The sequence below is a fragment of the Streptomyces sp. SID8352 genome, from assembly GCF_009862265.1.
Taxonomy (GTDB): domain Bacteria; phylum Actinomycetota; class Actinomycetes; order Streptomycetales; family Streptomycetaceae; genus Streptomyces.
This window is the reverse complement of record NZ_WWGX01000075.1, coordinates 109,578-167,248: the sequence shown is the minus strand read 5'-3', so window position 1 is coordinate 167,248 and position 57,671 is coordinate 109,578. Positions and strand designations below refer to the sequence as shown.

Here is a 57,671-nt window from a genome sequence, read left to right as displayed (position 1 = left end):
TTGCTGCTCGAGGCCGGGGCAAGGCCGCCGGGCGGCTCCGTCGAACACGGCTCACCGGCGACGTTTCCGGCGTCGACTTCAATGAGAATCCAAAGCTTGACCAGGCGTTTCACCTCGGACACGGTGATCACCGGCTCGATCAGCGGCCACCGCCCGGCCGATAGTTCACTCGGATACGGCGTGCGTTCATTCACCGCATGAGAACTCGGCCGAACGGGGATCACAGCTGGGTGAAGAGCAGGGGGCACGGCAACGTTTGATATCGCGGGCGGCTGCCCCACTGGTTACGGGGGCTGCTGGTCCTCGCGGCCGGGTGCGGAGTTCTGCTCTGCGGTCAACAGGTCGCCGAAGGCTACGGAGCGAGCATGGAGTACCGCGACGCACCGGTCTGCCAGAGCGAGGATGGGGACGAGGGGGAACCGTGCGTACGGCGTGAGGCGGGCACGGTGCTCGACCGGCGGACGGGTGAGCGCTGCACCTCCAACGGCACGAGCGGCGGCACGGCGGGAGGCATCACCACCGGAGGCATCACGGCCGGAGGCGGTATGAACACCGCCGGTGGTTCCATCGGCGGTGCAACGGTCGGCGGGGTGACCATCGCAGGTGGAGGAGGCGGCGGTACGACCTGTACGACGTATCACGACCTGAAGGTACAACGGCCAGGGCTTACGACCTGGTTGGGCGTGGAGTCGATGACGTACGACGACGCCAGGGAGGGCGACCGCGCCGAAGTCCGGCTGTGGCGGGGGGACGTCGTGGAGCTGAGGGTTCGCGGCCACATCGACTCCTACGCGCCCTCCTCGCAGCGGGCGGTTCTCCCGTGGATCGCGCTGGGCTGCCTCATCCTGGCGGGCGGCGCATGGGCCTTGCTGAGCGGGCGGTTCTCCGGCCTCTTCGCCTTCCCCAACTTCGGCTTGCTGTTCGTGGCCGTCGGGGTCGGCTGGCTCGGCTCCATGGCACTGTTCGGCGGCCACCCCGCGGTCTGGGTGTTCGCCATCGTGTGGACGGGCTTCGCCGTCTTCTGGACCGTGGGTGCCCGGCGGAACGGGTAGCGGTCATTCCAACCTCCAGCGACCGGACCCCGCCACAGACAAGTCGAGTCGGTGCGCGGGGTGCGTGACCTGAGCAGACACTCGGATATGGTCTGCGTTCGCTCACCCGGACACATCACCGGATCAACAGCGGCGGGTCGGCGGATTCCGCCCCACCGCCACGCATCGTCAGGCGGCAGCAGCACCGCTCAAGGGCTCATGCCCCGCCCGCTGCGAGCTCTATACGGGAGAGCGGGCGTTGAGGATCCTCTGGAACAGCACATGATCACGCCACTCGCCATCGATATGCAGGTATTCCCGAGCGGTACCGATCACGGAGAAGCCGCACTTCGCCAGCACTCGCCGCGAGGCGTGATTGGCGATCACCGTACCGGCCTCCACCCGGTGCAGGCCGAGGCGCTCATCAGCCGCACGGCAAGCCGCTCGCACGGCAGCCGTCGCCAGCCCACGTCCTACGCACCGGCCGTCGACCCAGTATCCGAGATGCGCGCTCCGGAAAGGTCCGAGCGCGACATTGGACAAGGTCACCGCGCCGACCACCTCATCCCCGCCGACCAGCACCCACGGGGCCATTCGCCCCGCGTCCCGCTCCTCCAGCTGGCCCGCCACGCGTTCGGCCTGCCCCTGCTCGGTGAAGAATTCCTCACCCCTTCGCGGCTCCCAGGGACGCAGATGATCACGATTGCGCAGATAAGCCCGACACAGCGATGCGGCATCCGATTCCTCCAGCGGGCGCATCACCACATCGTCGGTGACGGAGAAGGGGAATTCGATCATCTCGTCATGGTATGCGCCTGCCACGGGCGAAGGGGGGCCGAGTATCCATCGGGCACCCAGCATCGTCACTCCCGGGAACTCCTCCGAAACGATCCGGGCGGGTCACGACCGCACGAGCCCGGGACGGGACGGACCGGGCCCCGGCCCGAACCCCCTGCACCCCTGCCCCTCCGCACCTCCGCACCTCCGCACCTCCGCACCTCCGCCTCGACGCCCGCCCGCCCCCGCCCCGTTCCAGTACGTCAGGCCGCGTTGCCCCTCGGTAGCCGATGGCGGCACGACCGTCCGTGCTCCGCCCCCGCCGTCGCCGCCCACGCGTCACAGCACCACCCCGCCAGCGCGACCGCCACCACGGCGTCACTCGCGTCCGCCGCACCCCCGCCCCCGCTCCGCTCCCGTACCACCTCGCGCCGCAACACGCCCTCCAGCACCCCTTCCCGCACCACCGCGGCCACCACCAGCCCCGAACCCGCGACGAACACCCCGCACACCGCAAACGCCCCGTTCCGCGCCGACATCGCAGCGCACCACGCGAGCCACCCGAACAGCACCCCGTACCCCACGTACAGAACCCGGTGAACGCATCCCATGACCCACACACCACTCCACGAGAGACCACGACGCGTCGCACGACAACGCGTCACATCCCCACAGAGCCATCGTCCCCCCGCACCATGACGCCACTCCTGCGACACCCGACCGAACCCCCACCAACCCCACCCGCAAAACACGTGAATCGACAGACCCGTGAGCGAAGGTCGCAAGCATGACTGAAGCCAGGGCCCCCACGGACACCCCCTCCCGCCCGCCACCTGCCCCGCCCGGCTCCGGCTCCGGCTCCGGCTCTGCGGAGGAACGCAGAAGGCCCGGGCGAGGACACCCCCTCGCCCGGGCCGGTCTCACACCGCCGTGTAGCCGCCGTCCACGACGTGGTAGCTGCCGGTGACGAAGGAGGCGTCGTCGCTGAGCAGGAAGGCGGTCATCGCGGCGACCTCGTCCTCGCGGCCCAGCCTGCCCAGGGCGTGCTTGGCGGCGACGCCCGCGGTGACCTCGGCCGGGAGTTCGGCCAGCAGCGGGGTCGCGATGAAACCCGGGCCCACGGCGTTGACCCGTACGCCGGACGTCCCGTAGTCGGCGCCGGCTGCCTTGGTGAGGCCGACGACACCGTGCTTGGAAGCCGTGTAGGCGGGGTTCTCGGGCACGGCGACGGCACCGGCGATGGAGGCCATGTTGACGACGGCGCCGCCACCGGAGGCGATGATCGCGGGGATCTGGAAGTGCAGCCCGTAGGCGACACCGCTGAGGTTGATGGCGATGAGCCGGTTCCAGTCCTCGATGCCCAGATCGGCGATCGGCAGGTTCACCCCGGGGATACCGGCGTTGTTGACGGCCAGGTGCAGAGCGCCGAACCGGTCCACCGCCGTGCGTACGGCGCGTTCGGCGTCGGCCGGATCGGCGACGTCCTGAGCGATCGCCAGCCCCCTGCCGCCCGCCTTCTCGACCAGACCGACGGTCTCCTCGGCACCGGCGAGGTTGATGTCACCGGCCACGACCACGGCGCCCTCGCCGGCCAGGCGCAGCGTGATCGCGCGGCCGATCCCCGAACCCGCTCCGGTGACCAGGGCGACCTTGTCACTGAATCGCATGAGAATTCACCTTTTCCTGCATACATGCATATTAGTGATCATAACGTTCTATTTCACCCTGAAGAGTGATCCACTGGATCTCGGTGAAGGTGTCGAGGTTGGCGTGGGGACCCCCGAAGCGGCCGCCCGTTCCGGATGCCTTGGTCCCGCCGAACGGAGCGACCGCCTCGTCGTCGACGGTCGCGTCGTTGATGTGGACCGCGCCGGAGGCGATGCGGTCGCACAGGTCGAACGCGGCGTGCGGATCTCCGGTCAGGATGGACACGGACAGCCCGTACTCGGAGGCGTTGATGATGTCGAGGGCCTCGTCGATGTCGTCGTAGACCTGTACGGGGGCGACCGGGCCGAAGATCTCCTCGGTCCACGCCGGGTTGTCCGGCGCGACTCCGATCAGGACCGTCGGCCGGTAGTACAGCCCGTCGTACCCGCCCCCGGCGACGAGGGTGGCGCCCTCGGCGACGGCACCGGTGACGAGGGCGTGCACACGGTCGCGCTGGCGCTCGTCGATGAGGGGGCCCAGTGCGTTCGCCGGGTCGGCCGGGTCGCCGACCGGCAGCCCGGCGGCCCGCTCGGCGAGGGCGGCCACGTACTCGTCCGCGAGGGAGCGGTGCACCAGGTGCCGTCCGGTGGTCATGCAGATCTGGCCCTGGTGCAGGAAGGAGCCCCAGGCCGCCACGGAGGCCGCGGCCCGGACGTCCGCGTCCGGCAGCACCAGCATCGCGTTGTTCCCGCCGAGTTCCAGGTGCACCCGCTTGAGCAGCGGTGCGGCGCTCTCGGCGATCCTGCGGCCGGCGGCGGTGGACCCGGTGAACGAGAGGCACGGCACCTCCGGGTGGGCCACCAGGGCCGCGCCCAGTTCGCCGCCGCCCGGAAGCACGTGGAGCAGGCCCTCGGGCAGCCCCGCCTCGTCCAGCAGCGCCGCGAGCGCGAGTCCGCCGGAGACGGAGGTGCGGGGGTCGGGCTTGAGCACCACCGCGTTGCCGAGGGCGAGCGCCGGTGCCACCGATCTCAGGGCGAGGATGGCCGGGAAGTTGAAGGGCGCGATGACGCCCACCACGCCGAGCGGGACGCGCCGGGCCAGGGACAGACGGGGCTTGGCCGAGCGCAGGATCTCGCCCGACGGATGCGAGGCCAGTGCCGCCGACTCGCGCAGTTCGGAGACGACGAGCCCGGTCTCGAACCCGGCCTTCGCCCGTCCCGAGCCGGACTCGGCGACCAGGATCTCCATGAGGCGGCCGGGGTCGGCCTCCAGGAGGGCCGCGGCCCGGTGCAGGACGGCGGCCCGATCGGTGTACGGCGCGGCGGCCCAGGAGCGCTGGGCGGCCCGCGCGCTCTCCACGGCGTGGTCCAGGTCGGCGGTGGTGGCACCGGCGACGGTGCCCAGGACCCGGCCGGTGCCGGGGGCGGTGACGGTGAGCGGGTCACCGGACCCGGCCCGCCAGCCGCGGGAGTAGAGCCTGCCCTCCCAGACGGGGCTCTCGGTGGTGTCCTCGGTCATGGAGACTCCTCGGCGGTCGTGGGGCGGATGGTCACGGGTCGGATGGTCACGGGGCGGCGGGGTCGGGCATGCGGACGACGGGCTTGATGACGTCGCCGCGGCGGCTGGCCTCCAGGGCTCCCTCGATGTCCTCGAAGTCGAAGGTGTCCACGAGTTCGTCGAAGGGGAAGCGGCCCTGGCGCCAGAGGGCGAGCAGGGCGGGGACGAGCCGCTGCGAGTCCCCGCTGCCGCCGAGGGTGCCGACGATGCGCTTGCCGAACAGGGTGCGGAAGTGGTCGGCGCGGAAGGCCGCCCCGGCCGGCGCGCCCCCGATGAGGATGGCGGTGCCGAGCATGCCGACGGTCTCGACGGCCTGCTCGACGACGGGGATGACGCCGGTGCAGTCGAGCGCGAAGTCGGCGCTGCCGCCGATGATCTCCCGCACCGTCGCGACGGTGTCGGGGGTGGCGGAGGCGTTGACGACGTGGGTCGCGCCGTAGCGGCTCGCGAGGGCGAGCCGGGAGTCGTGGACGTCGACGGCGACGATGGTCGTGGCCGGGGTGTTCCTCGCCGCCATGACGGCCGCCAGGCCGACCGCCCCGGCCCCGTAGACCACGATGCTGTCCCCGGCGCGGGGCCTGGCCGTGTTGAGCACGGCGCCCGCGCCGGTGGCGATGCCGCAGGCGAGCGGGCCGGCGATGTCGAGCGGGACGTCGCGGGGGATGACGACGGCCTGTCCGGCGAGGGCGAGGGCGTGGGTGGCGAACGAGGACTGGCCGAAGAAGTGGCCCGAGACGGGGGTGCCGTCGAGGCGGCGATAGCCGGAGGTGCCCGCCTTCTCGCCGGTCAGGCGCACGCCGGCGACCAGCGCCGGGGCGATGCTGAGGCAGTAGCGCGGCTCGCCCTCGCGGCAGTTGCGGCACTCCCCGCAGGAGGGCCAGCCGAGGACCACGTGGTCGCCGGGGCGGGGGCTGGTGACGCCGGGGCCGACCGCCTCGACGACACCCGCTCCCTCATGGCCGAGCACGCCGGGCAGCGGCATCGGCATGTCGCCGCCGCGGGTGTTGGCGTCGGTGTGGCAGACGCCCGAGGCGACGACGCGGACGAGGATCTCGCCGGGGCCCGGGTCGTCGATCTCCAGGTCGGTGGGGGTGAAGGGGGCGCCGACTTCCTCGACGACGCTCGCGCGGATCCGGATGGTCATGGTGCGGGGTCTCCTGCCGCGGGTGGGAGGCGGGCGTACGGGGGCACGCCCGCCGGTGGGGAAGGGTGGATGCTCGGTCAGGCGGAGGGGGCGGCGGCCGGACGGCCGGCGGTCTCGAAGCCGCGGAAGCCGTCGGCGGCGATCTCGTCGAGGCGCGCCTGGTAGCCGCCGATCCCGCCGAGGTAGGGCAGGACGGCGCCGGCCTTGCCCGCGATGTTCGCGCCGTTGTACCAGGAGTCGGCGAGGGGGAAGACGGTCCCCGCCGCCACCTCGGCGGCGTGCGCGGTCCACCGCTCCTCCGCCTCGGGGGTGGCCTCGATGACTGTGTGGCCGCGTTCCGCGGCGTGGGCGAGGAGCTTCGCGATGAACTCCACGTGCTGTTCGATCGCAACGAACATGTTGCTGTTCACCGAGGGGCTCAGCGGCCCGGTGACAGTGAACAGGTTCGGGAACCCGGCCACCATGAGGCCGAGGTAGCTGGCCGGGTACGCGTCCCACTTGCCGCGCAGCGACGCTCCGCCGCGGCCGTGCGGGTCGATGCCGCGCAGCGGTCCGGTGATGGCGTCGAAGCCGGTGGCGAGGACGATGACGTCGACGTCGTGGTCGGCCGCGGAGGTGCGGACACCGGTGGGGGTGAAGCCGAGGAGGGGGGTCTCGCGCAGGTCGACGAGTTCGACGTTGTCCCGGGTCAGAGTCTCGTAGTAGTCGGTGTCGACGCAGAGGCGGCGGGCGCCGACCGGGTGGTCCGGGATGAGCCGTTCGGCGAGTCCGGGGTCGCCGACCCGTTCGCGGATGCGGTCGGCGAGGAAGGCGGCGACGACGTCGTTGGCCCTCTTGTCGACGATCGGGTCGTTGAACGTGGTCAGCAGCTTCATCGGGCCGCCGTAGTCGAAGGTCTTCCGGTAGGCGGCCTGCACCTCCTCCTCGGACACGTCGAAGGTGGACACGTCGGGGTTGCGGGTGTCCACGCCCAGGAGAGTGGTGCGGGCGGCGCGGCGGCGCTCGGGGTAGCGGGCGACGGCGGCGGTGAACTCCTCGTCGGTGAGCGTCCGGTTGTGGGCCGGGACGGAGAAGCTGGGGGTGCGCTGGAGGACGAACACCTTCGCGGCGTCCTGTGCGACGAGCGGGGTGATCTGGATGCCGGTGGAGCCGGTGCCGATGACGGCGACCCGCTTCCCGGTGAAGTCGTGTCCACCGGCCGGCCACCGCGCGCTGTTGAGGACGGTGCCGGTGAAGTCGTCCTGTCCGGGGAAGCGGGTCCGCTTCGGCGCGGAGAGCACGCCGGTGGCGGCGACCACCCAGGTCGCGGTGGTCTCGCGGCCGTCCGTGGTCCGCACGCGCCAGGCGCCGTCGGCCTCGTCGAAGTCCGCGGCGACCACATCGGCCCCGAGGCGGATGTCCCGGCGCAGGTCGAAGCGGTCGGCCACGTGCTCCAGGTAGGCGAGGATCTCCGGCTGGGTGGCGTACTTCTCGGCCCAGCGCCATTCGCGCTGGAGGTCCTCGTCGAAGGAGTAGGAGTAGTCCAGGCTCTCCACGTCGCACCGGGCGCCCGGGTACCGGTTCCAGTACCAGGTGCCTCCCACGCCGTCGCCGCGCTCCAGCACGACCGCGTCCAGGCCCATCCGCCGGCAGGTGTGCAGCATGTACAGGCCGGCGGCGCCCGCGCCGATGATGATCACGTCGTGCCTGCCGGGGGCGGTGTTCTCCGTCATGTCACGCCTCCCCGCGTCCGGCGGCCGCCGCCGCGACGGTCGCGCCGACGTCCGCCAGGACCTGTGCGCTCTCGTCGACGGCGAACCAGAACAGGGCCCAGTCGTGGACCATGCCCTCCCAGACCCGCAGCGTGCCGCCCGCGGCCTCGGCGAGGCGGACGGCGTCGTCGTGGAGGATCTCCTCGCTGCCGACGTGCACGGTGAGGGGCGCGAGCCCCGACAGGTCGGCGAAGACGGGCGAGGCCAGCGGTTCCCGGGGGTCGGCATCCCCCAGATAGACCCCGGCCGCGTGCAGGAGCTGGCGGCCGGAGAGCAGCGGGTCGCGGTCGGCGCGTTCGGTGACCGAGGCGCCCGAGCAGGTCAGGTCGGCCCAGGGCGACAGGGCGACCGCGGCAGCGGGCTGGGCGATCCCGGCGTCGCGGGCGGCGAGCAGGACCGCGAGCACCAGGCCGCCGCCCGCGGAGTCCCCCACGACCGTGAGCCGGTGGGCGCCGACCTCGTCCGCCAGGGCCCGGTAGACGGCGGACGCCTCCTCGACGGCGCCGGGGAAACGCTTCTCCGGCGCGAGCGTGTAGTCCGGGGCGAAGACGGCGCACCCGCTCTCCCGGGCGATGCCGCCGATGATGCCGAGGTAGCCCCCGGGGTCACCGGCGACATAGGCGCCGCCGTGCAGGTAGAGGGCGCCTATGGAACCGGATCCCTCCTCGGGCCGGACCAGGAGCCCCGGTACGCCGGCGACCTGGTGCGGTCGGACGGTGATCCCGTCGGGGACCGGCAGGCCGGCGAGGAACGCGGCGAAGTCCTTTCGTGCCTTCTCCGGCGGGTCGGCGAAGTCGGGGGCGGAGCCGCCGGACTCGGCGGCCGCGGTGAGCAGGGCACCGAGTTGCTCAGCGCTCATGGGGAACCTCCGCGTGTCAGGGCCGTCTCCATGACGGCCCTCACATGCTGGCGAGGAGGGCGGGGCGGAGGCTTGAACCTGTCTGCACAGCGGATTGCCGCACAGCGCACGGAACGGCCGGCCGGGGCGCCGGGTGCTGTCCGTCGGGCGTCGGAGGGCAGGCGTCGGCCGTCGGACGGCGGGCGCCGGTCGGCGGCGAGGGTGTGACCGGAGGCCGGAGGTACGGCGGAGGACGGCGCGGGGCGGGGCTCGGAGGCGCGTCGGAGGACGGCGCGGGGCCGGGCCGCGGCGTCCCGTGGCGCGCGGCGGCCCGGGCGCGGAAGCCCCGGGGCGTGGCGGGGGTCAGTCGGGGGGTGGGAGCGCGGCGGTGCGGCGGAACGCGCTGGGGGTCACTCCGTAGGCGTCCTTGAAGGCACGGGTGAAGTGCGCGCCGTCGGAGAACCCCCGGCGGGCGGCCACGTCGGCGATGGCCAGGTGGGTCAGGTGCGGGTCGGCCAGATCCCGGCGGGACGCCTCCAGCCGCTGGGCGCGGACGAAGGCGGAGACCGTGGTTCCGGCCGAGCTGAACAGGGAGTGCACGTACCGGGGTGACACGTGCAGGGCCTCCGCGATCGCGCCCGGGGAGAGCGCGCGGTCGTCCAGGTGCTCCCGTACGAACATCTGCGCCCGCTCGGTCAGCTCCGCGCGGTGGATCCGTGCCCGCGGCAGCCGGGGGCCGAGCTGGGCCTGCAGCAGCGCGGAGAGGAGTTCCACGGTGGTGTGCGCGACCCTGCGGCCGGCCGCTCCGTCGAGGACCGGCAGGTTCCGCGCGAGGCCCGACAGATACGGGACGACCAGTTCGTCCAGCGCGCCCGCGTCGAACCGCGCGGCCGACAGTTCGGCGAGGTCGTCCGGCCGCAGACCGAGCCTGGGTCCGGGGAGCATCAGGATCAGGCAGTCGAAACCGTCGTCCCCCAGGATGTCGTAGGTGCGGGCGGTGTCGACGAGCCCCAGCCCGCCCGGTTCGAGGACGACCTCGTGCTCGTCCTGCCGGAGGACGGCGACGCCCTCGACGAGGGCGAAGACCTTGACGGGTCCGCCCTGCGGCCCGGCTGCCCCGGTGTCCCCGGCCACCCGCCGGAACTCGTGGGTCGTGGCCTCCACCCGGCTCAGCAGCAGATCGTCGATCCGGCGGGCCTCGATGCCGCCGGAGAACCGGGTGCGGGGCGCCGACTCCAGGACGACGGGGCGGTACAGGGAACTGACCGTCGAACTGAACGCCTCGGGTCGGCTGAACCGCAGGTGACCGCTCGCTGGGGGCGGCGTGTTCGGTGGCAGCGCCCTCACCCTCCCTCGTACCGGTACACCCCCGTGTGGCCCGCGTCACTCACCTGATCCTATGGCCAGAGGACTCCACCGGGTCAAGGAGGTCCCATCCGGCATCCGCGCGGCGGCGAGCGGCACGGCCGGACGGTGTGCTCGACCGCCGATGCCCTCCCGGGGGCTCGGTGCCGCATCGCCGCCACCCGGCTGCCGGCCCGCACGCGCCGCCGCGGGACCCGGGGCTCGGGTACCGGCGCGGGGCCGCCCGCTCTCGGGGCACGAAGAAACCGGCCGTCGACGGCGGCGCGCGGTTCGGCCGTCGTGAACCGGGCGCACCGGCCTCCCCGCCCGGGGCCGGTCCGAGCCGCCGGGCCGGACCGGGCCACCGGAACTCCCCCTCGGGCGCGGTCAGTAGATGCTGAGACCGTACGCCGCGAGCCACGGCGTCACCGGCTGGTAGTAGGTGGAGCCTCCCACCGCGCAGTTGCCGCCGGCGGCGACGATGACGCCCAGTGCCGTGGCGCCGGAGAAGGCGGGGCCGCCGATGTCCCCGGCGTCGGCGCAGGCGTTGGACCGGAACAGTCCGGTGACGGTGCCACCGCCGTAGCTGATGCTGACGTTCACGGCCTGGACCGTGCCGCAGCGGTATCCGCTGACCCTTCCGGCGTGGCAGACCGACTGGCCCACGACGGGACTGCCCGCGCCGGTGATGTCGAGGATGCCCGCTCCACCGCCCAGGGAGACCTCGCCCGGGTAGGCGGCCGACGTGTTGGTGTACCGGACGCTCGCGTAGTCGTTGCCGGGGAACCGCACGCCCGCGGTGACGCCGACACTGACGGTCAGGGCGGGATCGGCGTACCAGGTGGGGCCGCCCCGAGCGGCGCACTGGCCCGTCACCAGCGCGTACGTGGCGGAACCGGAGCGGGCGTTGAAGCCCAAGGTGCAGCGGGCACCGGGGCTGTAGAGGACGTCACCGCCGCGCACGGTGACGGCCGCCCGCTGCCCGGCCCGGTCCCCGGCGCCCTGCGCCGCGCGGGCCGACCCGCCGTCGGCGGCGTACCAGCCGAGGAGCATCGCCAGGACGACGACGGCCCTCAGCACCGTCCGCCGGACGCTCGGGGAACATGAGGGGATCATGACGCCTCCTATGGCATGCACCTGCCGCCATGCTGGCGCGTTCCGCGCCGGGCCGGTCAGACCGAAAACCGCCAACCTCGCACGGAGGTCCGACCGCCCTCCGGGCAGGCGCACCGGCCGTCTCCGGGCACAGGAGGCCCCCTCCCTCGGCACCCGCACGCGGTCCGCGCACCGGCCGTCCCGCCGGACACCGGGGCCACCCCCTGGCACCCGCACCACCGCAAAGGCCTCCGAGCCGCGGCCGCCGCATCACACGAGCCCTCACCGCGGCGGCCCGGCCCTCCGGCGGCGAGGGCGGCGCACACCCGGCGCTCCGTCGCGCCGACGAGACCTGATGCCCGGCGGTGCGGGACTGGCCGGTACCCCTCTCCCGTGTCCGGCGCCGTGCGTCTACGGTCCGGTGGGAGGGACGGGCAGGGGCCGCCCCGGGGAGGGGGCTGCCGATGGACCGCACGGGGCACCGCTCGATGCCGCCGTCGGCCGTACCGGTGCCGCGGCGGCGGGACGGCGAACGGGCCGGTTCCGTGCGCCCGTCGGACGGGGGCGCGCACGCGGCGCGGGTGCGGGGGCCGGCCGGCCGCCCCCGGTGCCGGTCATGAACGCGGACCGGGACGAGGTGTGGCGCCGGTGCGTGCGGCTGGGCCGTGTCCTGCTGCCGCTGGTGGACCGGGAGCCGTGGCGCCGGGAGCGCCGCCACGAGACGCTGCGGGCATGGGGCGTGGACACGGGGACGGGCGAGGGTCTCATCGGGATCTGCGCGGCCCTGGCGGCGCACACCGTCGCGAAGGACGCCTCGGCGTCCCCGGAGGAGTTCGGGGCGCTGACCGTCACCGCCGTGGCCGGGGCGGCGGGCGGCAGCCAGGACTTCGAACTGCTCGCCGGAGCCCCGGACCGCTTCGACGACGAACGCGACGAACGCGCCGTGATGCTCCTGCGTGTGTGCTCCTACGCGGGCGACCGGCACGCCCTGCTGGCCTTCCGGCTGGCCCAGGAGACCCGAAGGGCCCTGACCGTCCTGGCCGCGCGCTCACCCCAACGGCCCCTCACCTGTCAGGACGTGCTCCGCATGGCCGTCGGGACGGATCCGGCCGGATGATCCGGTCCGGCCCCCGCGGGGCCGGCCCTCGGTCGACGGGGCCCGGTGCGCGGCGCCGGAGCGGAGTCCGGTGTCCGGGTGCGGCCACGGGGACGGGGCCGCGGCCCGCCGGACACGGCGCCGCCTCGGCGGGCGGGACGGACACGGCGGCACGGACGGACCGACGGGCCCGGACCGGACGGGTGCGCACGGCTGCGGACGGCGGCGAGTACGGATGGCGGCGGGCGGCGGCGACGGCTCCCGCCGGACCGGGGCGCTCCGGCGGGCCCGGTGCCGCCGGGCGTGCGGTCCGGCGGCGGACGGGTGACCATGGTCTGCGTCGGCGGGCCTCGGTCCTCTGACGCACCGTCCGCACCACCGGACGCCGCCCGCGCCCCAGGACTCCGGGAGAGCACCATGCGCCACACCTCCGCAGCGACCGGTGCCCGCTTCCTCCGCGCGGCGGCCGCCGCCTCGTCCGGCTTCAGCCTTTCTCCTGGATGACACCTTGATCTGGATTATGTCCAATGTAGGGTGTGGCGGGTACGGCCCGGTGCGGCGCTCCGGACCCCGCCCTGCCGGGGCCGCCGGACCCCGAGCGCACGCGAAGACCGATCCACCGAGGAGCGAGCCTTGCCCGAGAACAACCAGAAGCCGTTGACCACGGTGGCCGGTGCTCCGGTTCCCGACAACCAGAACTCCCTCACTTCCGGCGCGCGCGGCCCGATGCTGCTACAGGACGTGTGGTTCCTGGAGAAGCTCGCGCACTTCGACCGCGAGGTCATCCCCGAGCGCCGGATGCACGCCAAGGGCTCGGGTGCCTTCGGCACGTTCACGGTGACCCACGACATCAGCCGGTACACCAGTGCGGACATCTTCTCCGAGGTCGGCAAGCAGACCCAGCTCTTCGCCCGGTTCTCCACCGTGGCCGGCGAGCGCGGCGCCGCCGACGCCGAACGCGACATCCGCGGCTTCGCCCTGAAGTTCTACACCGACGAGGGCATCTGGGACCTCGTCGGGAACAACACCCCCGTCTTCTTCTTCCGCGACCCGCTGAAGTTCCCCGACCTCAACCACGCGGTCAAGCGCGACCCGCGCACCAACCTGCGCGACCCCGAGAACAACTGGGACTTCTGGACCAACCTCCCCGAGGCCCTGCACCAGGTCACGATCGTCATGTCGGACCGCGGCATCCCGGCCTCCTACCGGCACATGCACGGCTTCGGCTCCCACACCTACAGCCTGGTCAACGCCGAGGGCGAGCGGTTCTGGGTGAAGTTCCACCACCGTACCCAGCAGGGCATCGAGAACCTGACCGACGCCGAGGCCGAGGCCCTGGTCGGCAAGGACCGCGAGTCCCACCAGCGCGACCTGTTCGACGCGATCGAGGGCGGCGACTTCCCCCGGTGGAAGCTGTTCATCCAGGTCATGCCGGAGGCCGACGCGGAGCACTACCGCTTCCACCCCTTCGACCTCACCAAGGTCTGGTCGAAGAAGGACTACCCGCTGATCGAGGTCGGCGAGTGGGAGCTCAACCGCAACCCCGAGAACTACTTCGCCGACGTCGAGCAGGCCGCGTTCAGCCCCGCCAACGTGGTGCCGGGCATCGGCTTCTCCCCCGACCGGATGCTGCAGGGCCGCCTCTTCTCCTACGGCGACGCCCAGCGCTACCGCCTCGGGGTCAACCACCACCAGATCCCCGTCAACGCCCCGAAGAACCCGGTGAACTCCTTCCACCGCGACGGCGGCATGCGCGTCGACGGCAACCAGGGGGCCACCCCGGGCATCGAGCCCAACTCCTACGGACGCTGGCAGGAGCAGCCCCGCTACCGCGAGCCCGGCCAGGCCGTCGGTGCCGTCGCCGACCGCTTCGACTACCGCGCCGACGACGACAACTACTTCGAGCAGCCGGGCAATCTGTTCCGCCTCATGAGTCCCGAACAGCAGAAGGCCCTGTTCGAGAACACCGCCCGCGCCATCGACGGTGCCTCGCAGGAGACCATCGAGCGCCACATCGCCAACTGCACCCAGGCCGACCCCGCCTACGGCGAGGGCGTCCGCAAGGCCATCGAGGCGCTCGCCAGCGCCTCCTAGCCGACCCGCCCCGGGTGACCGGCCCGCCGCGCGGCGGCCGGTCCCGGCGGCGGACAGCACGGCGCCGCGGCCCCCGGAACCGCTCCAGGTCCCGGGGGCCGCGGCGACCAAGCGACACCCCCTGGTGCGCCCGCGCCCGGCACGGTGCGGGCGCCCAGTCGCACTTGGGGAAGGCAGGTGCTCCGCAGCCCGACCACGACCGGGCGAGGCAGCGGCGGCAGTGGCAGCGGCGGATGACGACGAGCAGGGACAACGGCAGGAGCCCCATGGACAGCAGCGCACTCACCGCCGAGCAGACCGAGCGCGTCATCGCCCTCGCCATGGACCTGGCCCGCGAGGGCAGAACCGGTGAACTCGGCGAGTTCATCGCCCACGGTCTGCCCGTCGACACCCGCGACGGCGTCGGCAACACCCTCCTCATGCTCGCCGCGTACCACGGGCACGCCGCCACCGTCCGCGTCCTCCTCGACCGCGGCGCCGACCCCGATCTGCTCAACGACCGCGGCCAGTCACCCCTCTCCGGTGCCCTGTTCAAGGGGAACGACGCTGTCGTGGCCCTCCTCCACCGGGCCGGAGCGGATCTCGACACCGGCACACCCACCGCGCGGGACGCCGCGGTCCTCTTCCACCGCACCCACCTCCTCGCCCCCGGCACCCGGCCCGCTCCGGGAACGGCCGCGACCGCCTCGTAAGCCGCCGTCCCCCGACAGTCGGCGGCGCGGGCCCCGGCTGGTGAGATCCCACCGGTACGCCCCCGCGGGGACACCCGGGACGGGGAGGGGCGGCGCCGGTGCCCGGGGCTCGTCAGCCCGCCCCGCCGGGCACCCCGCGTCCGGCCCCGGCGGGTTCGGGTCCTTCGGTGACCGCCGCGGGGGCGGTGGGGACCGTCCGTCCGCCGACCGCCCAGACGACGAGTGCGCAGGCGGCGAAGGCCGCGCCGAGAAGACTCGTCGAGGGCCAGCCCCGGGCGGTGAACAGCGCGGTGGCCGAGGCGGCGCCGAGCGCGGAGCCCAGCGAGTAGAAGACCATGTAGCCGCCGATGACCCCGCTGACGCGGTCCGGGCGCGCGGTGGTCAGCAGGTGCTGGTTGCTGACGTGCACGGCCTGGACGGCGAAGTCGAGGAGCACGATCCCGGCGGCCGGCAGCCAGAGCGACCACGGCAGCCGGGCGATGGCCGCCCAGGACGCGATGAGCAGGGCGAGGCCGAGACCGGTGACCGGCACCGCCCGCCCCGCGTCCGCCCACCGCCCCGCCCGGGCCGCGCCCAGCGCACCGGCGAGCCCCACCAGCCCGAACAGACCGATCCGGCTCTCACTGAGCCGCCACGGCTCGTCGGCCAGCGGCAGCGACAGGCCGCTCCACAGCGTCCCGAACGACGCGAAGAGGAAGAACGCGATCAGCCCGCGCACCAGGAAGAACCGCCGCGTGAACAGCGTGCCGAGGGAGGCCAGGGCATCCGCGTACCCGGCGGCGGGCCGGGCGGGCCGGACGTCGGGTGGCAGGACGGCCAGGACCAGGACGGCCAGGAGGAGGGACAGCGCCGCGAGGGACCCGTAGACGCTCCGCCAGCCCCACACCTCCGCGAGCACGCCGGTGACCACTCGCGCGCCCAGGATGCCCACCACGACCCCCGACGTCACCACGCCGATGCTCCGCCCCCGTTCGCCGGGCGCCGAGACGGAGGCCGCGTAGGCCACCGCGGTCTGCACCACCACGGCGAACAGCCCCACCAGCGCCAGCCCCGCGAACACCGCCCAGGCCGCGGGCGCGGCGGCCGTCAGGACGAGACCGCCCGCGCTGACCCCCAGATGAACCGCCATCAGCCGCCGCCGGTCCACCACGTCGCCGACCGGCACCAGCAGGACCAGGCCGACCAGATAGCCGCACTGGCCCGCGGCGACGATCCAGCCCGCCAGCCCGGACGGCACCCCCAGGTCACGCCCCATCACCCCCAGCACCGGCTGCGCGGCGTAGACGCCCGCCACCGCGACACCGCACACCACCGCGAGCAGTGACCGCCGCCATGCGTCCATCGCTCCCCCACTCCGATCAGTAGCAGAATGCAACCGATCGGACCGTACGGCATGATGGTTCCGTTCCGCAACCGAACCGGAGGAGCCATGTCATCCGCCGCCCACGGCACCGCCGACGGCGCCGTACCCGGCGCCCCGGACGCCGGCTGGACCGATCCCGACTGCCCCGTCGCCCGCGCCCTCGACCTCGTCGGCGACCGCTGGAGCCTGCTCCTCGTCCGCGACGCGATGGACGGCGCCCGCTCCTTCACCGACTTCCAGCGGCGCACCGGCATCGCCCGCAACATCCTCACGACCCGACTGCGCAGGCTCACCGCGCACGGGTTGCTCGCCCGGCGCACCGCGGCGTCCGGCCGCCGCCAGGAGTACGTCCTCACCAGCTCCGGCCGTGATCTGTTCACCGTCGTCCTCGCCCTGCGCCAGTGGGGTCAGCGCCATGCCTACGCCCCCGGCGAGCAGCACTCCGTCCTGGTCGACGACCACGGCTCCCCCGTGCCCGACCTGACCCCGGAGGCGGCCGACGGCACCCCCCTCGACGCCTCCACCACCCGCGTGCACAGGGCGTCCTGACGGGGCGAAGGGACTTGCGCGACGGCTCGGGCTCCGCCCCGGGGCGGGATCACGGGACTCGCGGGTGACGATCTCCTGGGCACCGGAGGGCCGCGCGGCCGGGGCACGCCTCACCGTCGGCCCCGCAGACCGCCGCCGCCGGGAACGGGTCCGGCCCGTGACCGCTGACGCGGGCACGGGCCGGGAGGGGCAGCCGGTCAACGGGACCGGACAGCGGGGGATCAGCAGCTCAGGTTGTCACCCGGCGTGGTCCCCAGGATCGCGGCGAAGCGGGTGTAGGAAGCGATCCGGCTCTCCACCTGACGGGGGTTGCCGCCGTCGCACTCCAGGGTTCCGTTGATGCTCCGGATCGTCTCACCGAAGCCGTGGCCGCCCACCATGGCCTCGTGGGCCGTCATGGTCCCCGGGCCGGTCTGGGTGTTCCAGTACCAGAGGGCGGTCATCCACGCGACGTCCGCGCGGCGCTCGACCATCCACGGGTCCTTCAGCAGGTCCAGACCGAGAGCCTCTCCCGCCTCCTTGTAGTTGAAGTTCCAGCTCAGCTGGATGGGACCGCGCCCGTAGTAGGCGTCCTGACCGGCCGGGCAGCCGTACTCCTTGTCCGTGTCGCAGTAGTGCGGGTAGTTCGCCTTGTTCTGCTCCACGATGTACTTCAGGCCCGCGGTCTCGTGGTTGATGTTCCCGAGGAACGCCGCCACCTCGCGCCTGCGGTCCGCGTCACTGCCCACGCCCGCGAACTCCGGGTACGCGCTCAGCGCGTCGACCAGACCCCGGTACGTGAAGAACGGGTCGCGGTTCGGGAACATCTCCTCGAACTGCGCCTCGCTCACCACGAACTCGCGACACTCGCCCGCGTCCTTCCACACTCCGGCGGCACCGCCCGGGGTGTCGTTGTAGCTCCACCACTTCGCGGTCCAGTTACGGCCACCGTGGGACACCGTCTTGCCACCGGTGTAGGCCTCGCCCTTGCCCCACGCATAGGCGCAGGTGGCCACCGACTCGGCGCCGGGCGCCGCGGTCGCCGAAGAGGCCGCCACGGTCGTCAGGCCACCCATCAGGGCAGCGACGGCAACAGAAACGAAAAAGCGTTGCTTCAGCACAGAAGCTCCTCGCTCGGTCAAAAACCGGCCAAGTGATCGTCAACGTCTGTCCACACCCAACCCGACACTCACCAACCCCGTCAAGGTCCAGACCAATACTCAAACCCCACAACTCACCAACACCCCACAGGCGCACCGTCGTCACACCTGCATCGAATCTGACGCTCCATCAACAATCCAACCGCACGACAGAAATCGGAACCTGACAGTCCAACATGCCAGGTCAGGTACCTCGGTTCGGAGCGACACCCCTCGGGTCCCGCCCCGACACCGAACCCCCGGCGGCCCCTCGGCATCCCCGTCCGGCCGACCCCGACACCGGTGACCCGGAGCCCCGATCCCCGCCCGACCCCTCCGTCGGCACCACAACCGCACATTCGCACCAGCACACATCTGGGTCGGGGGTTCGACGTGGCACCGATCACCGGCCCCCTCCGGCCCCGGGACGGGCACGCGTGGCCTGCGTCGGGGCGCGAAAGGCGCTCAACGGAAGAGGAGGAGGCGTCACACCAACCCGGCTCGCATCAGGGGAGGTCGAGCGATGTCGTCCGAACCTGTTTGGCATCTGCGAAGCATTGGTCCGCGTGTCCCGGGCGGCCGGAATCCGCCCCTGCCGGAACGGCCACGCATGCCGGTCGGATGCCTCTCGGAGTCGCCGCGGAACGGCTCGTTCTCCCCTCGCCGCACGGGGCGAGGAGCCTTGCGCGGCGGCGGTACCGGCACGACGGCCGCAGGCGCACGGCCGGCAACGGCGAGCGGCGCCGGGGCGGGGGCGGTAGACGCGCGACCGCCCGGGGAGGTGTGCCCGGGCGGTGCGCGGTGCGGCCGAGAGGGAGGGGCCTCCGACGGGCGACGCGGAGCGGAGGCCGACACACCCCCTCCCCCGACAGGCCCCTCCCCCGGCACGTCCCTTCCCGTAGCGCCCGTGGAGGGCGGCCGCGCATCGGTCCGCGCCCCAGCGCCCGGGAGCGGTCGGCCCCCGGGCGACGCCGGGGCCGTCAGCCGACGTACTTGTCCGCCGCGTGGAGCGCCTCGTCCAGGACGGCGAGTCCCTCGCGGGCCTCCTCGTCGGTGATGTTGCAGGGCGGGACGACATGGATCCTGTTGTAGTTGTACACGGGCCACATGCCGCCCTCCTTGCACGCGGCCACCACCTCGTCCACCGGGCGGGTCAGTTCGCCGCCCGCCGCGTACGGGACGAGCATCTCGCGCGTCTCGGGGTCGCGGACCAGCTCCACCGCCCAGAAGACACCGAGTCCGCGCACCTCGCCGACCGAGGGGTGACGCTGCGCGATGGCACGCAGGCCGGGCCCGATGACGTCCCGTCCCACGCGAGCGGCGTTCTCGTTCACCCCCTCCTCGCGCATCGCGGTGATGGTGGCGACGGCGGCGGCACAGGCGAGCGGGTGACCGGAGTAGGTGAGCCCGCCGGGGTAGGTCACATCGCGGAAGGCCTCGTACACGGCGTCGGAGATGATCACGCCGCCGAGCGGCACGTACCCGGAGTTGACCCCCTTGGCGAACGTGATGAGGTCGGGGGTGACGTCCCAGTGGTCCACGGCGAACCAGGCACCGGTGCGTCCGAAGCCGGACATCACCTCGTCGGCGATGTAGAGGATGCCGTGGCGGTCGCACAGCTCCCGGACGCCCTGGAGGTACCCCGGGGGCGGCACGAGGACGCCGGCGGTGCCGACGACGGTCTCCAGCACGATCGCGGCGATCGTCGCGGGGCCCTCGAAGGCGATGACCTGTTCGAGGTGGGCGAGGGCACGCGCGCACTCCTCGGCCTCGGTGGTCGCGTGGAAGTGCGAGCGGTAGAGGTAGGGGCCGAAGAAGTGGGCGACGTTGCCGGAGGCGCTGCCGGACTGCTCGTTGGCCCAGCGGCGCGGGTCGCCGGTCAGGCTGATCGCCGTCGAGGTGCCGCCGTGGTAGGAGCGGTAGGCGGAGAGCACCTTGGGGCGGCCGGTCCGCATGCGGGCCATCCGCACCGCGTGTTCGTTTGCCTCGGCCCCGCCGTTGGTGAAGAAGACCCGGTCGAGGCCCTCGGGGGCCAGTCCGGCGATGAGCCGGGCCGCCTCGCCGCGCTTGTCGTTGGCGAAGATCGACGCGATCATGCAGATCTCGTCGGCCTGCTCCTTGATCGCCGCGACCACCCTGGGGTGCGCGTGCCCGATGTTCAGGTTGATGAACTGCGAGGAGAAGTCCAGGTAGCGCTTCCCGGAGTAGTCCCAGAAGTACCGCCCGGCGGCGCCCGCCACGGGTATCGGCCGCACGCTTCCCTGGGCGGCCCAGGAGTGGAAGAGGTGGGCCCGGTCGTCGGCGACGACGCGGGCGCCCTTCTCCGGGTCCGGTGCGGTCGCGGACGGCTGCGGGGCGGTCGGAGTGTCGGTCATGAGAACCTCGATCGGGGCCGTGGGCGGTACGGAGGGGTGGCGGGAACGGCCGGGAAGGACGGCGTTCTCCTGGTCGGTGAAGTAGTGGATGTCGGCGGTGGCCGCCTCGATCCGGGTGAGCGGCCGGGCGCCGTCCGGTTCCCGGAGCAGGGCGGCCTGGCGGCGCAGCACGGCGGCGGAGAACGGCAGTCCCCCGCTGTGCCCGTAGCGGATGGCGCCGGACCGGTCGCGCCGGGGGATCACCTCGGAGCGGGCGTGGACGCTGGCGCTGAAGGGGATGTCCAGGCGGCCGGCGCGGAAGGCCGCGTCGATGCCGTCGAAGAGGTCGGCCCCGGCGAGGACCGGCTCGATGATCTCCGCGACCTCGCGTTCGATCCAGTGCTGTTCCTCGGCCACCCGGTCCTCGTCGACGCGGACGAAGTCGAAGAGGTGCGAGGCGCCCAGGGCGGCGGTGCGCAGGCCGCTGGCGTTGGCCGCGGCGTCGGGGATGCCGTACGCCTCCTGCACGGTCTTGCTGATCACCTTGGTGGCGCCGCCGAGCCGGGCGGTCAGGCCGCCGTGGAGGATGAGCAGGCCCGCGAACTCGGGAGTGGCCGGGAAGACGCCCATGAACTCGTGGAGCACCGGATACACCTCGGCCGCTGTCCCGAGGTAGCGGCGGGCCAGGGTCCGGACGGCGCGCAGGGCGGCGATGTCCTGATGGGGTTCGCCGCCCTGCGGATAGGCGATGGAGAGGCAGCGGACGCCTTCGCGGACCGCCGCGACGCCCTCCAGCATGGTCATGGCGAGGCTGACGGACGGGGGGACGAGGACGGCGGTGAGCGTGCCGAAGAGTTCGCGGTCGATGACCACCCCGGAGGCGGCGAGGGTGCCGCACAGGGCGTCCACCTGCTGCCAGGCCCGCATCGACCGGGCGAGGGGCACGTCCTTGGAGTACGGGAGGTTGTAGCCGATGCCGCCGCCCTCGAAGGAGGTGATTCCGGCGGCGAGGGACACGGCGAACAGGTCGCGGCCGTCGGGCGATCCGTGCCGGACCTCCAGCGGGACCCGGACGGACCCGGCCAGTTCCCGGCCGCGCCGCCAGCCGTGCGACACCAGCGGGTAGCCGTTGAGGTCGGCCGGGTCGGCGCGGATCAGCTCGTGGGCGGTGTCGTAGTTCCGCAGCCGGGTGTGGGAGTCGATGGTGACGGAGAGGATGTCGGGTCCGGCGGGCTCCAGTTCGCTCAGCAGGGCCAGCATCTCCCGGTGTCCGCCGACGCCGCAGCGGGGCTGGACGGCGGGGCGGCCGGTGGCGTCGGCGGCGCGCAGGACGTCGACGACGCGGGGCCGGCGGGGGTCCCGGAGGTGGGCGAGCACGTCGGTCCAGCCGGGCAGGCCGGCGGCGACCTCCGGGGCCAGTTCGAGTCCGTTCAGGTCAGCCATTCGGCAGTCCGGCCGCCATCGTCGCGTGGAGTCTGTCGAGGAGCAGCACGAGTTCCCCGGCGTCGCGGAGCAGGTGGTCGACGCCCAGGTCGTACAGCCGCCGTTCGGCCGCGCCGTCCTTGCGGCTGCCGACCGAGATGTTGCCGCCCACGACGACGGGGCGGTTCAGCCGGCCGGCGGCGCGCAGCGCGGGCAGGGTCCTGAGGTCCTGGTGGGCGTGGCCGTTGAGGGTGCCGATCAGGACGGCCTCGGCCCGGGGATGGCGGTCCAGGGCGTCGGCGAACTCGCTCAGGGGCGTGCAGACGCCGAGGTTGACCACGGTGAAGCCGTGGTCGCGCAGTTGCATGGCGATCAGCTGGTTGGCGACGGCGTGCGCGTCGCTCTCGGCGACGCCCAGGACGACGAGCCGTCCGCCCTGCCCTGAGATGGTGGTCATCGGCGCCGTTCCTCCTGGGTCCGGGTGGTCGCGTGGTGGTTCCGGCCGGTGCGGGCCGGGGAGTCAGTCGTCGAAGGCCATGAACAGTTCACGGTGGTTCACCTCGGCGAGCCGGTCGGGGTGGTACTCGTCGGGGTCGGCGTCGCGCAGGGAGTCGAAGACCAGGTCGATGGCGGCGACGAGTCCCCAGACCTCGTGGTAGCCGGGCCAGCCCGGGCTGCCGCGGCGGTGGTCCTCCTCCCGGCCGAAGAGGTAGTTCGCCCAGTCCTTGGTCATCGGATGGCGGTGGTGGAAGTCGTGGACCACGGTGTCACCGGTGAGGACCAGGTACCGGCTGGGGAAGTGGATCAGCAGCATCCTCGTCCACCAGCGTGTCCAGGCCGCCCAGCGGCGCAGAGGCGGCAGTCCGGGCGGCGGGGCCGCCTCTCCGATGAAGATGGCGTTGGTGAGGCTCGCGAAGTACGGCTTGCCCCGGCGGACGGTCTGGCCGGGTGCGGGGAAGGTGTGCTTGACGCACAGCCGCAGGACGTTGCTGATCTGGAAGAGGACCGTCATGGGCAGCACCCAGGCCAGCAGGACGAAGAGCCAGAGGTGGAGCCAGGTGGCGAGCGCGGCGACGGCGGCGAGGCCCGTCAGGGAGGCCAGCCGCCAGCCGGTGCTCGCGAAGGAGAAGTAGGAGCGGATCCGGGCGAGGAGGAACCTGGTGTGGAACCAGGGGGAGACGGTCTTGCCCAGGACCCGGCGCCACATCCGGCGGCGGGACATGCCGGGCCGCAGCTCCAGGCTCACCAGGATGGCCTGCACCGTGGGGTCGCGGCGGGTCATGTGGTGCAGGGCGTGGTGGTCGCCGACGTGCTCGGCGCTGTACCGGCCGAAGTCCTGGACGAGCAGCAGGGCGGCGAGCGCCCGGCCCAGGACCGTGTCGGCGCGGCGCCGGCGCCACATGTTCTGGTGGGCGCACTGGTGGTAGATCATCATGCGCAGGTTGCGGGCCCCGTGCAGGGTCATCGCCCATCCGGGCAGCAGCAGGAGGAGCGCCCAGCCCGCCGCCCGGAGCGCGGTCCCGCTGAGGGCGAGACCGCAGGCGACGGATGTGGCGGCGTTGAGCAGGTGCCGGGTGGGGGTGTAGTGGACCGGCCGCTGGCCGGCGTGGGGGCGGCCGGTCAGCAGGGTGAGCGGCAGGGCGAACACGCGCGGCAGGGCGCGCATGGATTCGCGTACGCCGTCCGGCGCGCCGGGCTCCTCGCCGGTGCGCGTGCGCGGGTCGTTCACCTCGGTCATCGCCGCTCTCTCTCCGCTGGGCTTCGGGCTGCGCCGGGACATCTGGAACGCGTCGGCGGACGGGCGCCGTTCAACCGCGGGCGGTGGTCTCCCGGGTGGGCGCCCGCAGGGCCTCGGCCTCCATGACGGCGGCCAGTTCGAGCAACTCGTCGAGGACGGCGTCGAGTTGTCCGGTGGTGGTCTCGGGGTTCAGCAGCATCAGCTTGAGGAAGACGCTGCTGCCGCCGCCCTCGCGGGCGATGTGGGTGCGGGCGATGAGCGCGCGGCCCTCCTCCATGGTCCGGCGCCGGAGTGCCCCGTTGAAGGCGTCGGTGTCGAGTCCGCCGCCGGGGAGGTAGCGGAACAGGACGGCGGTGAGGGGCGGTTCGGTGCCGAGTTCCATGCGGGGTTCGGCCGCGATCCGGGCGGCGGCGTGCCGGGCGAGGTCGTGGCAGGTGTCGACCATGGCGCCCATGGCCCTGCTGCCGAGGGTGCGCAGGGTGACCGCGATCTTGAGGGCGTCGGCGCGCCGGGTGGTCTGCAGGTTGGTGTTCTGGAGCCCGATGTATCCGGCGCAGGTGTCGTCGTCGGCGCTGAGGCAGGTGGTGGGCTGCAGGCCGAAGGAGAGCAGGGTCTCGGCACGGCGGACCAGCAGGACGGCGGAGGAGGCGGGCGACCAGCCGAACTTGTGGAGGTCGACGGTGACCGAGTCGGCCTCGGCCAGTCCGTCGAGCATGCCGCGCAGCCGGGGGGAGAAGAGCGCCCCGGCCCCGTAGGCCGCGTCGGCGTGCAGCCAGACGCCGTGCCGCCGGGCGATCGCGGCGAGTTCCGGGAGGGGGTCGACGATGCCGAGGTCGGTGGAGCCCGCGACGGCGACGAGGGCGACGGCGATTTGGTGGTCGGGGAGTTCGGCGAGGATGCGGTCGGCCTCCTCGGGGATCATCCGGCCGTTCTTGTCCACGGGGACGGTGAGGAGGTGCTCGTCGCCCAGGCCGAGCAGGCGGACGGCGCGTTCGATGGAGAAGTGCACGCCCTCCGGGCACAGGACGACGGGCTGGGCCGCCAGGGGGCGCAGTCCGCCGGCGAAGGGGTGGGCGCCGGTCCTCTCCCCCAGGGTGGTGTCGCGGGCCATGGTCATCGCCATGAGGTTGGAGACGCTGCCGCCGGGGGTGAGCGCGCCACTGGCCTCCGCCGGGTCGTAGCCCACGAGTTCGGCCAGCCGGGCGATGAGCCAGCGGTCCAGTTCGAGGGCGAAGGGCCCGCTCTCCCAGGCGTGCAGGGACTGGTTGAGGACGGCGGCGACCAGTTCGGCGGTGGCGGCGACGTCGGTGGGCGGGGGCTGCATCCGGGCCAGCGCGGCGGGGTGGGTGATGTCCACCGCCCATTCGGCGTACGGGCGGATCAGCTCCGCGAGGACGGTGGCGGGGTCGCCGCCCTCCTCGGGGAGCAGCGGGCCGGTGAGCGCGCGGGCCGCCGCGTCCCGGGCGCCCGCCGGGCCGCCGGGTGCGACGGGGCCGACGCGGGCGGCCGAGACCTCCTGGAGGATGTCCAGGGCGCTGTTCACCAGGTTCCGCACGCTCTCCAGTCCGGCCGGGGTTCCGGCGGGCTGGTAGAGGGAGCCGGGCTCGTTCGTGGTCACGCGTGACCTCCTACGTGGTGGGGGCGGGCGACGACGGTGACGGGCGGTGCGGTGAGCGGGGCGCGGTGGTGGCCGGCCGCCCTATTCGAGGGAGTCGGTCCTCGTTCCGGAGGACGCGGCGGCGGGTTCGGGGAGCGGTGCGGCGGGGAAGTCCTTCAGCCCGGGCACGGGTGAGAGCACCACCCACAGCAGGGCGAGCAGGAAACCGCCCGCCGTGGCGAACAGCGTGGTGCGCAGGCCGACGGCGTCGCCCAGGTACCCGCCGATCAGCGCGCCCAGGGGCAGCGGTCCCCAGGCGATGAAGCGGCATCCGGCGTTGACCCTGCCGAGCAGGTGGGCCGGTGTGATCACCTGGCGCAGGCTCACCACGTGGATGGTGGACATGGTCGAGCCGATGCCGCAGCAGGCGAAGGCGGTGACGTACAGGGTGTACGACAGGGGGCCGGTGCCGGGCGCGAGGGGTATGAGGACGGGTGCGGCACAGCACAGCACCAGTTCGACGACGACCGCCCGTCCGAGGCCCAGCCGCTCCTTGAGCCGGCTCGCGCCGACCGCGCCGATCAGGGAGCCGACCGCGCCGACCCCGAGGACGAGGCCGATGGTGGCCGGGCCCATGCCCAGTTCCCGGGCCGCGTAGAGGACGAACACCGTCTGCAGGGACATCCAGCACAGGTTGTAGGTCCCGGCCTCCAGGGCGATGGCTCTGATGTACCGGTTGCGGAGGACCATCCGCAGTCCCTCCGCGATGCTGCGGCCGGTGGTGACGCGCTGTTCGGGAGCGGCGGGGGCGGGCTCGGGCCGGCGGATCGCGAGCAGCCCGGTGATGGAGACGACGTAGCTGAGCGCGTTGGCCAGCAGCGCGATCGGGGCGGTGAGCCAGCCGACCAGGAGACCGGCCAGCCCGGGTCCGCCGATCTGGGCGAGGGAGCTGGTGGCCTGGAGCTTGCTGTTGCCCTCCACCAGTTGCTCGCGTCTGATCAGGGAGGGGAGGTAGGACTGGTAGGAGACGTCGAAGAGCACGGTGAGGACACCGATCAGCAGGGCCGCGGCGTAGAGGTACTCGATGCTCAGCACGTCCAGCACCGCGCACAGCGGCACACTGCCGACCAGCAGGGCGCGCCCGGTGTTGCTCCAGATCATCAGCGGCAGCCGGCGGCGCCGGTCGACCCAGACGCCGATGAAGAGCGTGACTCCCAGGAACGGGGCGAAACTTGCCGCGTTCAGCAGCCCGAGCTGGGTGGAGGACGCCTCGAACTGGTAGACGGCCGCGAGGGGCAGGGCCAACTGCGTGACCTGGGCGCCCATCTGGGAGACCGCCTCGCCGGACCAGAGTTTGAGGAACTCCGCGTCGCGCCACAGGCCGCCGAAGTGCCGGGGTCCGGTGTCCGTCGCGCGGGTCATGTCGCGGTCCCGGCCGGGGTTCCCGTCCCGGTGGCGTCGGGGGTGTGGTAACAGCAGCCGATCTGGGCCCCGTTGGACATGCTGACGATACCGACGCGGGGGTCGGGGGTGCCGCGCACCAGCATGCCCGCGTACGCCCCGCCGACCATCAGCACGCCGTAGGCGACGACCATCCGCTCGAACCCGGCGCCGTCGTCGGCGACGAACCGTTCGGCGACGGGCAGGACGCGTTCCTGGACCACGTAGGGGCCGTCCACGGCGCCCCGGATGTGGCCCTCCCACTCCTCCTGGCCGACGGACCAGCCGGGGATGACGCCCACTCCGCCGTAGAGCAGGGTGGGCTTGAGGGCGAGCCGGTCCTTGTTCTCCCGGACGTAGGGCAGGAGGTCGATGTCCTTGCCGTCGCGCCGTACGGTCTCGTCGCGCAGGAAGCGGGTCCACGGCAGGATGCGGTCGATCAGCGCGTGCTCGTCGGCGGTGAAGGCGTCGCGGTGGCGTTCGTCGCTGAGCATCGCGAGGCTGCCCTTGTTGCCGTACAGCTCGCAGTCGAGGCCGGCGAACAGGAAGGTGTGGCCCCGACCGACGGCGTCCAGGAGCGGGTCGACCAGATCGTGGCTGCGCTGCTCGTCGGCCATCTCGCCGGGCAGGAAGATCCGGTAGACCACGTCGACCTTGCGGCCGTGGATGTACGGCACTCCGTCGCGGTAGTCGAACTCGGCGAGGCTGCACACCACCGTGTCGAATCCGTGCCGCAGCCAGTCGGGCACCACGAAGTCGAGCCAGGGCTTGGTGTGGTCGTAGCCGTCGGGCCACTCGGTGAGGGCCAGGACCGGACGGGCCGGAAGGACGAACCCGGCGTCGGCCGCCTCGGCGCGCAGCACGTCCGCGATCCGCCCGATCGGGTCCGGGTGGACCAGTCCCTCGGCGTCGGCGAAGTCCCGGAACGCCTTGTTGCGGGCGGCCGGACGGGAGAACTCGCCCATCTGCCAGCCGCCGAGCGAGCTGCCGGTGTTCAGCTCCATCAGCCTGAAGCCGCCGGGCTCGCGGTACATGTCGGCCCGGGACATCGCGGGCATGCGGCGTCCGGCGCCGCGCGTCACCAGCTCGATCTGGGTGGGCGTCATGCCGACCGCCTCGGCGAACGCCCGGCGGTCCCCGCCGAAGAGGCGGTCGGGGATGGTGGTGAGCAGGGCGAACAGTCCGTTGAGGTCGGCCTCCAGCCACAGCCGGTCGGCGGTCGCCAGGAACACCGGCCGGTTGAGGGCCCTGCCGCCGCCGGCTCCGTAGCTGTTCCAGTCGTTGCGCAGCTCGGGCACCACCATGTTCTCCAGACCGTTCTCCGGAGCGAGGTAGCGGCGGGTGACCGGGTTCTCCATCAGGGCCCCCAGACCGTCCAGCGGCGACCCGGCGAGCACCGGGACGATCTCCGCCTCGGCCCGGTCCAGGGCCTCGGTGCAGGCGGCGGCGTCGTCGGCGACGGCGATCACCGCGGCGGTGCGGGGGGTGAGGGCGCGCGGGGGCAGCAGCAGTTCGTCGCCGGGACCGGCGAGGACGACGACCTCGGCCACTCCCGGCACCTCGGCCGCGCGGCCCAGTTCCAGGCGTTCCAGTACGCCGTCGTGCGGCGGGTAGAGGAAGCGGACCTCGGCCCACCGGTCGTGGGCGGAGGTGAGCGCGGGGTGCGAGCCGTCGGCCAGGGCGGCACCGGCCAGGGGCAGGTCGATTCCGGTGGCCAGTGCGCCGAGGCGGGGGATGAGGTCGCCGCCGAGGCGGCCGTTCAGCTCGATCAGGCGGCACCCCGAGGGGGTCAGCCGGATCTCGGTGTGCGTGAGGCCCAGGTCGACGCCGAGGGCCCGGTGCGCGGCCCCGACCAGTTCCTCGACCTCCGCCGCCCACGGCTCGTGGCGCCAGGGGCCGACCAGGTGGCCGACCTCCTCGAAGGAGGGGTCGAAGCCGAGGCGCTTGCGCGCGACGAACACGGGCCGGGCCTCGCCGTCGACGACGCAGCAGTCGACGCTGATCTCGGGGCCTCGGAGGTACTCCTCGACCAGTATCCCGGTCTCGGCGCGGAGCCCGGGGAACGTCGTCCCGGCGACCGCCGCGTAGGCGTCCCGGAGGGCGTCGGCGTCGCGCACGACCGTGACGCCCATGCTGCCCGCCAGGGAGCGCGGCTTGAGCACCACCGGGTAGCCGATGTCGGCGGCGGCGGCCGACGCCTCCTCGGCGGAGTGCGCCAGCCGGTGCCGCACTCCGGGCAGCCCGGCCAGGTCCAGCAGGCGGCGGGTGGTGTACTTGTCCCGGCACGCGGCGGCGGCCCCCGACGACAGATGGCGCAGGCCCAGCCCCTCGGCGACCTCGGCGGTCGCGATCAGCGACAGTTCGTCCCAGGTGAACAGCCCGGTGCCGGCGGGCACCTCGGCGAGCAGCTCCTCGACCGCCGCGCGCAGCGCCACGGGGTCGGTGGTGTCGGCCGTCCGGTACGCGGAGACGTACGGCTCCTCCCAGGTGATCCCCTGCGAGGTCACCAGGGCGATCTCGTACTTCTGGGCCAGGGAGGCCATGGCGAACTCCCGGTAGGCCCTCAACCGGCTCCCCACCACTATGAGATGGCTCTTGGGATCACGCATCGGTCGCTCGCATTTCATCGTCGGTGTGGTGCTCGGTGCGGCAGGGGCTCGCAGTGGACGGCGAACTCCCCCGCGGTCTTCTTGATGGCCGCCTCCACCTCGTGGCTGGAGGCTCCGCGGAACCGGAAGCGGGCGGCGACGTGCTCGTAGCCGCCGGTCCGGGGGATGACGGTGCCCGGCCGGGGCAGCACGTGGGCGTAGGGACCGGTGCCGGGTCCGGGGCCGTCCGGCGGACGGGTGAGGCCGACGACCCGGCAGGGGGTCTCGACGGGCACCGGCAGCAGCAGCCATCCCGCGGTGGCGTCCGGACGGGTGCGGGGCGGGTCGGGGAGGGCCGGGGCGCGGCCCAGCTGGATCCGCGCGGCGGCGGCCATCAGGTCGAGTCCGTGGACCTCCCGCCAGACGAAGGGGATCTCCCCTCCGCCCACCCTGGCCCCGGCCTCCAGGAAGGTGAGCCGGGGCGGCCCGTCCCCGCCGGGGCCCACGAACGCCTCCAGGTGGAAGACCCAGGGCCGGTCCCCGCCGAGGGCCCCGGCCACCGCGGCCGTGAAGCCGGCCAGGGGTGCGCGGAGTTCGGCGTCGTCGACCTCCACGGAGCCGAGGAACGTCCCGTCGGTGAAGTCACGGCAGTTGTTGACGTAGCGGGAGGCCCGCCACGGGCCGAGGCGGCTGCCGGTCCACAGGCCGTCGATGTGGAAGACCGGGTCGGTGACGAACGTCTGGACGATGCGGGGTTCGGCGGGTTCCGTGTCGAACACCCCGGGGGCGTCCAGGTCGGCCGGGCCCCGCATGACGCTCACCCCGCGGCTGGCGGTGCCCCGGCGCGGCTTGACCACGACGGGCCATCCGTGGGTCCCGGCGAACTCCCGTACGGCGTCGCGGCCGTCGGCGTCGGCGTAGCGGGGGACGGGGATGCCCGCCCGGTCCGCGAGGGCGACCATCGTGAGCTTGTCCCGGAACCGCTCCAGTTCGGCGGTGGTCTGTCCGGGCAGTCCGAGTTCGGTGCGCAGTTCGGCGGCGGTGTCCAGGTCGCCCTCGTTCAGGGCCAGCAGGCGCCGCACCGGGCCGAACCGGGCGACCAGCCCGGCCACGGCGGCCCGGACCTCGGCCGGCGAGTCGGTGGCGGCGACCTCGGCGACGGCCGCCGCGCCGGGCGGCACGGAGGCGCGGCCCAGCCGCGTCGTCACATAGCTCACCCGGTGGGTGTCGTGGTCGAGGTAGTCGGCGTAGAGGGCGTGCCGGTCGCGCCAACGGTGCAGCACGACGGTGTGCCCGGGGGGCGGCGTCATCGCGTCGGCTCCGTTCTCGGCTCCGCCAGCCGGGCGTTGGCGACCATGATCTGTCCCAGGGCGATCCCGCCGTCGTTGGTGGGCACCTGCTGCTGGCAGTGGGTGTCGAATCCGTCGCGGCCGAGTTCCACGAGGCAGTTGACGAGCAGGAACTCGTTGAGGAAGACGCCGCCGGACAGGACCACCTGGCGGGTGGCCGGTCCGTCCTCCGCGTCGCGCACCGCCCGGCAGCGCGCGACCACCATGTCGACGACGCCGGAGTGGAACCGTCGGCTGATGGTGGCGGTGTCCGCGCCTCGGGCCAGGTCGGCGGCCATGGCCCGTACCACGGGACGCGGGTCGATCTCGGTGGTCCCAGCGAGGATGTCGTGGCCGAACCGGTAGCGCTCCCCCGGCGCGGCCATCGTCAGGTCCCGTTCGAGGAGCCCCTCCAGTTCGATGGGGCCCTGTGCCTCGTACTCGGCGTGGGTGGTGATGTCCAGCAGCGCCGCCACCGCGTCGAAGAGCCGGCCCATGCTGGAGGCCGGCGGGGCGTTGATGCCTCGCCGCACCATGGTGGTGAAGACGTGCCGCTGCTGGTCGTCGAGGGTCTCCAGCACGGGGAAGGCCGCGGCGGCCGCTCCGGGGTCGCCGAAGGTGTCCAGCGCCAGGGCGAAGCCGGTCCGGACCGGTTCCCGCACCGCGCGGTCCCCGCCGAGCAGCGGCACGGTGCGCAGATGGGCGACGCGTCGTGCCTCGCGGTAGGTGCCGAGCAGGAACTCGCCGCCCCAGGTGGTGCCGTCCTCACCGTATCCGGCACCGTCGAAGACCACGCCGAGCGTGGTGCCGGAGAGCCGGTTCTCCGCCATGCAGGAGGCCATGTGCGCGTGATGGTGCTGCACCTGGACGACGTCCTCGAACTCCCCGCCCTGTGCCCCGAGCGCGAGGCGGGTGGCCCGGAACTGCGGATGGAGGTCCACCGCGGCGTGCCGGGGCGTCAGTTCGTGGAGGGCGGCGAGGTGCCGGGCCGTCTGCTGGTGGGATTCCCAGGTCTCGTCGTTCTTGAGGTCGCCGATGTGCTGGCTGAGGTAGACGCGTGTGCCGCTGGAGAGCGCCACGGTGGTCTTCAGTTCCGCCCCGTAGGCGACCAGCGGGGCCAGTTCGGTACCGACCTCGACGGGGTAGGGGGCGTATCCGCGCGATCGGCGCAGGAAGCTCACCACGGGCCGGTCGAGTCCGGGGTGGGTCGAGTGCCGCACCAGTGAGTCGTCAACCCGGGTCTCGATGTCCCGGTCGTTGTGGAGCACCAGATCGGCGACGGCGAAGAGGTGCTCCAGCGCCTCCTCGTTGCGGTAGGCGATCGGGTAGCCGGAGATGTTGCCGCTGGTCATGACGAGGGCGCTCAGTCCGTCGCTGTCCACCAGCAGGTGGTGCTGGGGGGCGGAGGGGAGCATGACACCGAGGTTGGGGTTGCGCGGGGCGATGGCCTCCGGAAGCCCTCCGGGCCGCTTGCGCACCAGGACGATGGGGCGGGACGGCGATCCGAGCAACCCGGCCTCGGCGGTGCTGAACTCGGCGAATCCGGCGACGGTGTCCAGGTCGCGTGCCATCACCGCGAACGGCTTGGAGTCGCGCCGCTTGCCCGCCCTGAGCCTGTCGATGGCCTCCGCGTTGCGTGCGTCGACGGCCAGGTGGAAGCCGCCGACGCTCTTGACGGCGACGATGCGCCCCGCCGCGAGCGCCCGGACGGCGGCGTCGAGAGCGTCCTCTCCCTCGCGCAGGTCGCCGTGGGCGTCGGCGAGCAGCAGTCGGGGCCCGCAGTCCCGGCAGGCGTTGGGCTGGGCGTGGTAGCGGCGGTCCAGCGGGTCGGTGTACTCCCTGGCGCAGTCGGGGCACATGGTGAAGGCCGCCATGGTCGTCTGCGCCCGGTCGTAGGGCAGCGCCTTGACGATCGAGTAACGCGGTCCGCAGTTGGTGCAGTTGATGAACGGGTAGCGGTGGCGGCGGTCGGCCGGGTCGCGGAGTTCGGCGAGGCAGTCCGCGCAGACGTGACCGTCGGCGGGGACGATGGTGCTCCGGCTGCCGGTGTGCACGCTCTCCCGGATGGCGAAGTCCTCGGGTCCCTGCCCCGGCGGCAGTTCGCGGACGGTCACCGAGGTGACGCGGGCCTGCGGGGGTGCCTGTCCGGTGAGCCGGTCGGTGAAGTCGTCGAGCACACCGGGCGGTCCGGTGACCTCGATCAGCACGCCTTCGGGGTCGTTGAGGACCCAACCGGTCAACTGGAGGGCGAGGGCGGTCTTGTAGACGAAGGGCCGGTATCCGACGCCCTGGACCACGCCGCTGACGCGGATGCTCCGGCGGCTCGCGGTAGGTGTCTGCTCCATGGTCATGGGCGGGGTCAGCAGAGCCGGGGGAGTTCGGCGCCCCGGAGTTCCTCGACCACGGTGTCGCGGCCGTCCGCGTCCCGCAGGAGTACCTGGGCCTCCGGCCGGTCGGTGACCTCGCCGATGGTCACCGCGCCCGTCCCGTAGCGGTGCGAGCGGAGGGAGTCCAGCACGGCCCGCTCGGCCGACGGGTCGACGAAGAGGCAGACGCAGCCCTCGTTGGCGGAGTGGATCGGGTTGATCCCGAGCATGTCCATCGCCATGACGGTCTCGAACTGGACGGGCAGGGCCCGCTGTTCCATCCGGATGGTGTGCCCGGTCGCCTCCGAGTACTCCTGGAGCACGGCGGCCAGTCCGCCCCGGGTGACGTCGCGCACCGAGTGCACGTCGCCCTCCCCCACGGCGGCGAACAACTGGTCGAGCATGCCGTTGACCGGCGCGCAGTCGCTGAGCACGCGCTGATCGAAGCCCAGGCCCTCACGGATCGACAGCAGGTGCACGGTGTGGTTGCCGATCGGGCCGCTGAGGACGACCCGGTCGCCGGGCCTGACGTTCGTCATGCGCAGGGGCGTCCGCTCGAACACCCCGACCCCGGCGGTGTTGAGGTAGATCTGGTCCGCCTCGCCCTTGCGCACCACCTTGGTGTCGCCGCACACGATCCGGACGCCGGCCTCGCGGGCGGTCTCCCGTATCGAGGTGAGGACCCGTAAGAGGCGCGCGATCGGCAGTCCGGTCTCCAGGATCATGCCGAGGGTCAGGTAGAGGGGTTTGGAGCCGACCACGGCGAGGTCGTTGACCGTGCCGCAGACGGCGATCTTCCCGATGTCGCCGTTGCCGAAGAACGGCGGGTCGACGACGAAGGAGTCGGTGGTCATCGCGATCCGTCCGCCGGTGATGGGCAGCATGGCGCTGTCCTCCATCTCCCCGATGTAGACGTCTCCGAGGGTCTCCACTATGAGGGAGAGCAGCTCGTGGCTGAGCTGGGTCCCGCTTCCGTGGTCGAGGACTACTTCGCCGAGACCGGCTGCCGAGCTGCTCATCCGATATCCCTTCAGGGCGTGCGGATCGTGGGGGGCGTGCGGGCCGGAGTACCGGAGGGGCTACGGCAGGATCTTGACGACCTTGCGGGGCAGTTCGCCCTCGGTGTCGAGGGTTTCCAGGATCTCGGCGGAGTCGGCGACCGTCGCGCAGTACCCGCGCAGCCATTCGAGGGACCGGTCGCGGGCCTCGGGGTCACCGGAGACCACGCAGTCGGAGGGGACCCAGATGTTGTAGCCGCGGAAGAAGGCGTCGGCGGCGGTGGTCTGGACGCAGATCTGCGTCTGGAGTCCGGTGACCAGCACGGTGTCGACGCCCGCCGCCTGGAGCAGCCCGTGCAGTTCCGTCTCGTAGAAGCCGCTGTCCTTGGTCTTCTCCACGACGACGTCGGACGGGGCGGTGAAGTCGTGCAGGATGGCCCCGCCGGCGCTGCCGCGCTGGAGGGGAAGGGTGCCGTCGGCGGCGCGCTCCACGTTGGGGTCGTCCGGCAGGTTCACCAGTTGCAGGTGGTAGACGACGTGTCCGCGCTGGCGCATCTCGCCGAGGAACTTCACGAAGCGCGGCTGCGCCTCGGCCATGGCGGCGGTGCGCTCAGGGGTCTTGTGGACGACATCGGCCTGAAGGTCGTTCGTGAGTACGGCGATCTTGCCCATGGTGATTCATCCTCGGGGTCTTCGAAGCCCAGTGGGGTCAGCGGTGCGTGGCGGCACCCGGGGAGCCGGATCGAAGGTGCCTGAATGCGTGGAGTGCTGCGGTGGGACTGGTGTGTTCACGCCGACGGTTTCGGACCGGGTCCGGGCACCACGGACTCTGCTGGAGAAGGACGGATTCCTCGGCACGTGCCGTGGATTTCTGTTGCGCGGCCCGAGGCGGAGCGTCGGAATTCCTCAGAGCGGTGAGACCTTCGCACAGCCGTGAACAGCACGTCAAGATCTTCACATCGTGGAGAATATGTGACTTGAATGCACGCGTAGAACGCGCGGCTTTCGGCCAGCCGCGAATCCAACATACGGGCTATGACGGTCAGTTGTCGCCGATCCATCAGAGCACCGCGGACGGTCTCGCGGCGTCGCGGACCCGACTCGGCGTGCACAACTCCGACGACGCGCCGCACCGCCCGCACGCCGACGAGGACAACGACAGCCTGATGGCCCGCGATGTCCGGTCGGCCTCGGTGACCCGCGAGGACGCCGAGGCGGTCGGCGCGGTCGGCGCGGTCGGCGCGGCGCGATGACCGCCGGGCCGGTCGTCACGCGGGGATCCTCGACCGGCCGGCGGTCCGGGCGATCGGCGGCCGGGGCGAGCGGGTCTCCCGGGACACGTGCGCCGCCGGGCCGTGAGGCTGCCGGACCACCTCGGCATCGAGCGGGCGCACACCATGGGGGCCGCGTCGGCCGCTCCAACGCCCCCGCTCCGGCGGTCGCGCGTCCCGGGCGGGTGACAGAGGATCGCGCTCTTCTCTCCGGCGGCGGCCACATGTCGCGCGGCCCAGCGGCGCCGCTTCCACCAGCGTCCGGTTTCGTCGTGGGGCAAGGGCGGTGGGCGGTCGTCGACCTCGCCCGTTCGAGCGGCGCCGGGTTCAGCGAGGACCCCCGGGTCGGTCCGCGAGCGGCGGTGCTGCGCGGGGAGGACGCCTCGCACACCCCGGCCCGCCGCCCGGTATCTCCAGGAGTTCCTGACGGTCAGCGAAGCACCGGGACGTTCCGGCCGCGGAGCGGGCCCCGGCGGCGTGCGCCGAGCGGTGCCGGACTTCCCGCGGCGCCACCCCGCCTGACGGGTGGGCGGGCGGCCCCGGGGCCCTGCCGGGTGCGCCCGGCGGGCCCGGAGCCGAGGCATCTTCGCGCGGGACCGGTCCGGTTCCGGGCGGGGTGTGCCGGGGTTCCCGGGGCCGTGACCGGCCGCCCCGGGAACCGGGTCCGAGCGAGAAGTTCTAGGCGGCGGCGTCCAGGACCACCGGAAGGGCGCTGATGTCGTTCCCTATGAAGGAACGTTGCGGCTGAAGCTCCCCGGCACTCCGGGCGAGGGCCAGCCGGGGGAAGCGGGCGAAGAGGGCGGGCAGGGCGACCTCGGCCTCCAGCCGCGCCAGGGCGGCGCCCAGGCAGTGGTGGATGCCGTAGCCGAACACCAGGTGGTCCTTGTCGGCCCGGTCGATGTCGAATTCCTCGGGGTTCTCGTGGACACCCGGGTCCCTGCCGTGGGCGCCGAAGCCGATGATGATGGCCTCGCCCCGGCGGATGACGACGCCCTCGCCCAGGTCGATGTCGGCCGTCGCGTAGCGCAGCGGCAGGTACATGATCGGCGGGTGGAGGCGGAGGGCCTCCTCGGTGACGTCCCTCCAGCGCTCGGGGTGCGCCGTCACCTCCGCCAACTGGTCCGGGTGCGCCAGGATCTCGCGTATGGCGCCGTTGAGCATGGCCACGGCGGTCTCGCTGCCCGCGCCGATCATCAGGATGAGGGTGGAGACCAGCTCGGCGTGGCTGAGCCGGTCCCCGTCCTCCTCGTGGGTGGCCAGCAGCAGGCTGGTCATGTCCTCGCCCGACTCCTCACGCTTGGAGTCGATGAGCCGCTCCATGGCCGCGTTGAGGTTCCGCATCGTCGCCTCCGCCTCCTCATCCGAGGCGTTGGTGGCGAGCACCGAGTCGATGACGCACAGCATCTCGTCGCGCTGAGCGGCGGGGACGCCGAACAGGTCGCAGATCAGACGGGTGGGGACACGGTAGGAGAAGTGCTCGCGCAGGTCGAGGGGCGCGGTGCGGTCCTGGGCCTCCATGCCGTTCAGGAGGTCGGTGACGATGGCCTCCAGGATGGGCCGCATCGCCTCGATACGGCGGGGGGCGAAGGCGCGGCCGACGAGCTGGCGCAGGCGCTTGTGGTCGTCCCCGTCGGAGGTGAACATGCTGACCACGTCGACCCAGGAGTACAGCCACGGTATGGAGCCGGGCGTGTGGCCGGGCCAGGACTTGCGGGCGTCCTTGGACACGTCCGGGTGGATGAGGAGCCGTTTGGCGATGTCTCCGCGGGTGACGGCCCAGGCGACGACGTCGTGGGGCATGCCGACGGGCACGGCGGGCCCCCCGGCCCGCAGTGCGTCGGCCTGGGCGAAGAGGCGGCTGCCGCCGCTGCTGTCCAGGGTCACTGTGGGGCTGCTGATCACGAAGTACCTCCTGCGAGAGTGTTGGCGGGAAGACGGTCGTGCGATTTGGGGCGGAAGGAGACGGGCATCGACTGCGGGCACTGGTGGAAGGGGCCGTGCCGGAGCACGGGTTCGGGGTCGGTGGTGGTCAGGTTCATGTCCCAGAGCTGATCGAGGACGGTCTCGACACCCGTCTGCACGATCGTGGTGGCCTGGGAGATGGCGGGGCAGCGGTGCGGTCCGGCCGACCAGGCGAGGTGGCTGCGGTTCTCGTAGCCGAGGCCCTGGGGCAGGGCCGGGTCGGTGTTGGCGGCGGCGTGGGAGATGAGGATCGGGACGCCGCCGGGGACGTGCACACCGTGCAGCACGGTGTCGTAACGCGCGTAGTGCACGGAGAAGTTGGCCATGGGAGACCGCTCCCAGAGGGCCTTCTCCAGAGCGCGGCGCACGGTGAGGGTGCCGGCGGCGAGGTTGCCCGCGTAGTCGTCGTCGCGCAGCAGCAGGTGCAGGGTCCAGGCGGTGCAGGCGGCGACGGGGATGATTCCGGCGCCGACGGCGCAGAAGAGCTGGTTGAGTGCCTCGTCGTCGCTGAGTTCGGCGGCGTGGCCGATCATCCAGGAGGTGAGGTCCTGGCCGGGCCGGACGCGGCGCATCTGGATGAGCTCGTACAGCAGTCCCGCGAAGTCCGTCGCGCCGCGCGCCGCTTCGGGTCCGGCGCTGATGAGGTCCTGGCAGGCGTGGACCATGCGGGCGGTCTTCTCGGGCGGGCAGCCGAGGAGTTCGGCGAAGACCAGCATGGGGAGGATGTCCGCGAAGTCGCCCATCAGGTCCGCGCGGCCCTTGTCGATGATGCGGGCGATCAGGGTGAGGGCGCTGCGCCGGGTGGTCTCCCGGAGCTGGTGGGGGTTGATCCGGGCGAGGCAGTCGTCCATCGCCCAGCGCAGCCGGGCGTGCTGCTCGTCGTCGGTGTAGAGGACGGAGGGACGCCAGGCCATCATGCCGAGCACGGGGCTGTGCTCGGGGATCTCCCCGTTGTTCAGGGCCTTCCAGAGACGGGCGTCCTTGGAGTAGGTGCGGGTGTCGTTGAGGAGGGTGACGGCGGCGCGGTGGCGGGTGACGACGAGGGCGTGGACCTGGGGGGCGATCTCGGCCCAGCCGGCCGGTCCCTGGGCACGCAGCTGCTCGTAGACGGCACGGGGCCGGGCGGCGAAGGCGGGGCCGTGGAGCATGGGGCAGCCGCTCGCCGACAGCGGGGGCGGAGTGGTCACGGGGCGGGCTCCAGGCTCGGGCGGGACAGCAGGTGGGAGATGAGCGCGATGAGGGGGGTCTTCGCGGAGCCCTGGTGGCGGACGTCACAGAGCACCAGGGGGGTGGAGGGATGCAGGTCCAGCGCCTGGCGGAGCTCGGCCTCGCTGTAGTTCGGGGAGTTGGCGAAGGTGTTGACGGCGACCACGTAGGGCAGGTCCGCCTCCTCCATCCGGCCCATCGCGTCCCAGGACTCGGTGACGCGGGCGGTGTCGACCAGGACCACTCCGCCGAGGGCGCCCTGCATCAGCTCGTCGATCATGTAGCTGAACCGGGGCTGGCCGGGGCCGCCGAACATGTAGAGCACGATGTCGTCGGTCAGGGTGAGGCGGCCGAAGTCGAGGGCGACCGTCGTGGTGTCCTTGTCCGACAGTCCCTTGAGGGTGTCGACGACCGCGCCGGCCCGGGTCATCCGCTCCTCGGTGGAGGCGGGGCGGATCTCGGAGACCGCGCCGACGAAGGTGGTCTTGCCCACGGCGAAGGGGCCGAGCACGACGATCTTCACCGAGTGGCTGACGCCGGGCGCCAGGTAGTTCCCCTCAGAGCTTCTTGTGGAGTGCATCCAGAATCCTCTCCAGCAGATGCATGTCGTGCTGCTGTGCCGCGGGCACAGGGTTGCGGCTGATCAGGTGACCGCTGTCGACGAGGGAGGAGACCAGTACCTTCGTGACGGCGGCGGGGAGTTGCAGGTCGGTGCTGACCTCGGCGAGCGACAGGACGCCGGGCAGGCAGTGCTGCATCAGCCGGTGGGAGTGGGAGTCCAGGCCCCGGAGCGGCTTCTCCGGGTCGGCGATCAGGAGGGTGGCCAGGTCCAAGGTGCGGCGGGTGGGTGCGGCCCTGCCCCCGGTCGGGGTGTAGGGGCGCACCATCCCGGCACGTCGGCGGCCGCGCGGCGTCACGCGGACCTGTACGCGGTCCGCTCCCGGGCGGACAGCGCGGGAGCCAGGCCGTTGACGGCCTTGATGGTGGCCCCCGAGGCGACGGCCACCTCGGGGGAGGTCATCTCGGCGGCGACGGCCACCGCCAGTGCCGTGTTGTGTCCGGCGCTGAAGACGAGGATGCAGTGCTCGGGCAGGTCGATGATGACCCTGCGGGGGGTGTTCTGCCCCTCGGGGGCGTCGGCGAGTTCGGCGATGGAGCGGCCGAGGCCGAAGAGGCTGGAGGCGCTGGCGGCGGCGCGCTCGGCCGTGTCGCGGTGGACGGTGTCGGACTGGGCCAGCACCATGCCGTCGGAGCTGAGGAGGACGGCGTTCAGGACGCCCTTCTCCTGGGTGAGACGGTTCAGGACCCAGGACATGTCGTGGGTGTCGGCGGCGGGCTGCTGGTCAGGCACGGTGGTCTCCTTCGAAGGGGTGTCCGGACTCGGTGTCGCGGATCGTCTGCGCCAGACGGGCGAAACTCTCCGAGAACGCGTCGGCGTTGTCCACCGGAGCCGGGGCGCTGCTGCGGGGGGCGGCGGCGGGGCGGGGGGCACGCCTGCGCCGCTGCGGAAGCTGGTTGCCGGAGCCCTGGCCGGGGGGTTCCTGGACGTGGTCGTCGTCCTGGTAGGGGTGGGCCTCGGCGCGGGCCGCGTAGGAGGCGGCGGCGGCGCGCTCGGCGGCGGCCTCCTCCTCGGTGGGGCCCTGTCCGAACAGGTCGCGGGGGATGCGCAGGACGGCGCGCACTCCGCCGTACGGGGAGGTGCTGCTGACATCGGCGGCGAAGCCGTACTCGCCGGCCAGGCGGCCGATGACGGCGAAGCCGAGCTGCCGGGTGTCCTGGAGCGTGGTGACGTCCAGCACGGTGTGCTGGTTCAACTGGGCGGCTGCCTGGGCGCGTTGCGAGGCGTTCATGTTGAGTCCGCCGTCGTCGACGACGATGCAGTACCCGGTCTGGAAGGCCTGCACCTCCACGAAGACCTGGCCGTCGGAGTACGACGTCGCGTTGGACAGCAGCTCCGCCAGGGCGACGGCGACCGGCTCGACGACCCGTCCTTCGAGCCAGGTGCTGCCGGTGGCCTCGTCGTAGGCGTACTTGACCCGCTGGTAGTCGCCGATCCGGCCGCGCGCCGACTCGACGACCTCGCGGAACTCGCAGTCGGCCCGCTGGAGGCCGGGCCACGATCCGGTGAGGATGCGGGTGCGCTGGAGGTACTGCAGGGCCTGGGTCACCAGATGGTCGAAGCCCATGAGGCTCTGGTGGTAGGCGGTGCCCTCCGGGTAACGCTCCATCTCGGCGATGACGTTCATCTGACAGCGGTGGAGCTGGGTCTGCGCCTCGTCGATGATGTCGCGCACGGAGGACCGGGCGGTCCGCCCCACCTGTTCCCGGACCGTGGTGACGGCCTCCTGGAACAGCCCTATCACCGCCTGGTGGCCGAGGTCGACGGAGCCTCCGGCGAGGCGCTCCTGGCTCAGCCCGGGGACCCGCACGCCGTGGTGGCCGCGCGCGAGGGTGTCCATCAGCGCGGGCATCCGGGCGTCGGCGAAGTGCCGGACCTCGGTCTCGACGGCGCGGTTGTAGTCGACGGCCGCGTCCCGCTGCTCCTCCATCGCGCGCTGGTGGTCCAGGGCCGAGCCGCACTGCTTCTCGAGCAGGGCGATCTGCGCGGCCTGGCCGCGTTTGGCGCGGGTCTGGACCATCAGACCGGCCGATGCGGCGGCCAGTCCGGCGCCGAGCAGCGCGCTTACGGTCACTGAGGGATCGAACACGTCATGTCCTCACAGGAAGGGGAGACCGGTGCGGGGCGTCCGGGGCACCGCACTCGGGGGGGCGCCGTCGGGGGCACGGTCGTCCCGGGGGTCGGCGTCATCGTCCGGACACCGCCACCGGCCGTTCGGGGGAGCCGGCTCCGCTCACCGCGTCCCGGACACACCGGTGCGCGGGCCCGGGGCGGCCCGTCGTGGTGTGCGCGCGGGGGGAGGCGCGGTGCGCAGGGGGAAGCCGCGGGGGCCGCGTGGCCCTGCGGTGGGCGCACCGACCACCGCCGGTGCCGTCGTGGTGCGGGGCGGGGAAGGGGTCGGCGTCCTGGTCCGGGGCCGCCGGAGCACTCCGGCGGTCACCCGGGGCGGGGGCGGAGGCCCGGTGCGCCGCGGACGGGCGGAGGCGCCGGTGGCGCGGGGCGGCGGGGCCGCGGTGGCGGGCGGTGGCCGCCGTCCGCGGGTGGGAGGGGTCCTGCGGTAAGTGCGGGGGAACGGCCCGGATCCTCACGCGGGCACCTCCGGACCGCCGAGGACGCGTGCGCGTACCGGGGCGGGGCCGGCCGCGACGGTCCTCCGCCGGGTCCTGCCCCGAGCTTCCCGGAGATCGCACAGGTGGAGGCGCCCCGCGTTCCGGGCGGGCTCGGCGGCCGGTCCGGCGGGCGGTGGGGACGGGACTTCTGAGAGCATCGCACTATTCCTTGCGGGAGCCCGGTTCTCCTCCGCGCTGGGGGGCGGTGGCGGGATCACTGCGGTCATCGGGTCGTACAGGGCGGGGGCGGTCGGTCCGCGCTCAACGGGGACAGGGGGTGACCCCGTGGGGGAACGCGGTGGCGCGGCGGGCGGGAGCCGGTCCGGCGGTTGGCTCCGGCGCCTTCCGGGCTCCGGTCCGCCCCTGAGGGGGGCGGGGCATGCGTGGTGGCTCCGTCACGGATCCGTTCCGTGCGGAGACCGGGGACGCCGGGCCTCGGGGCGCGGCACGACGCGGGCACCGGCCCGCCGTGCCGCGCGGAGCGTTCATGAGACGGCCTCCGCGGCCGGGGGCAGTCCGGCCGGACCGCGCAGGTGGAGGATGGTGCCGATCTCCTCGTAGAGGGCCTCCATCTGATCGGCCGTCAGGATCAGCGCCAGGTCCTCCACTCGCTGCGTCCCGCGCATGAGGCTCAGCGGGACGGCGAACCGGCCGGCCTGGGTGTGGTGGAGCGGCGAGTCTTCCGCGCGCTCCACTCGCCAGGCAGGTAAGAACGCGGTGGAAGGCCCATCCGGCGGGTGACCCTTCGTCATGACTCAACAGCTTAGGGTCATCCGCCGGGACGGACCCTGAATCCCGTTCAGGGCTGAGCGGGATTCAGGGCGGGGATGGCCAGTTAACGATCATGCGGCGACACCGATGTGACCCGCCACGGTCCGCAGGGCATCGCGGAACAGGGGCCGTTCCCGCTTCAGCAGCTCGGTCACGGCCTCTCTCACCAATGGCGAGAAAACGATCTCTTCCGGCGACTGGTCCATCAGCTTGGTCAGCACATGCACCGTCGCGTAGTCGTCGCGCTGGATGCGGTTGCAGTTCATGACCTCGATCAGGTAGCGCGTACGGCGCTCCAGCGGCAGCCGGGGGTTGATCTCCACCGTGTCCGCCAGCCGCAGGGCCTCGCTCGCGTTGCCCTCCTCGGCGGTCAGATGGACCTCGTGCATCGCCACGTTGTCCGGCCCGAAGCAGGTGTGCCAGTCGTTGCGGCCCGAACCGACGCGCGCGGCGGCCGACTTGGCCCCCCGGTAGAGGTCCCAGGCGGCGGGTCCCTTGGTGGCGCGCGCCGCGGCCACGGCGGCCTGGAGGTGCAGCGCGCCGTGCACCGACCAGTGCTCCCGGGACGATGTGTCGCCGGGGGCGCAGGCCGCGATCGTCGCCCGCGCCAGCTCGACGCTGTCGCGCACTTCGCCGACGGAGGTGAGGACGCAGGAGAGGTTCCAGGCGGCGGCCTCGATGAGGGCCGGGTCGCCCGCGCTGTCGGCGAGCGACAGTCCGCGGTCGGCGGCGACCCGGGCGAGGGTCGGCTCCCCCACCCGGCGCAGCCATATCTGCATGAGGCTGTAGAGGCGGACGAGTTGGCGCAGCGCCGTCCGCTCCTCGGCACCGGAGGCGGCGGCCCGCAGCACGGCGTTCCCCTGCCGCAGCAGCAGCGGAATGCGGGCGCCCACGTCCTGGTACCGGCCCTTGGACTGGGTTTCGTAGATCTTCCACGCCGCGTCGACATCCCTTTCGAATGCCCGGGCGCAGAGCGGGCCGGCGACGGGGGGCACGACCGAGGACGGCAGGGACAGGGCGCCGCGGATCGCGGGAACGTGTTCGTGCTCCGTGTCGAGGCCCGCTCCGACGCCGGACAGGAATCCGCCCGTGAGGTTTTCCAGGGTGCAGCGCAGAACCCTCGCGAGATCCAGGAGCAGCGAAAGCTTGTCGACGGGGATCTGCTCGTGCTCGACCTTGTAGACCCAGTTCTCCGAGCGGCCGATCAACTCCCCGAGGCCCCTTTGCGAGATGCCGCGCCGTTCGCGGAAGTACTTGACTCTTTGCCCGATACTGAACAAAGATCGTGCACTTAACATGATTTGGTCTGTCCTCCGTGGGAGCGAAGCAATCGGGGCCAGCGTAAGGCAGTCGGCGGGCCGGAGAACCCGCGCCGAACGCCTTTTCCCCGGCGGAGGACGCTGCGAGGTCTCCCGGCCACGGCGGCGGGCGGCCGACCCGTGTTCCGCGTCTCGCAAGGAGTTCCATTGCTCTCCTCCTACCGCGGCCTGATCCTCGACTTCGGCGGGGTCCTCACCACGTGCATGCGACTGAACGGACAGGCATTCGAGCGGTCCGAAGGCCTTGAACCCGGCGCCTACTTCCACGCCCTGGGCGAGCATCCCGAGGGCTCGGCGGTCTACGCCCGGCTCGAGGTCGGCGAGGCCACCCAGAAGGAGTGGAACGAGGTGATCGGCGGCATCCTCCGCATCGACCCGACCGACCTCATGCGCCGGGCGCTCGCCCGCCTCCGCCCCGAGCGGGCCGTCGTGGCGGCGGCGGACCGGGCGCGCGCCGCGGGCGTCAAGGTGGCGCTGCTGTCGAACAGCTTCGGCCTGGACCCGTACAACCCCTACGAGGCGCTGGGCATGGGCGAGGACGCGTTCGACGCGGTGATCCTCTCCGAGCGCGAGGGCGTCCGCAAGCCCTCGGACCCGATCTACCGGCGGGCACTGGACGCACTGGGCCTGACCGGGCCGGAATGCGTGTTCGTCGACGACCACGCCCGCAATCTCCCGCCGGCGGAGCGGCTCGGAATCCGCACCATCCATCACACGGCGGATGATCCCGGGGCGACGGCGGCGCGGCTCGACGCACTGCTGGCGAGCGGGGCGGCCTGACCCGGATTCCGGCGGCACCGCGCGCGTTCCCCGGGTGAATCCGGTGCGGTGATCCGATTCCGGGAACCATCGCGTGCGGGGGCCCGGCCGGGGTGAAAGGGGAATGATCTCCTCACCCCGCCCCCGTTCCTCCGGAGGGGAATCCCCTTCATCTCGCGGGCGGGGCGCGGAGGATGTCCGCGCCCCGGCTCGGAGTGTCTTTTCCTTTCCGGTGGAACCCGCCGAATCCGGTTCCGCTTCAATCGGCGGCCCCTCTCCCGATCCGTTCGGAGAACGGTTTCTCCACACCCCTCACCGAGCGGTTCGCGCAGTGGCGCCGGCCGGGGCGGCCACTGGAGAAACGTCATGTGTTCGTCGAGGGACGTTCATATTCCGATGGCGGACCGAGAAAGATCCGCCATCGGTCCGTTCCCCGGTGATTCCCGGCGGGGTCGTCCCGCGCCGTGCCCACGGCGCGGGACACGCGGAAACCCCGTACGCCCGGGAGGCGTGATCGCGCGCAAGAAATCCGTGGCCGGCCGACGGCGGGGGCGCACGGCGACCCCGGCCCCGGTGCCGGCGCACCGCCCCGGCGTCCGGCCCCGGGGCACACGGCGCCGCGGGCCGAGCGGGGAGGCTCCCGCGGGTCAGTCCCCCCCCCGGGGACGCGGGCGGACACGTGATCGGGCGTGCGAGCGGGGCCGCCCCGCCGGTCAGGACCGGCCCGTGCCGCGGGCGCCCTGTTCCTCCTCCCAGCGCTTCCAGAGCACCGGCATCTCCTTGGCCAGCCACGCGTAGAAGTCGTGCATGGTCCGCAGCCGCTCCTTGCGGTGCGCCGGGGCGTCCCGCAGGATGCGCAGTCCCTGCTCCGTGATGTCGACGAAGGACTGGTAGTGCTCGGCCTGGCTCTTGGCGAGGACCGGCCACACACCTTCCTTGATCCGGTAGTAGTCCCGGCGCTCCCCGGGGCGGGAGATCTTCTCCACCATGCCGCTGGGCACCAGGAAGCGGGTCGCCGCGCTGACCGATCCCTTGCTGGCCCGGAGCACCTCCACCAGGTCCCCGGCGGTCTGCTCCACCGGATCGCAGATCAGCAGCCAGGCGAGGACCCGCCCGGCCATCCGGAACAACCCCTGCCGCTCAAGGCTGATCGCGGCCTCCTCCACGAAGGCCAGCTCTTCCTCGGTGGCGGGCGGCCGGCCCGGTGCGCTCTGTTCCATTCGTTCAGGATACCCCGAACACTGGTAAGGGCCCTGTCCCATCGCCCTGCGCGGAGCCCGGGCCGCACCGCACCGCCCCGCCCGGCTCCGGCGGCCCGGCGGCCCACGCTGCGCGTCCCGGGGCCGGGCCTTCGTATTCTCTGCGCTTTCTTGCCCTTTGCCTTGCCTTGCCCTGATACACGGCTTGCACGGGTCTTCGTAACGTCACAGCGAGTGCAGCAGACCGTCATCCCCGACGCGAAGGACCCCCATGCCCCGACCGCCCGCTCCGCGCTCCCCCCTGCCCCCCGCCGGCCTGGCCGGACGGCTGGGCGCCTATCTGGCCGGCTGCGCCGTGTTCGCCGCGGGAGCCACCCTGTTCATCCACTCCGACCTCGGCACCGACCCCCTGGACGTGCTCGCCCTGGGGCTCAAGGAACACCTCCCCCTCACCATCGGCATCGCCCAGGCCGGGATCGCCGTGGTGTGCATCACCGTGTGGGCCGCCTGGAACCGGCGGCGCCCGGTCGTGGCCCCGTTCGTCACCTTCTTCCTCTGCGGAAGCCTGATCGACCTGATGCTGCTCGCCGACCTGTCGCCGGTCGGGAACGTCCCGTCCCTCGTGGCCGCGGTGCCGCTGTGCGCCTACGGCAGCGCGCTGATCATCATGAGCGGCATCGGCATCCGAGCCATGGACCTCGTCGTCATCTCCATGACCCTGCGGTGGCGATGGCCCTTCTGGGCGGCCAAGGCGGGCGTGGAGGCCGTGCTGCTCGCGGCCGGGTTCCTCCTCGGCGGTCCGGTCGGCATCGGGACCCTGTGCTTCCTGGTCTTCGTCGACGGCCTGATCCAGCCCTGCATGGCGCTCAACCACCGGGTGCTGCGACTGCGCAACCACGGCCTGTCCGACGATCCGACGCGCGGCGCACGGGCACGACAAATGTCGGGCAGCTCTCCGTGAGGATTGCCTGGGCGGCATCCCAGCGGCGAATGAAGCGGAATGCGAAGTGCACGTCAGCTGCGGGAAAGGTGAGGGAAAAGTGCCAGTACAGAGCGATGGTGAATGCCCGCCAGCGATCGTCGGGACTGTTTGCGGAATCCCCTGGGCACCTCTCGTGGGCACCTTGACCGGTCATTCGGGGCGCCAATACTTGAGCGCATGACCGAAAAGACCGAGGGTGCCCTCTCCGAGCGCTCGACCCTCACCGAGGCCGAGAAGTCCTTCGTCCACAAGATCGCCGAGCACTACCACATCACCGACGGAATGGAGTGGGAGCGCGGCTACGTCATCGGCTGGATGATCATCAACTACCCGGCGAAGCAGAGCGCCGACGAGATCGCCCGGACGCTGGACATCCCCCGGGAGCCGGTGGACTGGATCGCCGACCTGCTGACCCCGCCGGGCGTCTACAGCCGGGAGCCGATCCCCGGCGGCGACGACTACCACCTCACCCTCAACGACGGCGCGTGGCCCAACGCCGTGGAGCACTCCTTCCGCCGGATACCCGAGTTCCACGCGGCGGTCCAGCACGGCCTGGACGTCCTCAAGGACCAGCCGGAGGAGCGGCTGGAGCGGCTGCGGCGGATGGAGCGGCTGTACGGCGTCATCTCCCGCAAGCTGGAGGGCGTCTTCGACGTCTTCGAGGAGCACCGCAACGCGGCGGCGAACTGATCCGGTCCACCGGCTCGTTGCCCGGGCGCTCCCGGCCGGCCCGCCGGGGGCGCCGCGCCGGGCCCCGGTCCGCGCGTCCGGGACGGGCCACCGCCCGCGTCCGCCTCCCGGAGGGCGGCGGGGGACGGTGACCGGACCGGCCCGCGCCGTCCTGAGCGGAACGGACGTCCACCTGTGGACGGCCTCCCTCGCGGGGCGGGACGGCCGTCCCGCCGGAACGGACGCGCACGAACGGTTCCTGTCACCGGAGGAACGCGACCGGGCGGAACGGTTCCACTTCGCCCGGGACCGGGCGCAGTACGTCCTGGCACGCTCTCTGGTGCGCCGCTGTCTGTCCGGGTACGCCGATCTCGCGCCCGGGGAGTGGGAGTTCGAGTCCAATGCGTACGGAAAGCCGTCCGTGCACCACCGGCTGGGTCTCGACCTCGACTTCAACCTGTCGCACTCGCACGGCATGTGCCTGCTCGGTGTCACCCGGGGCCGCGCGGTCGGGGTGGACGTCGAGCGGGACGATGCCCGGATCTCCCTGCCCGGACTGGTCCACCGGGTGATGTCCGCATCCGAGACGGAGGAACTGCGCCGGCTGCCCGCCGGGGAGTGGAAGGCCCGGTTCCTGGAGGCGTGGGTGTTCAAGGAGGCATATGTGAAGGCCCGGGGGCGGGGTCTCTCCCTGCCGCTGCAGGACATCTCCGTCCTGTTCTCCGGGGCCGGGGGCGGCCCACGGCTCGTGCTCGGGCCCTCGCTGGCGGACCGGCCCGACCGCTGGCGCTACGGCTCCGTCCGGATGCCCGCCGGGTTCCACGCAGCGGTGTGCGTGGCGGGGNGGGNGGACGAGCCGCTGCGGTTCGTCCTGCGCGAGGCCCCGCCGCCGTAGCGGACGCACAGCCCGGTGCCGCGTGGCGTCCGTCCGGCTGCCCGGACGCGGCGGGCCCGGTGCGGAGCGTCCCCGGTGGGCTCGCCGGTGCGGGCGTCCCGGTGGGGCCTGGGCCGGCGCGGCCGTGCGGTGGTCCCGCCGTCCGGTGCCGCGGCCGCCGGGGCGTCCCTGGATGCCGCGCACCGCACCCGTCCCGCCCCCGCGCCGGGCGCCCGGCGTCCGTACCCGTCCCGTCGTCCTCGTCCCCCGTCGTCCTCGTCCCCCGTCGTCCTCGTCCACGCCGCCCGGTTTCCCGCACCGCCATCGACCGCCGTCCCTCGTCCTGGAGGATTCCCTTGCTCTCGCCCGACGCCACGTCAGGTCCGCGGGCCGCCGTGCCCCGGCCCGGTCCTCGGCCGGAGGACCTCGGCAGCGCGGACTTCCGCGCCGACCACGGTGTCGCCTACGCGTACGCCTCGGGGTCGATGTACAAGGCCATCGCCTCCGTCGAGCTGGTGGTCCGCATGGGCCGGGCGGGTCTCCTCGGCTACTTCGGCGCGGGCGGCCTCGCACCGGACGAGCTCGACGCGGGGCTGCGGCGCATCCGCGCCGGGCTCGGCGCCGGGCGGCCCTTCGGGGTCAACCTTCTCGCCTCCCGTCCGGACCGCGAGGAGCGCACCGTCGACGCCCTCCTCGCGCACGGCGTGGAGCGGATCGAGGCCGCCTCGTTCGTGCGGATCACGCCCGCGCTGGTGCGCTACCGGCTGACGGGCGCTCGCCTCGCCGCCGACGGCACCGTGCGGACCCCGCACCGGATCCTGGCGAAGGTGTCCCGCCAGGAGGTGGCCCGCGCGTTCCTGTCCGCGCCGCCCCCGGCGATGGTGCGCGAGCTGGCCGCCGCGGGCCGCATCAGCGAGCGGGAGGCGCGGCTCGCCCCGTCGGCCGTCATGTGCGACGACCTCTGCGCGGAGGCGGACTCCGGCGGCCACACCGACCAGCGTCCGCTGACCGCCCTGCTGCCCGCGCTCCTCGCCCTGCGCGACCGGGAGGCACCGGACACCCCTGCGGCACGGCGGGTCCGGGTCGGCGCGGCGGGCGGCATCGGCACTCCCGAGGGGGCCGCGGCCGCCTTCGTGATGGGCGCCGACTTCGTGCTGACCGGCAGCGTCAACCAATGCACCGTGGAGGCGGGCACCTCGGACGCCGCCAAGGACCTGCTCCAGCGCGCCGAGGTGCAGGACACCGCGCTGGTGCCCGCCGGGGACATGTTCGAACTGGGTGCCAGGGCGCAGGTGCTGCGCCGGGGCCTGTTCTTCCCGGCCCGGGCGAACAAGCTCTACGAGCTGTGGCTGCGGCACGGGTCGCTGGACGACCTCGATCCCGCGACGGCGGACCACGTCCAGCGGCGCATCCTCGGCCGGACCTTCGACGAGGTGTGGGAGGAGGTTCGCGCCCGCTACGCCACCACCCGCCCGTCCGTGGTCGAGCGCGCCGAGGCGGACCCGAAGCGCCGGATGGCGCTGGTCTTCACCTGGTACTTCGCCCGGGCGACCCGGGCCGCCATGGAGGGGGACACGGAGCGTCGCGTCGACTTCCAGATCCCGTGCGGACCGGCGCTCGGGGCACTCAACGAGCGGCTGCGCGGCACGGACCGGGAGGACTGGCGCGCCCGTCACCCGGACGACCTCGCCCGGCTGATCATGACCGGCGCGGCCGAGCTGCTCGCCCGCGCCGCCCGCCCCGCCGCGCCGCGCCGGCCCCACGCCGCCGCCTAGTCCGCCCTTGCGCCGCGGTCCGCGTCCGCCGCCGTCCGCTTCCGCCGACGGGCCCCGGCGGCACGGCCGAGAGGCCGTCCCGGTTCCGCCGGGGCCGTCCACGCCCATCCCTCCCGGCCCCCGCGACCGGCCCCCAGCCCCCACCTTCCCTTGGGAGAACCGGACATGACGCTCATCCACGTGTTCCCCGGCCAGGGCTCGCACCGCCCCGGCATCGGCCGGGACCTCTTCCCGAAGTTCCCCCACCTGGTGCGCCAGGCCGACTCGGTCCTCGGCCGCTCCCTCGCGGACCTGTGCCTCAACGCCTCCCCCCGCGAGCTGACCGACACCCGCAACACCCAGACCGCGATGTACGCGGTGAGCGCGCTGGCCTATCTGGACACGGTCCGCGAGACGGGCCTGGTGCCGGACGTGGTCGCCGGTCACAGCCTCGGCGAGTACGTGGCGCTGTTCGCGGCGGGAACCTTCGACTTCCTGACCGGTCTCGAGATCGTGCTGCGCCGGGGCGAGTTGATGGCCAGGGCGCCGGAGGGCGGCATGGCCGCGGTGATGGGCGTCGACGAGGGGCGCATCCGGGAGATCCTCGCCGAACGGGCTCCGGAGGTCGACGTGGCCAATCTCAACGCGCCCGACCAGACGGTCGTCTCCGGCCCCCGCGAGGAGATCGCCCGGCTCCGGGAGGTCTTCGGCGGCGAGGCGGGGGCCGTGGTGCCGCTGAACGTGGGCGGGGCCTTCCACTCCCGCCGGATGGCCGGCGCCGCCGCCGAGTTCGGCGGCTTCCTCGCCCAGTACCGGCTGGCGCCGCCCCGCATCGAGGTCATCTCGAACGTGACCGCCCTGCCGTACGGCGGCGACGCCCCCGCCACCCTGCTCACCCGCCAGATCACCGCCCCGGTGCGCTGGTCGGACAGCGTCGCGCACCTGCTGGAGCGGCCCGGTCCGGAGTTCCGGGAGGTCGGCCCCGGCCGGGTACTGACCGGGCTCATCGCCCGGATCAAGGCCCAGCACCCGGCCCTGTCCGCCACCGTCTGACCCCACGAGCGAGCGAGTCGAGAGGCGACCATGGAAGACGACCAGACGACGCCGATCCGGACCCGGGCCTCCGCCGCCGTGGTCGACCTGTTCCGGCGGGCCAGCGCCGACGAGAACCCGCTGCACGTCGACCCCGGCTACGCGCGGCGCACGGCCTTCGGCGCCCCCGTGGTCCACGGGGTGCTGGGCGCGCTGCTCACGCTGTCCGGCCTGGAGCCCCGGCCCGGGCGGGTGCCGGTGCGGATCTCCGCCCGGTTCCACGCACCGGTGCACGCCGACCAGGAGTACACCCGCGAGATCGTGGAGGACACGGCCGGGCGCGCCGTGGCCCGCCTCCGGGACGGCAGCCGGGCGCTCCTGGAGGTGACGGCGGAGTTCCGGCCGGTCACCGGGACCGAGGAGGGCACGGCGGGCGCGCCACGCGTCGTGGACGGCTCCGCTCCGGGGGACGGCGTGAAGGGCGCGTCCGGTGCCCCGGACTCCGGGGACGGCCCGGGGGTGCGGCGGGTGCGGGCGCGCGACGCCGCCCTCGGCGAGTTCGCTCCCGGGCTGGCCCTCGGCGAGGGGTACGCGCCGCGCTGGGCGGCCGTGGACCGGCTGGTCGGCGAACTCGGCCTGAAGGAACGCGGGTTGGGGCCCGAGTACGTCGGGGTCCTCGCGTGGATCAGCTATCTGGCCGGGATGGAGGCGCCCGGCCGTGCCGCGCTGCTGTCGGACTTCGAGGCGGTGTTCCGCCCGGAGGACGGGGCGGGCGGGCCTGCCGACGGCTTCACCGCCGCCGCCGAAGTGGCCGACGTCCGGGAGCGCTTCCGGATGCTGCGGCTCACCGGCAGGGCCGGGGTGTCCGGGGTGCGTGCCTCGGTCGATGTGCGCGCCTTCCACCGCGCCGAGGCCCCGGTGACCGATGTCGGGGCGCTCGCGGCGGCACTGCCGGGCGGGGAGCCGCTGCGGGGTCGTACCGCCCTGGTCGTCGGGGCCAGCCGGGGGCTCGGCGCGGCCGTCGCCCAGGCGCTGGCGCTCCAGGGCGCCGTGGTCTACGCGGGCTTCCACCACGGCGCCGAGGAGGCGCGGGCCGCCGCCGGGCGGCTCGGTGAGGCGGGGGCGCGCCTGCGGCCGGTGCCCGGGGACGCCGCCGACCCGGAGTGGGCCGCCGGGGTGCTCGAGCGGGTCCGGGCCGAGTACGGCGGGCTGGACGTCCTGGTACTCAACGCGGGCCCGACACCGGCCGAACTCCCCCTGGAACCGGGGACGTCGGAGCGCGCCGCCGCCCATGTCGCGCGGGCGCTCGCGCTGGTGCGGGAGCCGCTGGCCGCCCTCGCGGCGGAGGTCGCCGGGCGGGGGGGCGGGATCGCCGTCATCTCCAGCGCGTGGGCGGCCGCCCCGCCTCCGGGCTGGTCCGCCTATGTGACGGCAAAGTGCGCGGTCGAGGGCCTGGTGCGCGCCGCGGCGGCCGAACACCCCGGCGCCGCCTGGCTGATCGCCCGCCCGCCCCGGCTGCGCACCGGCATGACCGCCGCCGCGCTGGGAGGCGTACGGAACGCGCCGGTGGAACCGGTGGCCGCGGCCCTGGCGGACGCGCTGGGCGGGTCCGCCCCGGCGGGCGGGGTGCGGGTGCTGTCCTTCGCCGAGGACGGAACGGCACCGGCGGACACCCCTTGGGGACACCCGGCGGAGCCCGGTGGTGACGGGTCCGGCGGCCCCCCCGCCCCGGCCCCGGAGACGGGCGGGGGCGGCCGGGGTGTGGCACCGGGGACCGGACGCGCCGGGAACACGTACGGAGCGGCGGCCCCGGGCCGCACCTCGGGTGCGGAGCTCGCGCGGGACGGGGGCGCGGATCCCGGGACGAGGGCCGGAGCCGAACCCGAAGCAGGGACTGAGCCCGGCGACATCTCTCGGGACGCCCCGGGTGCCGGGGACGGCGGTACGGATACCGGGCGGGTCGCTCACGGCGCGGCGCCGGCGGGGGCGGACGGGACCGGAGCGGACAGGGCGGGGACGGACGACATGGGGACACGCGACGGCGTGGGCACGGGCGGCGCAGGCACGGGCAGCGCAGGGACAGGCGGCGCAGGGACAGGCGGCGCAGGGACAGGCGGCGCAGGGACAGGCGGCGCAGGGACAGGCGGCGTGGCAGGGCTCGACGTGGCGACGGGCGGGGGCGAGGCTACCGTGCCCGCCGGGACCCCGCAGCCGGTACGGGACCGCGACCTCGGCCTCGTGGCCACCTTCACGCTCGATCCGCTGCTCGAACCGCTCCAGCACTGGTGCGACCGGCTGGGGCTGGGACTGGCCGTCAGACCCGCCGGATACGGGCAGGTCTTCCAGGAACTCCTCTCCCCCGGTGGTGTGTTCGCCACACAGGAACGGGGCGCGAAGGCGGTACTGGTCCGGACGCAGGACTGGCCGGACGGTGAGGCCGGGCGCACGGCCGGGGAGTTCGTCCGAGCCGTGCGCACCCACACGGCACGCAGCCCCGTACCGCTCCTGGTGCTGCTGTGCCCGCCCTCCCCCGGGCACATCGGGGGCCGGGGGCGGGACGAGGAGCTGACCGGCGCCGAGGCGCTGATCGCCCGGGAGCTGGACAGGGTGCCGGGCGTGCATGTGCTCGGGCGGGAGCGCTGGGCGGGCGGCACCGTCCCGGCGGGCGAGACGCACCACGACGGGGCGCGGGAGGCCGCGGCCCACATCCCGTTCACCCGGGAGGGCTGTGCCGCGCTGGCGGCCGGGGTGGCCCGGGCGGCACACGGCGTGCTGACCGCGCCCACCAAGGTGATCGTCCTGGACTGCGACAACACCCTGTGGGGCGGTGTCGTCGGCGAGGACGGGCCGCGCGGGGTGCGGCTGGGACCGGCGCACCGCGCGGTGCAGGAGTGGGCCGTGGCCAGGCGGGCGGAGGGCGTCCTGCTCTGCCTGGCCAGCAAGAACGAGGCGGCCGACGTGGAGGAGGTGCTGGCGGTGCGCGAGGACATGCCGCTGCGCCCCGGGCACATCACCGCGCGCCGGGTGAACTGGGAGCCCAAGGCGCTCAGCCTGGCCTCCCTCGCCGCCGAACTCGACCTGGGCCTGGACGGCTTCCTCTTCCTGGACGACAACCCGGTGGAGGTGGCGGCGGTGCGCGCCGCCCACCCCGAGGTGCTGGCGGTGCGGCTGCCCGGGGAGGACGAGGACGTCCCCGCCTTCCTGGACCGGCTGTGGTCGGTGGACCGGCTCGCCGTCACGGACGAGGACCGCCGTCGCGCCGACTTCTACCGGGCCCGGGGGGAACGCGACGCGATGCGCCGCGACGCCGCCTCGTTCACCGACTTCATCGCAGGGCTCGGCCTGGTGGTGGACGTGGCCCCGGCCACGCCCGAGCAGTACCCGAGGCTGTCCCAACTGACCTATCGCACCAACCAGTTCAACCTTTCCACCGTCCGGCGCGGGGAGGCGGAGCTGCGGGCGCTCGCGGCCGGGCCGGGGGTGCGGGTCCGGGCCGTGCGGGTGCGGGACCGGTTCGGGGACTACGGGCTGGTCGGCCTGGCCGTCACCCGGCCGGACGGGGAGGGGCCGGACGGGGAGGGGCCGGACGCCGTCCTCGACACCTTCCTGCTGAGCTGCCGGGTGCTGGGGCGCGGGGTCGAGCACGCCCTCCTGGCCGCCGTGGCGCGGGATCTGGCCGGGGCGGGGGTGGCTGGGCTGGTGATGCCGTTCGTGCCGAGCCCGCGGAACACCCCGGTGGGCCGCTTCTTCGACTCGGTGCTCGGCTCCCGGGCCGAGCCGGGCGAGGACGGCCGCGTCCGGTACCGGGCGCCGGTCGCGGAGGTCGCCGGTGTGGTCTTCGCACCGGAGGGCGCGTCGGCGGGGGACGCGCACGGGGAGCCGGAGGGTACCCACCGGGAGGGCGTACGACCGGAGGGGGCTCCGGAGCTGCGGGCGTCCGGCTCCGAGACGGCGCTCTCGCACGAGGCGGTGCGGGAGCGGGCGCGCCGACGGGCCCTGACCGCCCTCGCGGAGGACCCCGATCCGCTGGCGTCCGTGCTGCGGGCGACCGGACCGGGCGCGCACCGCCCGGACAGCGCCGGAGTGTCGGCGCCGCCCCCGGTGCCTCCGCCGGCACCGCTGCCGGTGTCCGGGGCACCCGCGGAGGGGACGTCCGCGGCCCCGTCGGCGCCGTCCGCGCCGGACGTGTTCCCACCCGGACCGGACACCGCGGCCGACCCGGCCTCCGGGGGCGGCGTGCCGTCCGCCCCCGGCGGGGCGCTCGCCCGGGCGCGGGAGGCGGTGTGCGCGGCGGTGGCCGAGGTGACGGGGGTACCGCGCGCCGAACTCGGCGGCCACACGACGCTGGAGTCGGTCCGTCTGACCTCGCTGGCCATGGTGGACGCGATCGTCCGGCTGGAGGAGCGGTACGGCCGCCTGTCGACGACCCTGTTCTTCGAGCACCGCACGCTGGGCGAGGTGGCGGCGGTCCTGGCCGGGGACGATCCGGACGCCACGCCCGCACCCGGCCCCCGGGCGGTGCCGCAGGCCCGGCCGCAGCTCCCGACGGGGGCCCCGGTGCGGGAGACGGAGGGGAAACGGGCCACCGGTCCGGCCGCGGCGGGCACCGGGGCAGCGTCCGCCGCCTCCCCCGCGATCCGCGCCGCGTCCGCCGACGGCTCCCCCGGTGACCGGGGGCACGAACCGGTCGCCGTCGTCGGCCTGGCCGGCCGCTACCCGGGCGCCCGCGACCTCGAAGAGCTGTGGCGGAACGTGCTCCACGGCCGCAGCGCGGCCGGCCCGGTGCCCGCCGACCGCTGGGACCACGCCTCGCTGTACACACCCGGGGGCGGGCCGGGCCGCACGTACAGCGGGGTCGGCAACTTCCTCGACGGGGTGGCGGACTTCGACCCGCTGTACTTCCATATCGCCCCGCGCGACGCCGAGCAGATGGACCCGCAGCAGCGGGTGTTCCTGGAGACGGCGGTCGAGGCGGTCCAGGACGCCGGGTACGACCGGCACTCCCTGGAACGGAACACGGGTGTCTACGTGGGCGCCATGGCGGACGACTACCGGGCCCTCGCGGCCGACGCCGCCGCCGCCGGCCGCGCCCCCCACCCGTACACCGACACCTACGGCATCGCCAACCGCGTCTCCTACGTCCTGGACCTGTCGGGTCCCAGCATGGTGGTGGACACCGCCTGCTCGTCGTCGGGCGTGGCGCTGCACCTGGCCTGCGAGGCGATCCGGCGCGGTGAGGTGGAAGCGGCCATCGCGGGCGGCGTCAACCTGGTGCTGCATCCGGTGCGGCACATCCAGTACGCGCAGATGGGGATGCTGTCCCGGGCGGACGCGTGCCGTCCGTTCTCGGCGGGCGCGGACGGCTTCGTGATGGGCGAGGGCGCGGGCGCGGTCCTGCTGAAGCCGCTGTCCCGGGCGCTCGCGGACGGCGACCACATCCACGGGCTGATCCGTGGCACGGCCGTCAACTCCGGTGGCCGCACCAGCGGTTTCACGGTGCCCAGTCCGGAGGCGCAGACGGCGCTCGTCTCGGCGGCCCTGCGTTCGGCGGGAGTGGACCCGTCCACCATCGGCTATGTGGAGGCCCACGGCAGCGGCACCCCACTGGGCGACCCCATCGAAGTGCGTGCCCTGCGAGCGGCGTTCGGGGAGCGGGGGCGGGCGGGACGCTGCGCCCTGGGGAGCGTGAAGGCGAACATCGGACACCTGGAGCCCGCGGCGGCCATCGCCGGGCTGACCAAGGTGCTGCTCCAGTTCAGGCACCGCGTCGTGCCGCCCACCCCGCACGCGGACACTCCCAGCCCCTTCGTCGAACTGGACGGCGGACCCTTCCGGTTGCAGTCGTCCGCCGAACCGTGGGAGCCCGAGGGCCGGGAGGCCGACGGCGGGCTGCCGCCGCTGCGGGCGGGGGTCAGCTCCTTCGGCGCGGGCGGGGTCAACGCGCACCTCGTGGTGGAGGCGTACGGGGCCGCGACGGCGCGCCCGGAGGAGGAAGGGGACGAGTGCGGGGGCACCGGGCTCTACGTGCTGTCGGCCCGCACGGAGAGGCAACTCCGCTCCACCGCGGCACGGTTGGCCGCCCATCTGCGAGGGCCCTCGGGCAGGGACGCGCGGCCGGCCGACGTGGCGCACACCCTGCGGGTGGGCCGGGAGGCCCTGGACGTGCGCGCGGCGTTCACCGCGCGGTGCCGCGAGGAACTGCTCGCCGCCCTGGACGCACTGGCGGGCGGCTCACACGAACCGAACGGCGTGCGCGAAATGTTCGGCGCGCACGGCGGTGACGGCGCGCACAGAACCGAGGGCGGGGACGGTACGGACCACGCGGTGGGCCCGGTCGGGACCGGGCGGCCGGACGGTGGCGGCGTGGCGCGGGCGGAGGCCGTCGGAGGCGGTTCCCCTCTGGTGCACCGGGGGCGGCTGGTGCGGGGCGGTCCGCTGGCCGGGGTGTTCTCGGGCCCCGGCGGGGGGCAGGACTTCCTGGCGTCGCTGGTGGCGCGGGACGACCTGGACACACTGGCCCGGCTGTGGACCCAGGGGGCGGAGCCGGACTGGCCGACGCTGCTGCCCGCCGCCCGCCGTACACCGCTGCCCGCCTATCCCTTCGAACGGACCGCGTACTGGCTGCCGTCGGCCGCCCCGGTCCAGGACGGCGGCGTCCCGGCGCCTGGCGCAGGCGGCGGCGTCCCAGCGCCGGGCACGGGCGGCGGCGTCCCGGAGT

42 protein-coding genes and 2 pseudogenes (2 of these 44 cut by a window edge) are annotated in these 57,671 nt (G+C 73.5%); 13 read left to right on the top strand and 31 right to left on the bottom strand.

Annotation, left to right across the window (positions count from 1 at the left end):
* A protein-coding gene (locus GTY84_RS23570; protein WP_161228370.1) for a hypothetical protein crosses the window boundary here: on the bottom strand, window positions 1-194 show its 5' portion. Its footprint begins 40 nt before the window's first position; the window shows 194 of its 234 coding nt (coding positions 1-194); its start codon is at window positions 192-194; its stop codon lies off the left edge, out of view.
* A gap of 171 nt (window positions 195-365) precedes the next feature.
* Between GTY84_RS23570 and GTY84_RS23565 the strand changes: the two genes are divergently transcribed.
* On the top strand, window positions 366-1,052 hold the full coding sequence (locus GTY84_RS23565) for a hypothetical protein (protein ID WP_237532545.1): 687 nt from the start codon (window positions 366-368) through the stop codon (window positions 1,050-1,052).
* 219 nt (window positions 1,053-1,271) lie between these two features.
* On the opposite strand, the gene GTY84_RS23560 is transcribed toward GTY84_RS23565, so the two are convergent.
* The 8 genes from GTY84_RS23560 to GTY84_RS23525 form a co-directional block, all read right to left on the bottom strand.
* Complete coding sequence (locus tag GTY84_RS23560) at window positions 1,272-1,829, bottom strand: GNAT family N-acetyltransferase (protein ID WP_202551642.1); 558 nt, start codon at window positions 1,827-1,829, stop codon at window positions 1,272-1,274.
* Window positions 1,830-2,728: 899 nt separating this feature from the next.
* Entirely contained in the window at window positions 2,729-3,475 is a 747-nt protein-coding gene (locus GTY84_RS23555; RefSeq protein ID WP_161228369.1) for an SDR family oxidoreductase, read from the bottom strand.
* Between the two features lie 31 nt (window positions 3,476-3,506).
* Window positions 3,507-4,973 (bottom strand): aldehyde dehydrogenase family protein, encoded by a 1,467-nt coding sequence (locus GTY84_RS23550; protein WP_161228368.1) that lies wholly within the window; start codon window positions 4,971-4,973, stop codon window positions 3,507-3,509.
* 46 nt (window positions 4,974-5,019) lie between these two features.
* Complete coding sequence (locus GTY84_RS23545) at window positions 5,020-6,156, bottom strand: NAD(P)-dependent alcohol dehydrogenase (protein WP_161228367.1); 1,137 nt, start codon at window positions 6,154-6,156, stop codon at window positions 5,020-5,022.
* 77 nt (window positions 6,157-6,233) lie between these two features.
* Window positions 6,234-7,868, bottom strand: coding sequence for an NAD(P)/FAD-dependent oxidoreductase (locus GTY84_RS23540; RefSeq protein ID WP_161228366.1), 1,635 nt, complete (start codon window positions 7,866-7,868; stop codon window positions 6,234-6,236).
* 1 nt (window position 7,869) lies between these two features.
* Window positions 7,870-8,766, bottom strand: a complete 897-nt coding sequence (locus tag GTY84_RS23535; protein ID WP_202551641.1) for an alpha/beta hydrolase — start codon at window positions 8,764-8,766, stop codon at window positions 7,870-7,872.
* Between the two features lie 342 nt (window positions 8,767-9,108).
* Window positions 9,109-10,092, bottom strand: a complete 984-nt coding sequence (locus tag GTY84_RS23530; protein WP_161228365.1) for an AraC family transcriptional regulator — start codon at window positions 10,090-10,092, stop codon at window positions 9,109-9,111.
* A 384-nt stretch (window positions 10,093-10,476) separates the two neighbouring features.
* Window positions 10,477-11,205, bottom strand: a complete 729-nt coding sequence (locus GTY84_RS23525) for a S1 family peptidase (protein WP_161228364.1) — start codon at window positions 11,203-11,205, stop codon at window positions 10,477-10,479.
* Between the two features lie 595 nt (window positions 11,206-11,800).
* Between GTY84_RS23525 and GTY84_RS23520 the strand changes: the two genes are divergently transcribed.
* The 3 genes from GTY84_RS23520 (at window position 11,801) to GTY84_RS23510 (ending at window position 15,066) form a co-directional block, all read left to right on the top strand.
* Window positions 11,801-12,301, top strand: a complete 501-nt coding sequence (locus tag GTY84_RS23520) for a hypothetical protein (RefSeq protein WP_161228363.1) — start codon at window positions 11,801-11,803, stop codon at window positions 12,299-12,301.
* Between the two features lie 612 nt (window positions 12,302-12,913).
* The gene (locus GTY84_RS23515) at window positions 12,914-14,374 is read left to right on the top strand and encodes a catalase (protein ID WP_161228362.1); all 1,461 of its coding nucleotides are present in this window, start codon (window positions 12,914-12,916) and stop codon (window positions 14,372-14,374) included.
* A 266-nt stretch (window positions 14,375-14,640) separates the two neighbouring features.
* A complete protein-coding gene (locus tag GTY84_RS23510) occupies window positions 14,641-15,066 on the top strand; it encodes an ankyrin repeat domain-containing protein (RefSeq protein WP_161228361.1) in 426 nt (141 codons plus the stop codon).
* Window positions 15,067-15,178: 112 nt separating this feature from the next.
* Here GTY84_RS23510 and GTY84_RS23505 read toward each other — a convergent pair whose 3' ends face one another.
* On the bottom strand, window positions 15,179-16,408 hold the full coding sequence (locus GTY84_RS23505; protein ID WP_161228360.1) for an MFS transporter: 1,230 nt from the start codon (window positions 16,406-16,408) through the stop codon (window positions 15,179-15,181).
* Window positions 16,409-16,495: 87 nt separating this feature from the next.
* Between GTY84_RS23505 and GTY84_RS23500 the strand changes: the two genes are divergently transcribed.
* The gene (locus tag GTY84_RS23500) at window positions 16,496-16,978 is read left to right on the top strand and encodes a helix-turn-helix domain-containing protein (RefSeq protein ID WP_161228359.1); all 483 of its coding nucleotides are present in this window, start codon (window positions 16,496-16,498) and stop codon (window positions 16,976-16,978) included.
* A 221-nt stretch (window positions 16,979-17,199) separates the two neighbouring features.
* Here the strand turns inward: GTY84_RS23500 and GTY84_RS23495 are convergent, their stop codons facing one another.
* From GTY84_RS23495 to GTY84_RS23445, 12 genes and pseudogenes are all read right to left on the bottom strand, one after another.
* Window positions 17,200-18,033, bottom strand: coding sequence for a glycoside hydrolase family 19 protein (locus GTY84_RS23495; protein WP_161228358.1), 834 nt, complete (start codon window positions 18,031-18,033; stop codon window positions 17,200-17,202).
* 1,043 nt (window positions 18,034-19,076) lie between these two features.
* Window positions 19,077-20,471 (bottom strand): aspartate aminotransferase family protein, encoded by a 1,395-nt coding sequence (locus tag GTY84_RS34125; RefSeq protein WP_237532571.1) that lies wholly within the window; start codon window positions 20,469-20,471, stop codon window positions 19,077-19,079.
* A 168-nt stretch (window positions 20,472-20,639) separates the two neighbouring features.
* Window positions 20,640-21,893, bottom strand: a pseudogene (locus GTY84_RS34120) (methylaspartate mutase); the annotation flags it as partial.
* Window positions 21,886-22,329 carry a cobalamin-dependent protein gene (locus GTY84_RS23485; protein WP_161228356.1) on the bottom strand — a complete coding sequence of 148 codons (444 nt, stop codon included), beginning with the start codon at window positions 22,327-22,329 and terminating at the stop codon, window positions 21,886-21,888. The pseudogene GTY84_RS34120 and the gene GTY84_RS23485, both read right to left, overlap by 8 nt.
* Before the next feature lie 63 nt (window positions 22,330-22,392).
* Window positions 22,393-23,610: a fatty acid desaturase gene (locus GTY84_RS23480; RefSeq protein ID WP_202551640.1), complete on the bottom strand. Its 1,218-nt coding sequence runs from the start codon at window positions 23,608-23,610 to the stop codon at window positions 22,393-22,395.
* 70 nt (window positions 23,611-23,680) lie between these two features.
* Window positions 23,681-25,228 (bottom strand): pyridoxal-dependent decarboxylase, encoded by a 1,548-nt coding sequence (locus tag GTY84_RS23475; protein ID WP_202551639.1) that lies wholly within the window; start codon window positions 25,226-25,228, stop codon window positions 23,681-23,683.
* 81 nt (window positions 25,229-25,309) lie between these two features.
* Complete coding sequence (locus tag GTY84_RS23470) at window positions 25,310-26,629, bottom strand: MFS transporter (RefSeq protein WP_161228355.1); 1,320 nt, start codon at window positions 26,627-26,629, stop codon at window positions 25,310-25,312.
* Window positions 26,626-29,256: an ATP-grasp domain-containing protein gene (locus GTY84_RS33160; RefSeq protein WP_202551638.1), complete on the bottom strand. Its 2,631-nt coding sequence runs from the start codon at window positions 29,254-29,256 to the stop codon at window positions 26,626-26,628. Before GTY84_RS33160 ends, GTY84_RS23470 begins: the two co-directional genes overlap by 4 nt.
* A gap of 14 nt (window positions 29,257-29,270) precedes the next feature.
* Window positions 29,271-30,545 (bottom strand): biotin carboxylase, encoded by a 1,275-nt coding sequence (locus GTY84_RS23460; protein WP_161228354.1) that lies wholly within the window; start codon window positions 30,543-30,545, stop codon window positions 29,271-29,273.
* Window positions 30,542-32,914, bottom strand: a complete 2,373-nt coding sequence (gene hypF, locus GTY84_RS23455; RefSeq protein WP_202551637.1) for a carbamoyltransferase HypF — start codon at window positions 32,912-32,914, stop codon at window positions 30,542-30,544. Before hypF ends, GTY84_RS23460 begins: the two co-directional genes overlap by 4 nt.
* An 8-nt stretch (window positions 32,915-32,922) precedes the next feature.
* Window positions 32,923-33,948: a hydrogenase expression/formation protein HypE gene (gene hypE, locus GTY84_RS23450; protein WP_161228353.1), complete on the bottom strand. Its 1,026-nt coding sequence runs from the start codon at window positions 33,946-33,948 to the stop codon at window positions 32,923-32,925.
* 60 nt (window positions 33,949-34,008) lie between these two features.
* Complete coding sequence (locus tag GTY84_RS23445) at window positions 34,009-34,599, bottom strand: cysteine hydrolase (protein WP_161228352.1); 591 nt, start codon at window positions 34,597-34,599, stop codon at window positions 34,009-34,011.
* Between the two features lie 374 nt (window positions 34,600-34,973).
* On the opposite strand from GTY84_RS23445, the gene GTY84_RS23440 reads away from it, so the two are divergent.
* Window positions 34,974-35,180, top strand: a complete 207-nt coding sequence (locus GTY84_RS23440; RefSeq protein WP_161228351.1) for a hypothetical protein — start codon at window positions 34,974-34,976, stop codon at window positions 35,178-35,180.
* Between the two features lie 696 nt (window positions 35,181-35,876).
* Here GTY84_RS23440 and GTY84_RS23435 read toward each other — a convergent pair.
* From GTY84_RS23435 to GTY84_RS23400, 8 genes are all read right to left on the bottom strand, one after another.
* The gene (locus GTY84_RS23435; protein ID WP_345943506.1) at window positions 35,877-37,097 is read right to left on the bottom strand and encodes a cytochrome P450; all 1,221 of its coding nucleotides are present in this window, start codon (window positions 37,095-37,097) and stop codon (window positions 35,877-35,879) included.
* A complete protein-coding gene (locus tag GTY84_RS23430) occupies window positions 37,097-38,347 on the bottom strand; it encodes a cytochrome P450 (protein WP_161228350.1) in 1,251 nt (416 codons plus the stop codon). The genes GTY84_RS23435 and GTY84_RS23430 overlap by 1 nt, the downstream gene beginning before the upstream one ends.
* A complete protein-coding gene (locus tag GTY84_RS23425; protein WP_161228349.1) occupies window positions 38,344-38,946 on the bottom strand; it encodes an ATP/GTP-binding protein in 603 nt (200 codons plus the stop codon). The genes GTY84_RS23430 and GTY84_RS23425 overlap by 4 nt, the downstream gene beginning before the upstream one ends.
* A complete protein-coding gene (locus GTY84_RS23420) occupies window positions 38,924-39,253 on the bottom strand; it encodes a DUF742 domain-containing protein (protein WP_202551636.1) in 330 nt (109 codons plus the stop codon). Before GTY84_RS23420 ends, GTY84_RS23425 begins: the two co-directional genes overlap by 23 nt.
* 26 nt (window positions 39,254-39,279) lie before the next feature.
* Complete coding sequence (locus GTY84_RS23415; RefSeq protein WP_265291753.1) at window positions 39,280-39,717, bottom strand: roadblock/LC7 domain-containing protein; 438 nt, start codon at window positions 39,715-39,717, stop codon at window positions 39,280-39,282.
* The gene (locus tag GTY84_RS23410) at window positions 39,710-41,059 is read right to left on the bottom strand and encodes a histidine kinase (protein ID WP_345943504.1); all 1,350 of its coding nucleotides are present in this window, start codon (window positions 41,057-41,059) and stop codon (window positions 39,710-39,712) included. The genes GTY84_RS23415 and GTY84_RS23410 overlap by 8 nt, the downstream gene beginning before the upstream one ends.
* 1,020 nt (window positions 41,060-42,079) lie before the next feature.
* Window positions 42,080-42,289, bottom strand: a complete 210-nt coding sequence (locus GTY84_RS23405) for a hypothetical protein (RefSeq protein WP_161228346.1) — start codon at window positions 42,287-42,289, stop codon at window positions 42,080-42,082.
* A gap of 147 nt (window positions 42,290-42,436) precedes the next feature.
* Window positions 42,437-43,663 (bottom strand): helix-turn-helix transcriptional regulator, encoded by a 1,227-nt coding sequence (locus GTY84_RS23400; protein ID WP_161228345.1) that lies wholly within the window; start codon window positions 43,661-43,663, stop codon window positions 42,437-42,439.
* 168 nt (window positions 43,664-43,831) lie between these two features.
* Between GTY84_RS23400 and GTY84_RS23395 the strand changes: the two genes are divergently transcribed.
* Window positions 43,832-44,464 (top strand): HAD-IA family hydrolase, encoded by a 633-nt coding sequence (locus GTY84_RS23395; RefSeq protein WP_237532544.1) that lies wholly within the window; start codon window positions 43,832-43,834, stop codon window positions 44,462-44,464.
* A 692-nt stretch (window positions 44,465-45,156) separates the two neighbouring features.
* On the opposite strand, the gene GTY84_RS23390 is transcribed toward GTY84_RS23395, so the two are convergent.
* Window positions 45,157-45,663: a MarR family transcriptional regulator gene (locus GTY84_RS23390; protein WP_161228344.1), complete on the bottom strand. Its 507-nt coding sequence runs from the start codon at window positions 45,661-45,663 to the stop codon at window positions 45,157-45,159.
* A 250-nt stretch (window positions 45,664-45,913) separates the two neighbouring features.
* Here GTY84_RS23390 and GTY84_RS23385 point away from each other — a divergent pair, with 250 nt between their 5' ends.
* From GTY84_RS23385 to GTY84_RS34105, 6 genes and pseudogenes are all read left to right on the top strand, one after another.
* On the top strand, window positions 45,914-46,603 hold the full coding sequence (locus GTY84_RS23385) for a hypothetical protein (protein WP_161228343.1): 690 nt from the start codon (window positions 45,914-45,916) through the stop codon (window positions 46,601-46,603).
* A 198-nt stretch (window positions 46,604-46,801) separates the two neighbouring features.
* Entirely contained in the window at window positions 46,802-47,314 is a 513-nt protein-coding gene (locus tag GTY84_RS23380; protein ID WP_161228342.1) for a hypothetical protein, read from the top strand.
* Between the two features lie 127 nt (window positions 47,315-47,441).
* Window positions 47,442-48,188 carry a 4'-phosphopantetheinyl transferase superfamily protein gene (locus GTY84_RS35035; protein ID WP_161228341.1) on the top strand — a complete coding sequence of 249 codons (747 nt, stop codon included), beginning with the start codon at window positions 47,442-47,444 and terminating at the stop codon, window positions 48,186-48,188.
* Between the two features lie 335 nt (window positions 48,189-48,523).
* On the top strand, window positions 48,524-49,942 hold the full coding sequence (locus GTY84_RS23370; RefSeq protein WP_202551635.1) for a PfaD family polyunsaturated fatty acid/polyketide biosynthesis protein: 1,419 nt from the start codon (window positions 48,524-48,526) through the stop codon (window positions 49,940-49,942).
* Between the two features lie 165 nt (window positions 49,943-50,107).
* Window positions 50,108-50,974 carry an ACP S-malonyltransferase gene (fabD, locus tag GTY84_RS23365; protein WP_161228340.1) on the top strand — a complete coding sequence of 289 codons (867 nt, stop codon included), beginning with the start codon at window positions 50,108-50,110 and terminating at the stop codon, window positions 50,972-50,974.
* A gap of 30 nt (window positions 50,975-51,004) precedes the next feature.
* Window positions 51,005-57,671: pseudogene (locus GTY84_RS34105) on the top strand (SDR family NAD(P)-dependent oxidoreductase); its annotated part runs 3,584 nt beyond the window's last position; the annotation flags it as partial.

Coding starts and splice junctions, on each gene's coding strand:
- GTY84_RS23565 (WP_237532545.1), top strand. CDS start 366: ATGGAGTACCGCGACGCACCGGTCTGCCAGAGCGAGGATGGGGACGAG.
- GTY84_RS23560 (WP_202551642.1), bottom strand. CDS start 1,829: ATGATCGAATTCCCCTTCTCCGTCACCGACGATGTGGTGATGCGCCCG.
- GTY84_RS23555 (WP_161228369.1), bottom strand. CDS start 3,475: ATGCGATTCAGTGACAAGGTCGCCCTGGTCACCGGAGCGGGTTCGGGG.
- GTY84_RS23550 (WP_161228368.1), bottom strand. CDS start 4,973: ATGACCGAGGACACCACCGAGAGCCCCGTCTGGGAGGGCAGGCTCTAC.
- GTY84_RS23545 (WP_161228367.1), bottom strand. CDS start 6,156: ATGACCATCCGGATCCGCGCGAGCGTCGTCGAGGAAGTCGGCGCCCCC.
- GTY84_RS23540 (WP_161228366.1), bottom strand. CDS start 7,868: ATGACGGAGAACACCGCCCCCGGCAGGCACGACGTGATCATCATCGGC.
- GTY84_RS23535 (WP_202551641.1), bottom strand. CDS start 8,766: ATGAGCGCTGAGCAACTCGGTGCCCTGCTCACCGCGGCCGCCGAGTCC.
- GTY84_RS23525 (WP_161228364.1), bottom strand. CDS start 11,205: ATGATCCCCTCATGTTCCCCGAGCGTCCGGCGGACGGTGCTGAGGGCC.
- GTY84_RS23520 (WP_161228363.1), top strand. CDS start 11,801: ATGAACGCGGACCGGGACGAGGTGTGGCGCCGGTGCGTGCGGCTGGGC.
- GTY84_RS23510 (WP_161228361.1), top strand. CDS start 14,641: ATGGACAGCAGCGCACTCACCGCCGAGCAGACCGAGCGCGTCATCGCC.
- GTY84_RS23505 (WP_161228360.1), bottom strand. CDS start 16,408: ATGGACGCATGGCGGCGGTCACTGCTCGCGGTGGTGTGCGGTGTCGCG.
- GTY84_RS23500 (WP_161228359.1), top strand. CDS start 16,496: ATGTCATCCGCCGCCCACGGCACCGCCGACGGCGCCGTACCCGGCGCC.
- GTY84_RS23495 (WP_161228358.1), bottom strand. CDS start 18,033: ATGGGTGGCCTGACGACCGTGGCGGCCTCTTCGGCGACCGCGGCGCCC.
- GTY84_RS34125 (WP_237532571.1), bottom strand. CDS start 20,471: ATGACCGACACTCCGACCGCCCCGCAGCCGTCCGCGACCGCACCGGAC.
- GTY84_RS23485 (WP_161228356.1), bottom strand. CDS start 22,329: ATGACCACCATCTCAGGGCAGGGCGGACGGCTCGTCGTCCTGGGCGTC.
- GTY84_RS23480 (WP_202551640.1), bottom strand. CDS start 23,610: ATGACCGAGGTGAACGACCCGCGCACGCGCACCGGCGAGGAGCCCGGC.
- GTY84_RS23470 (WP_161228355.1), bottom strand. CDS start 26,629: ATGACCCGCGCGACGGACACCGGACCCCGGCACTTCGGCGGCCTGTGG.
- GTY84_RS33160 (WP_202551638.1), bottom strand. CDS start 29,256: ATGCGTGATCCCAAGAGCCATCTCATAGTGGTGGGGAGCCGGTTGAGG.
- GTY84_RS23460 (WP_161228354.1), bottom strand. CDS start 30,545: ATGACGCCGCCCCCCGGGCACACCGTCGTGCTGCACCGTTGGCGCGAC.
- hypF (WP_202551637.1), bottom strand. CDS start 32,914: ATGACCATGGAGCAGACACCTACCGCGAGCCGCCGGAGCATCCGCGTC.
- hypE (WP_161228353.1), bottom strand. CDS start 33,948: ATGAGCAGCTCGGCAGCCGGTCTCGGCGAAGTAGTCCTCGACCACGGA.
- GTY84_RS23445 (WP_161228352.1), bottom strand. CDS start 34,599: ATGGGCAAGATCGCCGTACTCACGAACGACCTTCAGGCCGATGTCGTC.
- GTY84_RS23425 (WP_161228349.1), bottom strand. CDS start 38,946: ATGCACTCCACAAGAAGCTCTGAGGGGAACTACCTGGCGCCCGGCGTC.
- GTY84_RS23420 (WP_202551636.1), bottom strand. CDS start 39,253: ATGGTGCGCCCCTACACCCCGACCGGGGGCAGGGCCGCACCCACCCGC.
- GTY84_RS23400 (WP_161228345.1), bottom strand. CDS start 43,663: ATGTTAAGTGCACGATCTTTGTTCAGTATCGGGCAAAGAGTCAAGTAC.
- GTY84_RS23390 (WP_161228344.1), bottom strand. CDS start 45,663: ATGGAACAGAGCGCACCGGGCCGGCCGCCCGCCACCGAGGAAGAGCTG.
- GTY84_RS23385 (WP_161228343.1), top strand. CDS start 45,914: ATGCCCCGACCGCCCGCTCCGCGCTCCCCCCTGCCCCCCGCCGGCCTG.
- GTY84_RS23380 (WP_161228342.1), top strand. CDS start 46,802: ATGACCGAAAAGACCGAGGGTGCCCTCTCCGAGCGCTCGACCCTCACC.
- fabD (WP_161228340.1), top strand. CDS start 50,108: ATGACGCTCATCCACGTGTTCCCCGGCCAGGGCTCGCACCGCCCCGGC.